Genomic DNA, 57,671 nt, shown 5'->3' on the forward strand with positions numbered 1-57,671 from the left:
CCTCCGCCACTGGCTCGCACACCCGCCTGGCCGCGATGGGGCGCTGGTTCAACCATGCCGCGCAGGACGAGAACCGGATGGCCCAGATCACCAACCGCTCGGCCAGCCTGCTGGTGCCGTGGGCCTTCGCCATCGCGGTGGTGAACTTCTGCATGTGGTTGATCTTCAACGGCTCCCTGGACGCCGCTGTGGCGACCAGCCTTTCTGTCCTCGCTGCGGTGGGGCCGGTGGCGCTGGCCCTCTCCGCGCCCCTGGCTCTGCGCCTAGGGCTCGCACGAGCGGCGAATTACGGCATGCTGCTGCGCGATAGCGCGACGATCCACCGACTCTCCGGCGTGGATTCGATCATTTTCAACCGGCTGGGAACGCTCACCCGGGCACCGATGAACGTGGTGAACGTGACGGCCGCACACGGAGAGCACCCGGAGCTGGTGCTGCGAGTCGCGGCGTCGTTGATGATGGAGTCCGATCACGCGGTCTCCAAGGCGATCGTCCGCGCGGACCGCGAGACCCGCGACGCGAACTCCGGCTTCGACACCATCCCCGTGTGGCTGGAAACCGGCGAGGTGAAGGTCAACGCGGAGGGCACGTTCGTGGGCTCTATCGACGTCCCGGTCCCGCCGAAGGGGAAGAACTTTAAGGACGTGGTGCGCCGCGACCGGCACGAGCTGCCGGCGTCCCCGGACCTGACGGATGACGAGAACGTCCGTCGCGTCACCGCCCGGGTCTGGCGACCAAAGGACCTGGGCGAGGTGCGCGACCCGCACCTGGCCTCCGCGGCGCTGTCCGGTGGCAGCCCCGTCGTCGTGTCCTGGAAGGGTAAGGACCGCGGCGTGATCAACGTCGCCGATGCCTTTAAGGACGACGCCGCCCTCGCGATCGAGGAGCTGGAGTCGATGGGCGTGGAGACGCTGATGATGTCCCGCGACATGTACCCGGTGGCCCGCCACCTGGCGGATTCCATCGGGGCGTCTACGGTGCTGGCCGGCGTGGTGCCGGGCAAGAAGGCCAAGGCCGTGCGCGGCGTGCATGCCCGCGGGCACCGGGTAGCGATGGTGGGCGATCAGGATTCGATCGGCGCGCTGCGGGTGGCGGATGTCGGCATCCTCATGGGGTCCCCGAGCCGCACGGACGCCGATAGTGCGGACGTGGTCCTGCTTCGGGACGACGTCATGGCGATCCCCACCCTGATTAACTTCGTCCGCCACGTGCGCAATACCGTGGACTGGAATGTGTGGCTGGCCTGGGCGTATAACGCCATCGCGATCACCCTGGCGGTGGCGGGCGTGATGAACCCGATGGCCGCCACGGTGGTGATGCTGCTGAGCTCCACCGTCATCGAGTGGCGCAGCTCCCGCATCCTGCGGCACAACTACAACGCCGCCACGATGCGGCATACGCACACCTGGCAGGGCTGGGTCGAGCGGCTGCGCAGCCGCCGGGAGCGCCGCCGTCGCGCGGAGCAGCGGGAGCAGTTCGTGGAGAGCGCGCGCCTGAATGCCACGGAGGATGGCCGGGAGCTGCAGGAGCACATCACCGGTCCCGGCGTCGCCGGCCGCTAGGGGTCGAGATATTCGCGCGCCGAGGTGAACAGCCACGCCCGGCGCAGTCGGCTTGCTAGGCCAGAGGCCTGCTGGCCAGGCGGGCCCACGGGCCGGCAGGGGTGTCCGGGGCCATCGGTAGGATGAGAGCGTAGTGCATGAAACCCACGAGGATCTTTAAAGAAAGGGCGATGTAGGCGATGGCTTCGACCAACACCAACGTCAACGCGGCAGCCGAGGAGCGCCACCACGAGAGCGCGGCGGCGATGGAGCGGGCACGCCGCTTCATCCCAGGGGGTGTGAACTCCCCGGTGCGCGCCTTCGGCTCTGTCGGCGGGACCTCCCCGTTCATCACCTCCGCCTCCGGCTCCCAGCTGCAGGATGCCGATGGCCTCAGCTACGTGGACCTGGTGTGCTCCTGGGGGCCGATGATCCACGGGCACGCCCACCCGGAGATCGTCGAGGCCGTGAAGTCGACCGCCTCCCGCGGCCTGTCCTTCGGCGCCCCGACCTCCCTGGAGGTCGACCTGGCTGAGGAGATCGTCAACCGCACGAGCGTGGAGAAGGTCCGCCTGGTCAACTCCGGCACCGAGGCCACCATGTCCGCCGTGCGCCTGGCCCGTGGCTTCACCGGTCGCGACAAGATCCTGAAGTTCGAGGGCTGCTACCACGGCCACGTGGACTCCCTGCTCGTCGCCGCCGGCTCTGGCGTGGCCACCTTCGGCCTGCCGGACTCCCCGGGCATCACCAAAGCCGCCGCCAGCGACACCGTCGTGGTGCCGTACCGCGACATCGAGGCCGTCAAGAAGGCATTTGCGGAGAACGAGGGCCAGATCGCCGCCATCATCACCGAGGCCACCCCGGGCAACATGGGCACCGTTTCCTCCATCACCGCGGACGGCACCAGCTTCAACGCCCAGCTCAAGGAGATTGCGCACGCCAACGGCGCGCTGCTCATCGTCGACGAGGTCATGACCGGCTTCCGCGTGGGCTACCAGGGCTGGTTCGGCAAGGACGGCGTGGCCGGCGACCTCACGACCTTCGGCAAGGTCGTCTCCGGTGGCCTGCCTGCCGCGGCCTTCGGCGGCCGTGCCGACATCATGGACCACCTGGCCCCGGTCGGCCCGGTGTACCAGGCCGGCACCCTCTCCGGTAACCCGGTCGCGATGGCCAGCGGGCTGGCGTCGTTGAAGCTGGCGGACGAGGACGCCTACCGCACCCTGGACGCCAACGCTGAGCGCCTGATCGGCCTGATCACCGAAGCACTGAACCGCGAATCCGTGGAGCACCATATCCAGCGTGCCGGGACGATGTTCTCCGTGCGCTTCGCAGACGGCGAAGGCACCAACTTCGGGGAGATGAAGGCCGCGGACACCTTCCGCTACCCGGCCTTCTTCCACGAGCTGCTGGACAACGGCATCTTCGCCCCGCCGAGCGTATTCGAGACCTGGTTCGTCTCCACCGCGCTGACGGACGCGGACTTCGAGCGTTTCGAGGCCGCCCTCGTGCCAGCAGCGAAGGCCGCCGCAGCCGCGGAGGCTTAGGCACAAGCGGGGTCGGGCGGTAAGGTCGACAAGCATGACAACCATCGTGCACTTGGTTCGCCACGGCGAGGTTCACAACCCGGATCGGATCCTCTACGGACGCCTGCCCGGCTACCGGCTCTCCGCCCGCGGCGAGAACATGGCTCACGCCACGGCCGCCGACCTGGCCGACCACCACGTCACCCACCTGGTGGCTTCCCCGCTGCAGCGCGCGCAGGAGACGGCCCGGCCCTTCGCCGAGAAACTCGGCCTGGAGATCCAGACCGATGAGCGGGTCATCGAGGCGGGCAACGACCTCGAAGGCCTGCACATCAAGGGGGTGCGCTCCGCGCTGTGGAACCCCAAGCGCTGGCACATGCTGCGCCACCCGGCCGAGCCGAGCTGGGGTGAGCCCTATTCCGAGATCCGCGACCGCATGTGGGAGGCCGTGGAATCAGCCCGCGCTGCCGCCCGCGGCTCCGAGGCCGTGATCGTGAGCCACCAGCTGCCGATCGTGATGATCCAGCGGGACGTGCGCGGCCAGAAGCTGGCCCACAACCCGGCTGCCCGCCAGTGCAACCTCGCCAGCGTGACTTCCCTGATCTTCGAGGGCAAGGAGCTGGTGGACATGATCTACTCCGAGCCCGCAGCCGATATTTAACGGGTCGCAACCCGAGCTAATAGCAACAGAAAGGTAGGCCAAGCCCATGTCGCGACGAGGCGCCCATCTGAGGAGCACCCGTCCCAACCTCCGCTCGCGCAGCCGCGCCGCGCTGGCCGCGCTGCTCACCGCCGCCGTCTCCATCGGCGGGCTTACTGCCTGCGGGGAGGCCGCTACCGGCGACGATGCCGTCGCGGTCGGTGGCACCTTCGAGTTCGTCTCCCCAGGCGGGCAGACCTCCATCAGCTACCCGCAGGAGGAGCGTAAGGAAGTCGCCAACCTCACCGGCGAGTCCCTCATGGAGGAAGGTGAGCAGATCAACCTGGAGGACTACGCCGGCAAGGCCGTCGTCCTGAATACGTGGGGCCAGTGGTGCGGGCCGTGCCGCTCCGAGGCGGATGACCTGGAGCGCGTCCACGAGAAGCTGGAAAAGCGCGGCGACGGCACCGTCTTGGGCATCAACGTCCGCGACCCGTCGCGGGAGAAGCCGAAGAACTTCGTGCGCACCTACGGCATCACCTACCCCTCCATCTACGACCCACCGTTCAAGTCCGCGCTGCGGCTGGGTGGTATCCCGGCGTCCGTCGTCCCGACGACGATCGTGCTGGATAAGCAGCACCGTCCGGCCCACATCTTCCTCAAGGAAATCACCGACGATGAACTGTGGAAGGTTCTGGAGCCCATCCTCAACGAGGATGACGGAGCCGCAGCTGGGGAGGGAGCTTAAGTGCTGAGCCCGGAGCAGGCTGTGTTCACCCTGGCTGCGGGGGACATCGGTCAGCGTTTCGCGGATACGGTCTCCGCCGGTCCGCTGGTTCTCGCGCTGCTGGCGGCAGCGCTGGCAGGCCTGGTCTCCTTCGCATCGCCGTGCGTGATCCCGCTGGTGCCGGGCTATATCTCTTATCTCGCGGGCGTGGCCGGCGCTGATACCGAGTTCACCGAGCAGGGAACGAAGGTCGCGAATAAGAAGGGGCGAGTGGGCGCTGCGGCGCTGCTGTTCGTCGCCGGTTTCACAGTGATCTTCCTGCTCGCCACGGTCACGGTCTTCGGCCTGATCAGCACCCTGATGATCAACCAACAGCTGCTGATGCGCATCGGCGGCGCGGTGACGATCCTCATGGGGGTGGTCTTCATGGGTTTCATCACCCCGCTGCAGGCCGACACCCGGATGGCGCCGAAGCGCTGGACGACCCTGGCAGGAGCCCCGCTGCTCGGCGGGATCTTCGCCTTGGGTTGGACGCCCTGCCTGGGCCCGACGCTCGCGGCGATCATCTCCGTCTCCGCGGGAACCGAGGGCACGACCGCCGCGCGCGGGGTGCTGCTGATCATCGCCTACTGCATCGGCTTGGGTTTGCCGTTCATCCTTTTGGCCTTGGGTTCGCGCCGGGCGCTGGCAGGCGTTGGCTTCCTGCGCCGCCATTCCCGCAGCATCCAGGTAGCCGGCGGCATCCTCCTGGTGATTGTTGGAATTTTGCTGCTCACCGGGCAGTGGGCAATATTTGTGGAGTGGATCCGGGACGCGTTCATCAGTGATACAACGTTGCCGATCTAACGGGTGAGTAGAGCGTGTGTGGGAAGAACGTGAAAGGGCATTCTCATGACTGAGCACAAGGCCGGTACGAAGCCAGGCGGCGGGAAGAACCCCGCTCGGCTGATTCTGGCCCTGCCCAAGCGTGGGTGGCAGTGGCTGACCAAGATGAAGACGGCCCTGGTGCTGCTCTTCCTATTGGCCCTTGCTGCGATTCCCGGCGCCCTGCTGCCGCAGCGCTCGCTGAACCGGGACAAGGTGGCCGACTACATCGCCGCCAACGGTAAGACCGCCGAGGTCTTCGACAAGCTGGGCCTGTTCGATGTCTTCAGCTCCTCGTGGTTCATGGCGATCTACGTGCTGCTGTTCATCTCGCTCGTGGGCTGCATCCTGCCACGCAGCTGGGATCACTACCAGGCGCTGCGCTCCACCCCACCGCGGGCGCCGAAGGTGCTCACGCGGATGCCGAACCACATCTCCGGCACCGTGGACACCGACCCGGAGGCGATGAAGGAGCTGCTGCGCCGCGAGTTCAAGGGCTGGCACATCGCGGAAACCTCCGCTGAGGACGACCGCGCGGGTCGTTGGTCCATTTCTGCGGAGCGCGGTTATCTGCGTGAGTTCGCGAACCTCGTCTTCCACCTGGCCCTGGTGGGCATCCTCGTGGCCGTCGGCGTCGGCCGACTCAGCTACTACGAGGGTCAGGCGATCATCATCGCTGATACGGAGAACTCCGAGTTCTGTAACTCCGCGGTCGGTAACTTCGACTCCTTCCGCAACGGGCAGCTCTTCGACGGCACCGGCCTGCACCCGTTCTGCATCAACGTCAAGAACTTTAAAGCGGAGTATCTGCCCAACGGGCAGGCGGTGGACTTCGAATCGGACATTGATTACGCCGTCGGTGACGCTGCTTACGAGCCGCACGAGAAGTGGGAAAAGACCACCCTGAAGGTCAACCACCCGCTGCGCCTGGAGGGCGATCGCATCTACCTGCAGGGGCACGGCTACGCGCCGACCTTCACGATCAAGTGGCCGAACGGTGAGACGGTGACGGAAACCACGCAGTTCCGCCCGGACGACCTGATCAACTTCCTCTCCTCGGGTGCGATGCGCTGGGACCCGCCGGCAGATATGTTCGACACGGAGCTGGAGCGTCGCAATAACCAGGTCGCCATCCAGGGGCTATTCGCCCCCACCGCGGAGTTCACCGGTGAGAAGGGCGCGCTGCTGACCTCCCGCTACCCGGCGATGACGGACCCGGCGGTGGCCATCGACGTCTACCGTGGCCAGACGGGGCTGGACGCTGGCTCCGCGCAGTCCGTCTTCTCCCTGCACCCAGAGCAGATGCACAACGGCCTGCTGGAGAAGCTGGACCGCGTGAACCTGCGCGTCGGCGAGAAGGTGACCCTGGACGACGGCACCGAGATCACCTTCGACGGCGCCAAGGAGTTCATCAACATCCAGATCGGCCACGATCCGAGCCTGTACTGGGTATTCATTTTCTCCATGCTGATGCTGGGATCCCTGGTGGTGTCTCTGGCGATTAAGCGCCGCCGCCTGTGGGTGCGCCTGGCGCCTCGGGAGGACGGCCAGCCGGGAACCGTGGTCGAGATCGCGGGTCTGGCGCGCACCGACTCCGCCGGTTGGGGTGCGGAATTCAGCCGCACCGCGGAGCGCATCCTGGGCCTCGAGGAAGAGGATCTGGACGATGAGCACAACGTTTCCAGCGGTAGCTGGGAAGAGGATTTCGGCGACGGACTTGACGAACAGCTCCGCGATCGCTAAATCGTTTTTGCTGGTCGCTCCCACTATCCGACGCCGTTGGAGTGTTGGATTTCCCGCTAGGCAGGGATAATCTTAGATGTGCAAGAGATGCGCCTTAGTCGGCGTATGCCTTTAGTCCGTTGAGGAATCGAAATAATCCATGCAGATTAATCAAGATCTCGCGCTGTTTTCTGACCTGGCGTACAAGACCACGGTGGTGCTGTACCTGCTCGCCCTGGCGGTGTCCCTGTTTTACTACGGGCTCGTCCGCTTGGCGAACGACGCTCGCCGTGAGCGTGCCCGGGTGCTGAAGAACGAGGCGACCCCGCAGGAGGTGAAGCGCCGCCAGAAGGTGGCGGTGGGTGCTGGCGCATCCGGTGCAGCCACCACCGATGCCGCTGCCGATGAGGTCGGGGACGACGGCGCGGCCGACGTGTCCGGGATCGCGACCTCCTCCCTGGACGAGGAGAACCTGCCGACGGGACTGCGCGCCGAGACGATCCTGCAGCGCGTGAAGCGCGCGGATACCTTCGGCGGGATTACCCAGGCGCTGGTGTGGCTGGCTATTGCCGTGCACGCCGTATTCCTGGTGCTGCGTGGCGTGTCCGCGAACCGCTTCCCGTGGGGAAACCTCTTCGAGTACGTCGCGGTGGTCACTCTATTCGCCATGGTGGCTGCGGCCGTGGTGATCAACCGCCGCTCGATGCGCGTGATGTGGCCGTGGGTCCTGACCCCGGTGACCCTGCTGCTGTTCTACGGCGGCACGAAGCTCTACGCGGAGACCGCCCCGGTCGTCCCGGCCCTGCAGTCCAACTGGTTCGTTATCCACGTCTCCACCGTCTCCATCGGCGGCGGCATTGGCCTGCTTTCCGGCATGGCTTCCCTGATGTACCTGCTGCGCCGCTGGCACCCAAAGGGTCAGGAGAAGGGCTTCTTCGGCGCCATCGCCTCCCCGCTGCCGGATGCGTCCAAGCTGGACGCTCTGGCTTACCGCAGCGCGATCTGGACCCTGCCGATCTTCGGCCTGGGCATCATCTTCGGCGCGATCTGGGCTGACGCTGCCTGGGGTCGTTTCTGGGGCTGGGACCCGAAGGAGACGGTCTCCTTCATCACCTGGATCCTCTACGCCGCGTACCTGCACGCCCGCGCAACCCCGGGCTGGCGCGGCCGCAAGGCTGCCTGGATCAACGTCATCGCATTCGCGACGATGGTCTTCAACCTCTTCTTCATCAACATGGTGGTCTCCGGCCTGCACTCCTACGCTGGCCTGAACTAAAACCACCGATTAAAAACATGCTTGGAGTGTGACGCTTCCTCGTGACCGCTCAAACCGCTGACCAAGCGGCAGCGCCCCACCGCCGGTTGACCCACGTGCTGGTCACCGGCGGTGCCGGTTTTATTGGGGCGAATTTCGTTCACCGCACGCTGGCCACCCGCCCGGATGTCCACGTGCATATCGTGGACGCGATGACCTATGCCGCCAACCCGCTGAACCTGCGCACCACCGACGGCACGCCGCTGGAGCAGGCCTATCCGGGGCGTTTCCGCTTCACGCAGCTGGATCTCGCGGACCGGGAGGCGGTGCTCGCCCTGGTCGATGAGGTCGCCGCCGAGGTTCCGGACGTCGACGGGCTGGCCATCGTGCACTTCGCGGCGGAGTCGCACAACGATAATTCCCTGCTGGACCCGGCGCTGTTCGTGCGCAGCAACGTGGATGGGACGGTGCACCTCGCCGAGGCCGCGGTGCGCCACGGCATCTACCTGCACCACGTCTCCACGGACGAGGTCTTCGGGGACCTGGAACTGGATGACCCGCAGCGTTTTACTCCGACGACCCCCTACCAGCCGTCCTCGCCCTACTCGGCGTCCAAGGCAGCGGCGGACCACATGGTGCGAGCCTTCGTCCGCAGCCTGGGGTTGAAGGCCACGATCAGTAACTGCTCGAATAACTACGGCCCGCGCCAGCACCCGGAGAAGTTCATCCCACGCCAGATCACCGGCCTGCTGCAGGGACAGCGACCGCGGCTCTACGGCAAGGGGGATAATGTTCGGGACTGGATTCACGTCGACGATCACAACGATGCGGTCTGGGCGATTATGGAGCGCGGCGAGCTGGGGCAGACGTACCTCATCGGCGCGGACGGGGAGCGCAATAACCTGCAGGTTGTGCGGGCCCTACTGGTTGCTTTCGGCCGTGAGCCCGATGACTTCGACTGGGTGAGCGACCGTCCGGGCCATGACCGCCGCTACGCGATCGACCCGTCCTCGATGGAAGGACTGGGCTGGCAGCCGCGGTACACAGACTTCGCCGCGGGCCTGATGGCGACGATCGATTGGTACCGCGATAACCAGCAGTGGTGGGAGGAAACCCGTGCGGCGGCGGAACGCCGCTACGGCCAAACGGAAAAGCTGCTGGGATAAGAAAAACCCCGCAAGCTCATGGCTTGCGGGGCAGGCGGTCGGAGTGTTTTAGAGCTCGGCGTCCGCGAGGTTACGGGGGGTGCGCAGCAGCGCAAAAACGGAGATCAGGCAGATCACCATAAGGTAGACGCCAACCGTCCAGATCATCCCGGTGCGGTTGAAGAGCATCTGGGAGATCATCGGCGCGAAGGCACCACCCAGGATGGAACCCAGGGCATAGGCCACGGAGACGCCGGAGAAGCGCACTTCGCGGGGGAACATCTCCGCGTAGAGGGCAGACTGCGGGCCGTAGGACAGCGCCAGGCCCGGGATGAACAGCAGCATGCCGATGCCGAAGATCCACAGCGAGCCGGAGTCGATGAGGAACCACACCGGCACCGCGATCACGATGAGCATGCCGTAGCCCCAGAGGAAGGTCTGCACCCGGCCGATGCGGTCGGAAAGCCCGCCGGAGTACATCGTCAGCGCGATCCAGGCCAGGGCTGCGATGACCACGCACAGGAAGACGCTGACCTGGTCGTGGCCCAGCTCCTTGGTGGCATAGGAGCCCATGAAGGCGATGATCATATATCCGGAGGCGTTATTACCGGCGAAGATCAGCGCCGCGCGGATGACGAGGCGCCAGTGGTCGCGCAACAGCACGCCCAGCGGGGCGCTGGACTCGGCGGCACGCTCACGCATTTCCTGGAAGACCGGGGATTCGGCGACCTTGGCTCGCACGATGACACCCACGATCACCAGCACGAAGCTCAACAGGAACGGGATGCGCCAACCCCAGTCGAGGTAGGCGTCCTGCCCAATGATCGCGGTGATGGCGAGCAAGACCACGGTGGACAGGGCGAGCCCGGTGGGCACGCCGATCTGCGGATAGGAGCCGAAGTGGCCACGGCGGCTCTTCGGTGCGTGCTCCACGGCGAGCAGCGCGGCCCCGCCCCATTCGCCGCCCGCGGACAGGCCCTGCAGGATGCGGAGGAAGACGAGCAGCAGGGGAGCGGCGATGCCGATGGCCGCAAAGGTCGGGAGCACGCCGATCAGGGTGGTGGCCACACCCATGAGGATCAGGGTGCCGGCGAGCACCTTCTTGCGCCCGATGCGGTCGCCCAGGTGGCCGGCGATGGCGGCGCCGAGAGGGCGGAAGAGGAAGCTGATGCCCAGCGATGCCCAGGCGAAGACCTGCGCGAGGCTGGGGTTATCGCTGCTGGCGGGGGCGAAGAACTGCGTACCGAACACGAGGCCGGCGGCTTGAGCGTAGATGAAGAAGTCGTACCACTCGATGGTCGTGCCGACGAGGGTGGCGCCAAGAATGCGCCGGTCTTCTGAACGGTTGGGAGAATCCATGCGCTGAAAGTTAGCAAAGGCTAAACACTTCGGGGAAGTTATGGAAAAATTCGCGCGTGCGACAGCGCGGGAGCGCGGCCTGGCGCGCACCGCACCGGCTGTGTGTCCGGGCCGGGCGCTAAAGTATGGGCTATGAGTACCGCAGAGCTGCCTGTTGACTTGCGTCCCCTGGACTCGGCCACCGAGCCGGCCATCGTCGACCTTCCCATCGCCGGTGCCTGGCTCTTCGCCCCACGGGTTTTCGGGGACGCTCGGGGCAGCTTCCACGAGGGCTTCCACGCCGCCCAGTTCACCGAGCATCTGGGATACCCCTTCGACGTCGCTCAGGCGAACGTCTCCCGCAGCAGCAGGGATGTCGTTCGGGGCATCCACCTGGCCGAGGTACCGCCGGGGCAGGCAAAGTTCGTCAGCTGCCTGGCCGGGGAGGTGGTCGACGTGCTGGTGGACTTGCGGGTCGGTTCCCCGACCTTCGGCAAGCACGTCAAGGTCGCCCTCAGCGAGTCCAATAACTACGCGGTGCACGTGCCGATCGGGGTGGGGCACGGCTTCGTCGCCCGCTCCGAGACCGCGGTGCTGAACTACCTGGTCACCGAGGCTTATAACCCGGACCGGGAGTTCGGAGTGGACCCCTTCGACCCGGAGTTGGGCATCGACTGGGGCGTGGACCGCGCCGATGCGGTTCTTTCCGATAAGGACGCCGCCGCCCCGGCGCTGGCGGAGGTTCACGCGCGCTTGGCTGATTGGCAGGAGGCGCGTGGCTGGGAGCAGGAGCTGCGCCGGGAGTGGTCCGAGGCTCTCGACTTCGCCGATAGCTACGGCGAGCACGGGGAGGGCTAGGCAATCATGCGCGGAATCATTCTGGCCGGTGGCACCGGTTCGCGGCTGTGGCCCATCACCTTCAGCGTGTCCAAGCAGCTGGTGCCGGTCTACGACAAGCCGATGATCTACTACCCACTGTCCACGCTGATCTTGGCGGGGATCACCGAGATTCTCGTGATCACCACGGAGCGCGACGAGCGGGCCTTCCAGGAGCTGCTGGGGGATGGCAGCCGCTTCGGCGTGAGTATCGAGTACGCCACGCAGGAAGCCCCACGCGGGTTGGCGGAAGCCTTCATCATCGGTGAGGAGTTCATCGGCGACGAACCGGTCGCGCTGGTGCTGGGCGACAATATCTTCTACGGCTCGGGTCTAGGCACCCAGCTGCGCCGCTTCAACGAGCCCGACGGCGGGGTGATCTTCGGCTACGCCGTCGCCGACCCAACCGCCTACGGGGTGGTGGATTTCGATGAGACCGGCAAGGCGATCTCCATCGAGGAGAAGCCCGCCACGCCGCGTTCCCCATACGCGGTGCCGGGGCTGTACTTCTATGGCCCGGACGTGGTGGATATCGCCAAGCAGCTTCAGCCCTCCGAGCGCGGCGAGCTCGAAATCACTGGCATCAACCAGGCATACCTGGAACAGGGGAGGCTGCACGTGGAAGTGCTGCCCCGTGGTACCGCCTGGCTGGACACTGGCACGATCGACGATCTCAACGGTGCCAGCGACTTTGTTGGCGCGATCGAGAAGCGACAGGGCCTGAAGGTCGGCTGCCCCGAGGAGGTCGCGTGGCGCATGGGGCTGATCAGCGACCAGCAGCTGCGGGATAACGCCGACGCGCACGGATCCAGCCCCTATGGTCAATACCTGAGGCAATTGTGCGCCCAGGCGGAATGGGAAAAGTGAGGTAACGAGAATGACAGAGCAGCAGGACGGCTTTTCTTCCGGGAACTTCCAACCCATCGGCAAGCTGAGCGCGGAGGACATCCGCACCGGCAACATCGACCGGGCGGAAGTAGCGCACGACTACACCCGCGAGGACCTGCGCCCGGAGACCCTGCCGATCTTCATCAAGCTGATCTGGCAGGACCTGGCCTGGGAGAACATCCTTCTGCCGAAGCAGGGCATGGACCACGCCGTCATCCTGCTCGAGGGAGTGCGCAGCGACGAGGGAGAGTTCGCGGACATGGTCCCGAACCGCGTCATCGTCCGCGCACCCTACACCGAGGCCTACCGCCTGCAGGCCTCTCGGGAATCCGGGGTGATCGCGGCGTTGGGGCACCGTTCCAACGCCCGCCTGCCGCAGACGGTACGCCAGGCCCACGTGCCGCGCCGCTTCACCGGCAACCAGCGTCGCATCCGGGTGACCCTGCTGTCCGTCATCGACGGCACCCCGCTGGACGCGAACGTCTGGCAGCAGATGAACACCGAGCAGCAGGAACTCGTCGTCGAACAGCTGGGCAGCCTGCTGGCGGCGATGCACACGATGAACTCCAGCCTCCCGCCGGCCAGCAACCTCGAGAGCTGGTGGGCCGACGGCCCGGGGCAGAGTAACGCGACGGGTGCCCACGAGGTCGGCGGGGTGCCGATCAGCCCGGCCACCGAGGGGGAGCAGCACGGGCTGAACTACACGGAACGCACCCTGCCGGGCAAGCACGAGGTGATGCGCCGCCGCATGGTTGAGGTTCTGAAACCTGAGCTCTCGGCGGCGGAGTACACCCGCGCCGAAGGGATCATGGCCGAGATGGACGACATGCTGGCCCGCACGGACCTGCGGCGCTGCCTCACCCACGGCGACCTCTCGCGGGAGCACCTGCTGTGGCTACCCGACCAGGGCGTAGGCGTGCTGGACTTCTCCGACATGACGGTGGGGGACCCGGCGCTGGACTACGCCCACTTCGAGATGATCGCGCCGGGGCTGACGAAGCGGATCTTTGACCACGCCGGGGTGGCCGCGGAGGACGTGGCAGATCCGCAGGTGGTCTTCGAAGACGAGGACCTGCTGGAACGGGCGAAGCTCTACAAGCGCTGGGATAACCTTTTCCTGCTCATCGACCACTACCGCACGGGGCGTTCCCCGCGGATCGAGATTTAAACGGGCCGGGCGCTAGCCCTGGGCGGGTGGGTCCTGCTGGTCCTCGTCCCGCTGGCGGCGGAGGCGCTCCCGCTCCTCGCGCTGAGCCTCCTCCTCAGCCAGGCGTTCCTGTTCGCGGCGTTTCTTGAAACGCTCCTTCTCGATATTCCACAGGAAGTCCGGGTCGTCGTCCGGCCCCTTCGCCCGCGGCTGTTGCTCGAGCTGCTTATTCTGCCGGCGCCCCAGCTGGCCTACTGCAGGCGTGTTGCCGCTGCCCGGCCCGAAGGCTTTCCACAACATCACGATCGTGATGATGACCAGGATCAGGATAATGAGGCGACCCAAGGGTGCGATGCTCCTTCAAGGCAGAAAAGTTCGGCGAAATGTCTTCCCCCGACTCTAGCCACCTCATGGGGTTAGTGGGTAGAGGAAAAGTGGCGGGGATACGGCGGCGGGCCGGGGTGACGTCCTAAAAATGAAGCGCAATTGGTGCCTAGCGAAGCAGTGACCGTAGGCTGGACGGCGTGACTAATAAGCAGAATCCGCAAGACCCATCCCAGGTTGAACCATCGCTGCCGGGGCCTCCCGGGCAGAAGCTGAAGCTCGGCTCGAAGGCCTGGCGGGACGTCCTGCTATACGGATTCCTGCGGCTGGTGCTGTTCCTGGTGCTGACGTTCGTGATCCACTCGATCGTGATTCTGCTGGGGATGGCGAACTTCTTCCCGCTGCTGATGAGCGCGCTGCTGGCTCTCATCCTCGCGTTGCCGCTGTCCATGATGATGTTTAAGAACCTGCGGCTGCGGGTGACCGCGCAGATGGCGGAGTGGGACTCCGCGCGACGCGAGCACAAGCGCCAGCTGCAGGAGCAGCTGCAGGACCGCTTGCACGACTAACAGGACGGCCGGGGTTGGGACTGGCTGTGGGGGATAGCTGTGGTGACCGGCCGGGGGGACTGGCTGTGGCGACCGGCCGGGGGGGGGGGGGCTGGGGGTCGGCGTTGAGGGCCGGCCGTGTTGGTGGAGCGTGCGCGGCTAGATAAACGCCGCGTTCAGCATCATCACCGACCACAGCAACATGCCGCGGCCGGTAAGCCCAAGTACCGGGATCAGATCCTTGCCCTGTGCGCCCTTGCGCACGGGCCCGGAGGCCAGCACCCACAGCGGTACTGCCAGCAGGCCCAGCAGGGCAGCGAGCTGACCGAGTGCCAGCGCGATGGTGAGCACGACGGAGCCGCCGACCAGGCTCAGCCATAGCGCGCGGGTGCCCGCATCCCCCAGGCGCACGGCGAGGGTGATCTTGCCGGTGACCGAGTCGGTGGGGATGTCACGGAGGTTATTGGCCAGGTTCACGGACGAGGAGAGCGCGCCGATCGTCACAGCCAGGCCGAGCCCGCGCCAGGTGATCTGCCCGGACTGCGTGAACTCCGTGCCCAGCACCGCGACCAGACCAAAGAAGATGAACACCGCGACCTCGCCAAGACCCCGGTAGCCATAGGGGTTTTCACCGCCGGTGTAGAACCAGGCGCCCGCGATGCAGACTGCGCCGACGAGGATCAACCACCAGGTGCTCAGCAGGCTCAGCGCGATTCCGGCGACCCCAGCCACGCCGAAGCAGGCGAAGGCGGCGTACTTCACGAGCGTGGGCTCCACCAGTCCGGAGCCGGTCAGGCGCAGGGGGCCGGAGCGGTCGTCGTCGGTGCCGCGGATGCCGTCGGAGTAATCGTTCGCGTAGTTCACGCCGATGATCAGCGCGAGCGCGACCACGAGAGCGAGTAGTGCCCGCGGGAAGGACGCCCCGCCGGTGGTTACCGCGGCTGCTGTTCCAGCCAGGACCGGGGCGATGGCGTTAGCCCAGGTGTGTGGGCGGGCGCCTTCGAGCCAATCGGCGGCGGTGGCGGTGTTGGTGGCAGACATACGCGACGGTCAACCTTCCTTCGAGCAGGGGCGGATGCAAACTGTTTACTCTACTCGCTTGGGCGCGGGGGCTATGTCGGGGCTGCTTCAGCACGCGGGACGGGCGCGTGACGCGGGGGAATCGGTGGTTATTTCGCCCTTTACGGTGGGAAAGGGGGGTGACGGGGGTAGGTGAAAAGGCCCTCGGGGAGAGGTTTTCCACGGGTAAATTGTGTCCCAAATACAAATGGGTGATTGTTATGCCATGAGAAAAACTGTCATTTCGCTGGCGGCGGCGCTTGCCGTGCTGACCGGCGGCCTCACCCCAGTCTCCCAGGCGGCTCCTGCTTCGCCTGCGGCTCTCATTCAAGCCAATGAAGACTCGGCGAACACTAGCAACCCCGACGGGCAGTCCGGCCTGTTCGACTCCTCCTCGAGCCAGGGCAACACCGACGACACCACCACCGGGTCCGTGGGATCCTCCTCCGAGGATGAGGAGAAGGAAGGGCTCTCCAAGGGCGCGATCGCAGGCATTCTCATTGGCAGCATCGCGGCCATCGCTGCGGTTATCGGCGGCGGCCTGTGGGCGATCCAGGCTGGCATGGTGCCCAACCCGCTGCCTGGCATTATCCCGGGCCCGGCACCGGCGCCGAAGCCTGCCCCAAAGCCGGCTGCGAAGCCAGCCGCTAAGCAGGCCCCGAAGCAGGCGGCAAAGCCGAAGCCGGCACCACAGCGCGCTGCCCCAAAGCCAGCGCCGAAGCGAACTGCGCCGAAACCTGCGCCGCGTCCGGCACAGTCCCGCTACTACCAGAACTGCCGTGCAGTATGGAACGACTTGGGCCGCCCGATCCGCCGCGGTGAGCCGGGCTATGCTTCCCACCTCGACCGCGACAATGACGGCGTGGGCTGCGAGCGTCGCCCACGTTAAACCTCTGTACTCCGTTTCCTCCTAGCCCTGGCCCACAAGGTCAGGGCTTTTCTTGTCTCGCTGATCAGTCATGTCCTGGACAGTCCGTAGGGTGGGGAACATGAGCAGTATTGAGCGCAGGATCGCGATTATCGGGGCCGGGCCGCGGGGGATTTCCGTGCTGGAGCGGATCGTGGCCACCTACCGGGAGCTGGCGGAGCAGGGGGCGGCACCCGAGCGCCTGGCCGTGGCCGTGGTGGACGACGTCCAGCCCGGTGCGGGACGCATCTGGCGCACCGACCAGTACTTCGACCTGTGCATGAACACGCTGGCCGACGCGGTGACCCTGTTCCCGGAGCCTGGCTCCAGCGTGGCATCCCCGGTTCTCGAAGGCCCGACCATGTACGAGTGGATCATGCTGCTCCGCGGCGAGGAGCTGGGCGAGCAGCGCGACCCGCGTGGGGTGAAGGTGGAGCTGTTTTCCCGCCACCCGGTCCAGCCCCTGGACCACCGGGCACAGGACATCGAGCAGACCGAACCGAATACGCACCCGCCGCGGGGCCTGTACGGCGAGTACCTGCGCTGGGTCTTCTCCGCGGTGCTGGGCATGGTTCCGGAGGCCATCGAGGTGACGGTGCACCGCTCGAAGGCGGTGGGGATCGAAGCGGCGGCAGACGGCACGGACACCATCGAACTTGCGGACGGCACCCGCCTGCGCGCACACGCGACCGTGCTCGCGCTGGGCTGGCTGGATACTGAGCTGGCCCCGGAGGAGCAGGAGCTCGCGGCAGCCGCGGCCAAGCACGAGCAGCTGGAGTGGATTGCGCCTAATAACCCGGCTGATCAGGAATTCTCCGCCATCCCCAGCTGGGCGGAATCCGGCCAGGAGATCCTGATCCGGGGCTTGGGCATGGGATTTTTCGACGCCATGTCCATGCTCACGGTCGGCCGTGGCGGGGCCTTCATTCCGGACGCCACCGCGCCGGCAGGATTGCGCTATCAACCTTCGGGCCGGGAACCGCGGATCCTGGCGATGGCGGGACGCGGCTACCCACATCAGCCCCGCCCGGAGTTTTCGGGCATGCCGCCGCGCGCGGAGCTACGCCGCCTCGACGAGGCGATCGCCCAGCTCGATACTCCGCTGGACCCCAATAGCCTGGACTTCGGGGAAACGCTGTGGCCAGCACTGCTGCGCGACGCACAAGAGGCCTACTACCGGGTTCTGCTGGCGGCCGAACCTGACGTCCTAAAAAAGGTCGGTGAGATCATCGACGACCCGGCCACCGACCCGCTGAACATGCACGAGGACACCCGCCTGGACGGGCTGGTGGACCCGGAAAAACGATTCAACATCCCCTGGGAGAACAACCCGGTCTCTCATCTGGAGGACAAGGCGGAGGAAGCGGGCGAGGAGTTGACCATCGACTCCTTTACCCGGACCCTGTTCGACCACCTCCTTGCAGACTGGCAGGAGGCGCAGCGCGGCGAAAAGTCCCCGGTGAAGATGGGGCTCTTCAGCTTCGGCGCGGCGATGAAACGGATCGCCCTGGTCGACGAGCCGGGGCGGTTTACGCAGGCGTCCCGCGAGGAGGAATACGCGTTTTTCGGCAGCATCGCCCAGATGGTGAGCGTCGGCCCGCCCGCCTTCCGCACCGCCGAGCTGCTCGCTCTCATCGACGCTGGGCTGGTGCGCTTCCTTGGCGCGAAACCGGAGCTCACCGTGGACGAGGAGACCCCGGCGTTTCGGGTCCGTTCCGCGACGACGGGGGAGGAAGTGTGCGCGTCTGTGCTGATCGAGGCGCTGATCCATGACCCGGATGTGCGGCACACGGCCTGCCCGCTGAGCAGGCAGTTGCTGGCACAGTCCCGGATGCGGGCTTGGGCCTGGGGCGATGGCTCCCTGTCTGGCGCCCCGGAGGTGGACCGGGAAACGGGCCTGCTTATTGGCCAGTCGGGTCAGCGCGACCCCCGGGTGCACATGCTGGGTGTGCCGTTGCGGGAGGTTCGGGCCGATATGACCAACTCGCCGAAGGTGGGGGAGGACCCGGTGATTTTCCAAGAGACGGACGCCGCTGCCCGTTCTGCGCTGCGGATCGCCGCGTCCCACTAGAACTGGGGCGGATTACGCTGCCTCGCTAGGGCTTAGGCAGCCCGTTGTCCCGCTAGAGCTTGGGCAGCCCGTTGTCCCGCTAGGGGTCCGCGGTGGGAGGCGGACGGGAGGGTCGCCAGCGTCCGCGACCCTAAAGCCCCAGGTTGAACACGCCCTCGCGGTAACGCTGGCCCGGGATGGCCCGCAGCAGCTCCCGGGTGAACTCGTGCTCCGGATCGTAGAAGATCTCCTCAGTGAAGCCCAGCTCCACCTGGCGGCCCTTGCTCATCACGCTGACCGTGTCGCTGATCTCCCGGACGACGGCCAGGTCGTGGGAGATGAACAGGTATGTCAGGTCCAGTTCCTCTTGCAGCTCGTTGAGCAGCTCCAGGATGCGGGCCTGGACGGTGACGTCCAGCGCGGATACGGCCTCGTCGAGAACCAACAGCTCTGGCTCCAGGACCAGCGCGCGGGCGATGGCCACGCGCTGGCGCTGCCCGCCGGAGAGCTCACCGGCACGCCGGTTGGCCAGTGCCTCGGGGAGGCTGACCTGATCCAAGACCTCGGTGACCTTTGCGCGGATCTGTGTCCGCGTCAGCGAGCTGAGGTTTCGCAGCGGCTCGGCGATCGCCGAACCGATGGACTGGCGCGGGTCCAGCGAGCCATAGGGGTTTTGGTAGACCATCTGCAGCCGACGGCGCAGCTGGCGCGGGTCCTTCGCCGCGAGATCGTTGATGGCAGCGCCCTCGAGGTAGGCGGCGCCCGTGCTGGGCTCCTCGAAGGCGCAGATCATGCGGGCGAGGGTGGATTTGCCGGAACCCGATTGCCCGACGATCGCGTGCGTGGTGCCGCGGGCGACGGAGAAGCTCACCCCATCGACTGCGGTGAATGCTTCTTGGCCGCGCGCGGGCTGGAACTGCTTGCTCATCGAGCTGACGCGCAGCAGCGGGGGAGTGGACTCCTCGGAGTCGCGTGCCGCCGGGGTAGCGGGGGTCTTCTCTTCGGGGTTCACCTCGCCGCCAGGAGCGTCGGCCGCCGGGGCACTGGCTGCCTTATGCTTCCGGGCGCGCTCCGGTTGGCGCACCGGGTTGGTGAGGCCAGGCGCATCATCGAGCAGCCGACGGGTGTAGGGATGCCGCGGATCGCCGAGGATGCGACCGGTGAGCCCGGCCTCCTTGACCTGGCCGGACTGCATAACCACCAGCTCGTCGGCCCGGTCGCTGGCCACGGCGAGGTCGTGCGTGATGAGCAGCACGCCGATGCCGCGGTCTTCCCGCAGTTGGTCGATGAGGTCCAGGATTGTCTGCTGCACCGTTACGTCCAACGCACTGGTGGGCTCGTCGGCGATGATGAGGTCCGGTTCGGTGGCCAGCGCGGCGGCGATGAGGGCCCGCTGCCGCATACCGCCGGAGAGCTCGTGCGGATACTGGTCATAACGCAGCTCGGGATTATCGATGCCCACGGCATCCAGGAGCTCGATGACGGTTGCCCGGCGTTCCTGTTTGCTGGGGTTGCCGAGGGCCTGGCGGTGAATGCGCAGCACCTCACCAACCGATTCGCCGATGGTTTTCACGGGGTTCAGCGAGGTTCCGGGGTCCTGCGGGATGAGCCCGATCTTCAGGCCGCGGACGCCGCGCCACTGCTGCTGCGTGATGCGGTTCAGGTCCTGGCCGTTGAGCTCGATTTTTCCGGACGCCGCCGCGTTGGCAGGCAGCAGCCCCATCGTCGCCATGGCGGAGGTGGATTTTCCGGAACCGGATTCTCCCACGATGGCGGTGACCCGCCCGGGAGCGACGGAGAAGGATACGTCCGTCACCGCGTGCACGGGGCCGTGGGCGGAGTTGTACGTGACCGCGAGGTCGGTGACCTTCAGCAATGGGGTGGTCATGAGCGGGCTCCTTCCCGGTCGCGGAGGACCGTGCTGAGGTGGTTGGTCGCCAGGACGACGAGGACGATGGCCAGGCCCGGCAGGACGGTCAGCCACCAGGACGTGGCGATGAAGTCCCGGCCCTCGGCGATGATCAGGCCCCACTCTGGCGTCGGCGGCGGGGCGCCGTAGCCCAGGAAGCTCAGGGTGGACAGCTGCAGGATGGCGCTGCCGAACTGGAGGGCCGCCAGCGCGAGCACCGGGGTCAGCGAGTTCGGCAGGACGTGCCGCCACAGCACGGAGGCGCGGGTGCCGCCGGAGGCGTAGGCGGCCTCGACATAATCGGAGGACGCCACGCCCAGCACCTCGGAGCGGGCGAGGCGGGCGAACATCGCGACGTTGGTGATACCCACGGCGATGGCGGCGTTGATGGATCCGTAACCCAGCACGATGATCACCGAGAGGCTGAGCAACAGGGCCGGGATGGCGAGCAGAACGTCCACGATGCGCATGATCAGCGTGTCCACCCAGCTGCCCTTGCGGCCGTCTGTTCCGGAGCCGCGCCGGGCGCGGGAGGAGCCGGCGATCACACCGAGCAGGGTGCCGATGATCATGCCGAGCAGAACTGCGACGAGCGCCCCGAGCAGGGACTGCCGGGTGCCCCACACCACGCGGGTGTAGAGGTCGCGGCCGACGGCGTCGGTGCCGAACCAGTGCTCGGTGCTGGGCGGCAGAAGTGGGGCGGTGCTACCCGAGTTCACGGGGTCGCCCGAGGCGAACAGCCCTGGCACGAACGCCCAGGCCAGCGCGATGACAACGATGAGCCCAGAGACGACCGCGCCCCAACCCGCCTTCTGCGGGCGGGGGAGGGACCGGCCGGTCAGCCGGGAGCGCAGCGAGGACCTCGAGGTGAGTTTGGTGGTCATGGTTTAGCCCCTCCCATTCGTTGTGGCGGGTTGTGCGCTCCGGCTGCGCAGTCGGGGGTCGAGCACCGGGTACAGCAGATCGACGGCCAGGTTGACCAGCACGTAGACCGCGGCACTGATGACGACCACGGCCATGAGCACCGGGGTATCGCGGTTGGATACGGCGTCCACGGTCATCGCGCCGATGCCAGCGCGGCTGAACACGGCCTCGGTGACCACGGCGCCGCCGATGAGCTCACCGAAGGTCAGCCCGGCGATGGTCAGTGCGGGAAGCATCGCGTTGCGCAGGACATTGCGCCACAGCACCCAGTGGTGGCTGGCCCCACGGGCCCGCACCACGGTGACGAAGGGCTGGGCCGAGGCGTCCTGAATCCCGCGGAGCAACACTTGGGCCATCGGCGCGGACAGCGGCAGGGCGATCGCGATGGCGGGCAGGATGATCGACTGGGTCGGGGAGGCGTCGATGACGGGGATCCACCCCAGCGTGAAGCTGAACATCTGGATCAGGATGATGCCCAGCCAGAACGCGGGCAGCGCGACCAGCAGGGAGGGCACGCTCGCCAGAGCGTTAGCCAGCCAGCGGCTGACACGGTTGCTGCGGCCCGGGGCGGCGAGCGTGGCGAGGACTAGGGCGATCACGCTGGCGAGTAGAAAAGCCACGAGCGCCAGGGCGAGCGTGTTGGGCAGGGCAGCGCCCAGGGCGCTGGTCACGGACTCGCCGTTCATCAGGGAGTTGCCGAAGTCCCCGCGCAGCGCGCCGGTCAGGGAGTTGATGTAGCGCACGAGGATGGGCTCGTCGGCGCCGTATACGTCGCGCATCTGTTGGATCTGCGCCGGGGAAAGCCCGAGTTCGGGGTCGGCGTAGCGGGTGGCTACGGCATCCCCGGGCAGCGCGGTGAGCAGGATAAACGCGAGGGTGAAGGTGGCCCACAGGACGAGGATCGCCTGGCCGATGCGGGCGAGGATTTGGCGACCGGTCATGGCTGGGCCTCCTTCCGGGTCAGGTAGAACCAGGGTCGGCCGATGCTCTCGGCGCGGAAGCCGTGGACGTGTGGGTGCACGCCGAAGACCTGTGGTTCCTCGAAGAAGGGCAGGACGTAGGCGTTATCGGTCAGATGCTTCTGCACCGCCTTGGATGCTTCGGCGCGCTCGGCCTCAGTGGGGGACTGGGCGACGTCGAGCAGGAGCTGCTGAAGTTTCTCATCGCCGATGGACTCGTCGGGGTGCATGTTCAGCAGCGCGTTGCGGTTGTCGGAGTAGTACTGGCTTTTAATGACGTCGTAGTCGGCGCGGCCCACCATCGTGAGGTTGAGCTGCACCTGGTTCTCGTCCGTCTGGGCTGCCTTTTGGGCAGCGACGTCGCCGGGGTGCAGCTGCGCGTCGATGCCGACGGCACGCAGTTGTTGCTGCAGCATCGTGACGACCTCCCGGGTGCGGGGTTGCTGTGGGGCGTCGTTGACGACGAGGCGCAGGCGCTTGCCGTCCTTGGTGCGGATGCCGTCGTGCCCGACGGTCCAGCCGGCCTCGTCGAGGAGCGCGCGAGCCTTATCCGGGTTGAACTCGTAGGCGCCCTTCTGTTCCTCGTAGCCCTGCGCGGTGCGCGCGAGGGTAGAGGTGGCCAGCGGGTAGGAGTCGGAGAACAGGGTGCGCAGGATCTTCTCGCGGTCCACGCCGGCGATGATCGCCTGGCGCACCCGGATGTCCTGCAGCAGCGGGTGGCGGAAGCGGAAGGCCAGGCCGTTGTTCACGCCGTTGGTCGGTGCTGCGTGGATGTTGATTCCGGCCTTGGCGAGGTGCTTTTCTTCCGGGGCCTCGATTTGGCGGGCGATGTCCGCCTGCCCGGCCTTGAGTCCACCGACGCGGACGCTGTCCTCCTTGGCGACAACGACGCGAACGGTGTCCAGCTCCGGACGCCCGGTGTTCAGGCCGCGCTCGGCGAAGACCGGTGGCGCCCAGTCGTAGTCCTCCCGCGCGCTCAAGGTCAGTTCGCGGTTCCGCTTCTCGCCGGTGATGACGAAGGGACCGGAGCCAATGACCTTGCGGGCCGAACCAGGGGCGAAACCCTCGTCCGTCATCTCCAGGGAGGCGTTGGCCAGCAGCCCGGCGTTGATGGAGCTGGCAGCCTGGGGGAAGCCGGGCTCGGGCTCGCTGAAGTGGAAGCGGACGGTGGAATCGTCGATAACCTCGCCACGCTCGTAGGAGCTGATCTGTTCGGAGGCGGTGAGCTTGTTGTCCGTGTTCCCGAGGCCGAAGAGGTCGAAGTTCTTGACGACGTTCTCCGCGTCCAGCGGGGTGCCGTCGGAGTAGGTGACCCCGTCGCGCAGGTGGAAGGTGAACTCAGTGGCGTCCTCGTTGACCTCCGGCAGGTCGGTGGCGATCCACGGGTGGAGCTCGAGGGTGTCCGGGTCCTGCCACAGCAGCCGGTCGGTGATGTTGTTGACGACCCCGCCGTTGGGGTAGAAGCCCGCGGTCGGTGGGTAGAGGTTGTTGAAGGGGAGGGAATCGAGGTAGGTCAGCTCGGCGGGGTTGTCCTCGGAACCACCGGCGCTGCTGCAGGCGGTGAGTCCGCCAACACCGAGGACGACGGCGGTGAGCAGGGTGATCACCGATCTGATGGGGCGCCGGGTGTGGCGTCTGAATGTGCCCTGGGTGCGGGGCAAGCCGGGGGACATAAGGATTCCCTCCTATGGATAAAAATGAACAGATCTGTCTATAAAGGGTGAGGGTAAGGGTACCACGGAAAAACTCTCACGATAAGATGGCCTACATGACCAGCCCAAGGACCATGACCGATTCAACGCCCACCATCGCGATCATCGGAGGTGGCCCGCGAGGTATTTCCATCCTGGAGCGCCTCGCCGCCGATTACCGCCAGCTCGATCCGAGTAAAACCCCCAATCACCTGGATATTCATGTGATTGACGAGGTGCAGCCGGGGGAGGGGAAGGTCTGGCGCACCGACCAGACCAAGACTCTGTGCATGAACACTCTGGCCGATGCGGTCACCCTCTTCACCGAGCCTGGAGCTACCGTCACCGCGCCCGTGGTGGAGGGGCCGACCATGCACGAGTGGATCATGCTCATTCGCGGCGAAGAGCTCGGGTTGGAGCGGGATCCGCGCGGAAAAAAGACAGATCTGTTCACTCGCCTTCCGCTGAGCGTCGCAGGTGAGCGCGACGCGCTGACCTCGGATAACGATGGGGGTCAGGCCGCCGAGCATCTGTCGGCGGGGGCGGCAGAGGCCGGAGAACCCGCCCCCACCGTGGGTACGGGGTGGTCCCTGGCTGACTACACCGCGGAGATCGCCGATACCCGGCCCGAGTCGCACCCCAGCCGTGCCCTCTACGGCGAATATCTGCGTTGGGTCTTCAATGTGGTGCTGGGCTTGCTCCCTGAGGGGATTTCGGTGCATCAGCACCTCGCCCGCGCCACTGAGATCGAGGAGGTGCCCGCGGGTTCCGCAATCGGGGCAGGCGCCGGGAACGGCGACGCCGAAAGCCAATCAGCCCGCGACCGCATCACACTGGACAACGGCACCACGATCCTCGCGGACGCCACCGTGCTCGCCATCGGCTGGGCCGACACCACCCCCGATGCGATGGAGAGCTTCACCGCATCCGCCGTGGACATGCACCCAGCCCTCACCTGGGTTCGCCCCGGCAACCCCGCCGACCAGCAGATCAGCCAGATCCCCAGCTGGGGGGAATCCCAGGAGGAGGTGCTGGTCCGCGGCCTGGGCATGGGCTTCTTCGACCTCATGGCCATGCTCACCATCGACCGCGGTGGGCGCTTCATTCCGGACGCCGAGGCCCGCTCGGGTCTGCACTACGAGCCCTCTGGCCACGAGCCGAAGCTCGTGGTTTCCTCCCACCACGGCTACCCGTATCAGCCGAAGCCGGTCTTCGGCTCCCTGCCGCCAGCGGCCTGGCTGCCCCGCTTCAAGGCCGCCGTCGCGGAGCTGGATCTTCCACAGATCCCGGCGAACAGCCTGGACTTCGGCGAGACCCTGTGGCCGGCGATCCTGCGGGACGCACAAGAGGCCTACTACCGGGTCCTGCTGGCGGCCGAACCTGACGTCCTAAAAAAGGTCGGTGAGATCATCGACGACCCGGACACCGACCCGTGGCGACTGCACGAGGACGTGCGCCTGGACGGGTTGGTGGCACAGGAAAACCGCTTCGATCTGCCGTATCACTCAGACCCCGTCGCGCGTTTCGCGGAGCAGGCCGGGGAGGCGGGCCAGAGCATCGACGAGCTCACCGCGCGCATTGCCGATGGCTTGGCCGCGGACCTCACCGAGGCACAGTCCGCGCGCGATTCGGCGGTGAAGATGGGCCTGCAGGTCATTGGCTCGGCCCGCAAGCCGGCTGCCGTCGTGGACGAGCCCAGCCGGTTCACCACTGAGTCTCGCCGGGGTGCCTATGCGGAGCTCAAGCGTGTGGGCCAGATGGTGGGCTCCGGGCCGCCGGCCTTCCGCACCGCCGAGCTGCTGTGCCTGGTGGACGCCGGTTACGTTCGCTTCCTGGGCGCGCACCCGACGATGGTGATCGACCCCGAAACGCCCGCGTTCGTCATGACCTCCCCGGTGACCCGGGAGGAGCCAGTGGAGTCCCGCACCCTGGTGGATGCGTGGCTGCACAAGCCGGACGTGCGCAGCACCGCCGATCCGCTGAGCCAGCAACTCAAGGATGCCGGCCGCATGCGCACCTGGCTGCGTGGTGATGGCTCTACCTCCCGTGCCCCGGAGGTCGAGCTGGCGACGAGCCGCTTGATCCGCGAGGACGGGCAGGTTGACCCGCGCGTGCACATGGTTGGCATCCCGCTGCAGGACATGCGCGCGGATATGACGATTTCCCCCATGCCGCGCACCGACCCGCTGATGCTGCAGGAGACGGACGGTGCGGCCGTCTCCGCGCTGCGGGTGGTGGCGGAAAACCGCTAGTTCGCGGCGACGGCCTGGCGGGCGAGCTCCGCGATCGCGATGCGATCCAGCTTGCCCGGGCCGGTCTTCGGCAGATCCGCGACAGCGAAGGCGCGGCGCGGGATGAGGTAATCCGCGCAACCGGCCTCCCGCATAGAGGCGCGCACGGCGTCGGTGACCTCCACCGGCTCGCCGGAAACCTGGGCACCAGCGGTGCGCAGCACAGCGACCACGGCCTCGCCCCAGTGCTCGTCGGAAACCCCAGAGACACAGACCTCGGAGACCGCCTCGCCGTCCACAACAGCGTGGGAGCGGGTGGCGTTCTCCGACTGCTCCGGCAGAACCTTCACGCCACCGGTGTTGATCGCACCGTCGGCGCGTCCCAGCACGCGCAGCGTCTCCCCGTCCAGGGCGCCGATGTCGCTGGTGCGGTAGACCCCGAGCTCGGGGAAGCAGTCCTCGTCCTCGTTGCGGTAACCACGGGCGACCATCGGGCCTTCCAGGACGATGCGACCGGCACCGTTGGCGTCCGCGTCCTCGATGCGCACGGTCGCGCCCGGCAGAGCCTGGCCGTCGTAGACCATCCCGCCGCTGGTCTCGCTGGAACCGTAGGTCAGGACGTAGTTCACGCCGGCCTCGTCCAGCTGCTGGCGGGCCTTATCGCCTAGCGCCGCACCACCAATGAGAACAGCGCCGAAGAGCTTCAGCGCCTCGATGCCTTCCTCGGACTCCAGCAGGGAGTGCACCTGCGGCGGGACCAGCGAAGTGTGCAGATCCTCGTGCGGGAAGCGCTTCTTCAACGCGGCGGCATCGGCTGCGAAACCGGACACGCTAAAGCCCGTGCCCTCGATCAGCGCGGTGGTGGCGACCGGGGTGAAACCGGCCATCATGCCACGCAGAATCACCTGCAGGCCCGCGATGTGGTGGGCCGGCAACGCCAGCAGCCACGGGCCAGGCTCTACCTTTAGCTTCTTGCGCAGCACCTGCTCGGTGGCGCGGGCAGAGGAGCGCAGATTCGCGGCGGAGAGCAGCGCGCCCTTCGGGGTGCCCGTGGAGCCGGACGTGGTGGCCACGAGGGTGCCGGCCTCGACCGGCTCGCCTGCCCGCATGACCTTCTTCAGTTCCTCGCTGGCGCCCGCGTCCGGGGAGTCGGTGGCGGGGACCGGCAGGATCGAGCTGCGACCGTCCAGCACCTGCGAGAGCATGCCGCGCGCGGCCTTGAGGTTTGTCGCGGAGACCTCAAAGGCCTCGAGCGTTGCCATGCCGGTGCCGTCGTCGATCTTCGCGGGGTAAATGAACTTCGAGTGTCCGTCCCCGCGGTCGCCGAAGCGGCCTAGTTCTTGCGTCTCATTATTAGTACTCACCTGTCCGACTCTACTTGGCTGCGTGGTGGGGGTGTCTCCCGCCCGATCTGCTACAGATAGAGCCCAGAGCCACCATGAAGCATTCCGAACCTCAGACCCTGATCGTGAGCGACTCCCAGGCGGATCGTCGCCTGGACAAATACATCCGTTCGCAGGTCAAGGGCGTGCCCGCCACGGTGCTGTTCCGCATGATGCGCACCAAGCAGATCACGGTCAACGGTGCGAAGTGCAAGCCCGACCAGCGCACTGTCGCGGGCGATAAGGTCCACCTGCCCGCCCTCGAGGTCGCTGAGGCGAAGCCGAAGCCCGCGGGAGATCGTAAGGCCGCGGAGCAGCTGGCCCGCAGGCTGTCCCGGCACATTGTTTTTGAGGACGATGATCTGCTCATCGTGAATAAGCCCGCCAACATCGCTGTGCACGTGGGCAGTGGAGTCAAGGCCGGGGTGATCGAGGCGCTGCGCGTGTTGCGGCCGGAGGATAAGGAGCTGGAGCTGGCGCACCGGCTGGACAAGGAGACCTCTGGCCTGCTGATCGTGGCGAAGAATTCGAAGATGCTGCGCCACTTGCAGTCCCTGCTGCGCGAGGGTGGGGAGGATATCCAGCGCTATTACCTGGCGGTAGCCGGTGGCGTCCTGAAAAAGTCAGGCAAGCAGGCGCGACGGATTGATGCTCCGCTGCGGAAGACGGGGGCGGCCACGGTGGTGGATCGCCGCGCCGGGCAGCAGGCGGAGACGAAGCTGTGGGTGAAGAAGCCCTGGGGGCGTGCGGGAACTCTCGTGGAGGTGCAGCTGCTGACGGGCCGGAAGCACCAGATCCGCGTGCACCTGCAGCACTTGGGCCACCCGATCATCGGGGATTCCCGCTACGGGGATAAGGCCGCGAACCAGGCGGCCGCGGAGAAAGGCGTGCGGATGCTGATGCTGCACGCCTCCCGACTGGTGATCCCGCTGCCGAGTGGCGAGGAGCTGGATGTGCAGGCCCCGATGCCCCCGGCGTGGAATAAGCTGCGCGGCTAGCGCCGACCGGCCACAAGATCTAGTAGTAGTACGGGAACTCGTCCCAGTTCGGCTCGCGCTTCTCCAGGAAGGAGTCGCGCCCCTCCACGGCCTCGTCGGTCATGTAGGCCAGGCGGGTGGCCTCACCAGCGAAAACCTGCTGGCCCATCAGGCCATCGTCGGTCAGGTTGAAAGCGAACTTCAGCATGCGCTGCGCCGTCGGGGACTTCGTGTTGATCTTCCGCGCCCACTCGATCGCGGTGGTCTCCAGGTCGGCGTGGTCCACCACGCGGTTTACAGCACCCATCTGGTGCATCGTCTCGGCGTCGATGGCCTCGCCGAGGAAGAAGATCTCGCGCGCGAACTTCTGGCCCACCTGCTTCGCCAAGTACGCGGAACCATAACCAGCGTCGAAGGAGCCCACGTCCGCGTCCGTCTGCTTGAACTTCGCGTGCTCGCGGGAAGCCAGGGTCAGGTCGCAGACCACGTGCAGGCTGTGCCCGCCACCGGCGGCCCAGCCGTTGACCAGGCAGATCACGACCTTCGGCATGGTGCGGATCAGCCGCTGAACCTCCAGGATGTGCAGACGACCGCCCTCGACCTTCGCGCGGGCCTCGTCCACGCCCTCGGCACCAGCGGCGGCGACGTCCGAATCGTGGCTGGTGGCGTACTGATAACCGGAACGGCCGCGGATGCGCTGGTCACCGCCGGAGCAGAATGCCCAGCCACCGTCCTTCGGGGACGGGCCGTTTCCGGTCAGCAGGATGGTGCCGACGTCCGGGGTGCGGCGCGCGTGGTCGAGCGCGCGGTATAGCTCGTCGACGGTGTGCGGGCGGAAGGCATTGCGCACCTCCGGCCGGTCGAAGGCGATGCGGACGATGCCGTTGGCGCGGCCCTCGCCGGTGTGGCGGTGGTAGGTGATGTCGGTGAAGTCGAATCCCTCAACCTCGCGCCAGGCGGTCGGGTCGAAGATCTCGGAAACCTTATTTTCGCTCATGCCTGCCCATATTAGGTGTCCGGCCGCTCGCCTAGGGTGGGTGGCGTGAATATCACTCAGCAGCAGCTCGACCAGTTCCTTCGTCACGCCCGCGAGCACGCGCACGTGGTGGCCCTGCCGATGCGCACGCGCTTCCGCGGCATCGATACCCGCGAGGCGATGCTCGTTCCCACCCCTGGCGGGTGGGTGGAGTTCGCGCCCTTCCTGGAATACGGTCCCGCGGAGTCTTCCCGCTGGTTGCGCAGTGGGGTGGTCCATTCGCTTCTTTTGGACGACGACGCCACCGCCCGGCCGCAGGGTGCTAACGCGGATCATGCCGCGCTGCAGGTCCCGGCGGGGGTGGGGGTGTCGGTGAACGCCACGATGCCCGCGGTGGATGCGCAGGCGAATCCGCAGCAGGTGGGGGAACTGATGGCCCGTTACCCGGGGTGCACGACTGTGAAGGTGAAGGTCGCTGAGCCAGCCGTTCTGCGGGAACAGGGCTTTGAGGCCTCGATGGCCCAGGATGTGGCGCGCGTGCGTGCCGTGCGGGCCTGGTTCGCCGAGCAGGGCGTGGACCGGCCCCGGATCCGGGTGGATGCGAATGCAGGCTGGTCGGTGGATCAGGCGCTGGCGGTGATTACGCAGTTGGCGGCAGAGGACGTGGCGGGCGAGTGCCTGGACTACGTGGAGCAACCCTGCGCCACGGTGGCCGAACTTGCGGAGCTGCGGCAGCGGCTGGCCGATGAGGGGATCGCGCCGGGCGGATCCCCGGTGCGGATCGCGGCCGATGAGCTGATCCGCAAGGCATCGGATCCGCTGGCTGTGGTGGAGGCCGGGGCCTGCGATGTGGCCGTGGTGAAGGTCGCCCCGCTGGGCGGCATCGACCAGGTCGTGAAGGTGGCGCGCCAGGTGGCGGCCCACGGGGTGAGCCTGACGCTCAGCTCCGCGCTGGATACCGCGGTGGGTATTGGCGCGGGTCTGCAGGCTGCTGCCCTGGTGGCTCAGGTGGGCAACGACGCCGGGGTGTTCGGCCAGGCTGGGCCGAATGCTGCGGGGTTGGCGACGGGCTCGCTATTCACCGCGGACGTGGGAGCCCGGGAGATTGCCGATGGTGCGATGCTCACCGGCGCGACCCAGCCGGATCCGGAAGTGTTGGAGCGCTACGCGGTGGACGCGGAGCGTCGGCAGTGGTGGGTTCGCAGGATGGAGGCTGCAGCCGCCGAGCTGGGATCGTGACGCCCGCTAGGGGAGCATCCCAAAACAACTAGAAACAACTTTGAAACAACCACCGGAGGCTTCGTGACCTGGGGGAATAATAAGATGAAGGGTCGGGCTGGCCACAATAGTTGTTCGTAAGTTGTTTCAAAGTTGTTTCGCTGGGGTGGGTGGTGCCTCTTAAACAACTTCCTGGGGAAATGTATACTTCACATATGGAATCCCCCATGATTGACGATGCGACACCGTGGCTGCCTGAGGATGTTGCAGAGGCTCTAGAAGCTATTTGGAACGGAGATTCGGCTGGCAATGTCGAATCGGAGACCCTAGAGATCAAAGAGGACCCTGCCCGGGTTCAGCATGCGCCTTCGAAGGCCGATAAGCATCGGGCACAACTTGTAGAAAAGCTCATTGATGAGGCGGTGTGCCTGGCTAATGGGGAATCCGCTATGGGGCACATCATCGTGGGTATCAGTGACAAGCTGACCGGACCTGAAGCGTTTACCGGAACGGACTTAGATACCTTAACCATTGAGAGAAAGATTCTTCATGGTACGCAGCAGCAACTGAGGGTAGAAGCATCTGAACTTGAGTACGGCGGTAGTCGCCTTGTTGTGATCCGTATCCCAGAAGCGTTGACCATGTATACCCGCACCCAAGGGCAGGCGAAACGGCGGCGGGGTACGAGTTGTGAGCCGCTGCTGGAGGCGGAGCGACAAGCGCTGGCTCGGGAAAGGGCGAACCCCGATTATTCAAACGGGAGCTCGAGGCTCCAGGTCCAGGACATCGAACTGCCAGTCCTGGAAGAGGCTCGCCGACTGTTGAGGGGGAAACGGTCCAGGGAAGACGGGTCGGATTATGTGCCGAAAGGTGCCAGTGGCCTCCTTCGCGAACTGGGGCTCGTGGGCCATGATGGTTCGCTCAAGAGGGCGGCAGAGATCCTCATGCTGCCACCGGACAAGCCCGCCCTGACGGTTCAGTATTTCTGGAGACCCATCGTGGGGGCCGATCCTGAAGTGAGCGAGATCAGTGAACCGCTGTTGACTGCGCTTCCCCGGCTGCGCCGCCTAATCAGAGAGCGCGCAAGTCAAGAAATTGAAAGAGTGCAGTTTGATGATGGGCAGGAAACCGCGATCCCACGCTTCCCTGCCCAGGCGATTGACGAGGCCGTCACGAATGCCTTCATACATAGGGACTGGCAAATCAGTCGCCCCGTGGTTGTTGACCAGACGCCTCGTACTCTGAAGATTTGGTCCCCGGGCCCTCTGCCGCCGGGGGTTGATCGGGATCACTTGCTGACGACTCAATCGGTGCCGCGGAATAGTCGCCTTATGGCGGTAATGCGTGGGCTCGGCCTGGCTGAGGAATCGTCGCGCGGTTTTGACCGCATGTGGTCCGCAATGATTGGAACAGGTCGGGAAGTTCCGGAAGTGCGTGCTGAGGAAACCTTCGTTGAGGTGATTCTTTCAGCAGGTAAGCCCGATGTGGGTTTTATCAAGATGCTTCATGAACTGGAGAAGCTACCTGATGGCGAGGCCGTGAGGAGCGTGGGCACTCTCATTGTCTTAAAGCAGCTGTGGAGCGCGCCCCGGATCACGAAGAATCAGGTTGAACGGCTTGCACAAATTTCTTCAATGGAAGCCGCCGAACTGATGGAGTCGCTCCAAGACATTGGGGTGGTAGCGCGGCTCCAGGGGGCGGATGAATGGGTTTTGGGAAGGGCGGTCCAGCAGGGGATAGCTTCTTCGGGTGGTGCCCAGCCCCAGTTTGCTAGTGCTGCGACGATGCCTACAGAAGAGTGGTTGGAAGAGCAGCTGCGAACTGGCACGATACGCGCAGCAGAAGCCGCCGAGATTTTGGGTATAGAGCGCTCCGAGGTGACGAAGATCTTGCGGAAACTGCGGGAGCGCGGGGTGGCGCGTATTGACCCGACCGGCCCGCAGCGTGGGTCAAACACACGCTGGATTGGGGCGTTGGAGTAAATGGTTTGGCAACAATCCTGGAACAACAAAAAACAACTTTGAAACAACCGCCGAAAGCTTCGTGACCTGCGGAAACGATGTAGTCCGGGGTTGGGTAGGAAGCAAGGGTTGTTCAAAAGTTGTTTCAAAGTTGTTTCGGTGCGTCGGAAAACAACTCCGGAACAACTAGTAACAACCCGGCAACGCCTCGCAGTAATGGCAACCGCAGAGCCAGGTTGACGTCCTGAAGCCAACGCCGGGCTACCGCGATTCTTCGAGGTAACGCACCGCTGCCTGACCAGCCCTCCTGCCGGCGCGGGTCGCACCCACCGTCGAGGCGGTGGAGCCATAGCCGACGAGCAGCACCCGCGGGCTCTTCGCGACGCGCACCTCGCCGTCCATGAGGATTCCCCCGCCCGGTTCCCGCAGCTTCAGCGGGGCAAGGTGGCGCAGGGAGTGACGGAATCCGGTGTTCCAGAAGATGACGTCGGCACCCACCTCGGTGCCCGGCGGGTGGCCCAGATGGTTTCGCTCACTTCCTGGAGCTCCAGGAGGAACTGAACGGCCGACAGCCCGCCACCGACGACGAGGGTGCGTAGGCCCGCGAAGTCTTCCTTGCGGGTGTAGTCCTTCGTGTGCAGCTGGCAGCCGCGGAAGGTCTCGATGCCTGGGATGTGCGGCACGTGCGGGTTATTCCAGGTGCCGGTGGCGCTGAGGAGGATGTCCGTGGTGATCGTGGCGCTCGTGGCGTCCGGGCCGGTAGCGGTGACGGCGAGCTGGTCACCAGCGGACTCCACGCGGGTGACGTGTGCGGGGCGGACCACACGCAAGCCGAACTTCTCCTCGTAGGCGCCGTAGTACTCGGCAACCAACTGGGAGGCCGGGGCGCTGGGGTCGGGGCGGTTCATCGGTAGGCCGGGCAGGTCCGCGATCCCGTGGGCGGTACCCAGGGTGAGGGAATCCCAGCGGTGCCGCCAGGCCCCGCCGGGGCCGTCGTTAGCATCCAGCACGAGGAAGTCTTCGCCCGGAACTAGGCCACGGCGCCACAGTTCGTGGGCGGCAGCGAGCCCGGCCTGGCCTGCGCCGATAATAAGCGCGCGGAAATGGCCCCGATCCAGGGAAGATAGCTCCATGGTGCCGAGTCTAACGGTCGGTCACGAGCACACGGGAGGTCGTGGTGGTCGGGGTGCGAGCTGGCCGCCCAACGCCAACGGGCAAGGTGGGTTAGATTTGGGGGCGTGAATAACCAAGGCGCCGAGAACCAAGACCCTGATCAGCTCCACAGCCCGCAGCAGACGGCGGCAGCGCCCTCGCCCGCCGTATTGCTCGGTGCGGTGCTCGTGGATGAGTTGATTCGCAACGGGGTCCGGGAGGCTGTGGTGTGCCCGGGCTCGCGTTCAGCCCCGCTGGCCTTGGCTTTCGCGGAGGCCAGCCGCGCCGGGCGGTTGCGGTTGCACGTGCGCACGGATGAGCGCTCCGCGGCCTTCCTGGCCCTGGGGCTGGCGAAGTACTCGAATACCCCGGTGCCAGTCGTGATGACCTCCGGCACGGCGGTGGCCAACTGCCTGCCCGCCATGGTGGAGGCCACGGCCACGAACGTGCCCTTGCTGATCCTCTCCGCCAACCGGCCGTGGTCGATGGTGGGGACGGGGGCGAATCAGGCCATCCAGCAGCGCGAGATCTTCGGCGCCCACGCGGTCGCCACCCTCGAGTTGGACGCCGCGATCGACGCCGTGACTGCAGACGCCGCCGCACCGTCCGCCAGCGCCAACGCCGCGGCCGATGCCACCGATTCGGCCCAAGCCGCCGCCTTGGACACCACAAATCCGCTGGTCCGTCGCGTCCGGGTCAAGGTCGACGAGCTGCTCCGCGCCGCTACCCACCCCTCCCGGGGCGGTGGGGCACACCTCGACATCCCGCTGCGGGAACCACTGGTGCCGGAGTCCATCACTCAGCTGACCCTCCTGGCTCGCCAGCTCGCGGAGGAGCCCGCCCGTGCAACGGCGGCCGAGCAGCCGACCGCGCCGGCCCGAACCTACGTCCTACCGAAGCAGGCCGCGCGCCTGCCCTACGGTGAGGTGACCGTGGACGCGTCGAAGCGCACCCTCGTCATCGCGGGGTCGGTCAGCGACCGGGCGTGGGCCCGCGAGCAGCTGGAGGAGCTCGGCGACCTGCCCGTCTTTGCTGAGCCCACGAGCCCCGCCCCGGACTTCCCGGTGCACCCAGCCGCCGCTGCGATGTTCACCACGGGCCTGGTCTCCCACGGGGAGTATTCTGCGGCCACGCGCCCGGAGCAGGTCATCGTGCTCGGTCGGCCGACCCTGCATCGCCCGGTGACCCAGCTGCTGGCCAGCGAAGATATTTCCATCACGGTGCTCACCGAGGTCGAGCAGCCCACGGACGTGGCGCTGACCGCCGACCAGGTCGCGAGCACGGTGAGTGTGACCGGCGAATCGGCGCAGTCCTGGCTGCAGGTTTGCCGCGGTGTCTCCGAGCTGGGGGCGGAGGCGGTACGCGACGGCATCGCCCAGGCCACCACCGACGGGGCGTTCACCGGGCTGCACGTGGCCGCTGTGCTGGCAGATTCCCTGCGCGACGGGGACGCGCTGTTCGTCGGCGCCTCCTCACCGATCCGCGACATCGCCCGGGTGGGTCTGCCCTTCGATGGGGTGCGCACGGTCGCCAACCGCGGTGCCGCGGGCATCGACGGCCTGGTGTCCACCGCGGTGGGCACGGCCCTGGCGCACGCCTCCGCCGACCCGACGGCGATCCGCGCCCCGCGGACCTTTGCCCTGTTGGGCGACCTTTCCTTCCTTCATGACGTCAACGGGCTGCACTTTGGTCCGGACGAGCCCAGCCCGGAAAACCTGGTGATTGTGGTCGCCAACGATGACGGCGGCGCGATCTTTGAGACCTTGGAGCCCGGCGGGGAAAGCCTGCGAAGCTTCGACGACGGCACCCCGGCCTTCGAGCGGGTCTTCGGCACGGCCACGGGTGCGAAGCTGGCTGGGCTATGCGAGTCCGCTGGCGTGGACTGGGTGGGGGTGCACAACCCGGCGGAGCTCGCCGAGGTGCTGGATGCGCTGGAACACGGCGACCTGGACGGAGAGGCTGGCGAGAAGCTGGGGCTGGTGCCAGGCCGCCGGGGCGGCGGGGTGCTGGTCGTGGAGGCCTTCGTTGACCGTGGTGCGCGCGTGGCGCTGGAGAAGTCGATCCGTGGCAAGGTGACCCCGGGTGAGTAAGCCGGTGGATCGCGAACAGGGGGCTGCGCCAGCGGGTGCGGCGGGGCCGGCGAACGCAGAACAGCCCGTGGCCGCCGAGCAAGTAACGGAACAATCGGCGGTGGGCAAGGCGCCGGTCGCGGAGCAGCCGACCCCGACCCGTTTCCGGCGGGGCAAGCAGCTCGTCGCGGCCTTCGCGGCCTTCACGACTGCTGTCTGCCTGGGAATGGTGGCCACTGCCGCGCTGAATGACTACCGCATCGGTTTGGACCAGGCGTTCGCCACGGCGGACGTCGTCAACGTCGGGGTGCTGCGGACAACCGTGCGCTTCCCGGACGAGTACGGGGTCTACCACCAGCCGGACCGGGGCTTGCTGTACCCGATCGGCCTGGAGGCGGGCCAGCGGGTGCGGGTGGAATATCAGAAGTCCGAGCCCCGCAATGTGAAGGTGCAAGGCCGCGGCTGGACCCTGGCCTGGATACCCGCGCTCTCCTCGCTCGCCGTGGCGATGGTGCTGAGCGGGGGTCTGTGGCTGCTGGTCCGGTGGCGAGAAAACTCATGGAAGGCGCAGCAGGGAGAACTATGAGAGTTGCGATCATCGCGGAGAGCTTCATCCCCATCGTCAATGGGGTTTCCAATTCAGTTCTGCGGGTGCTGGAGCACCTGCAGCGGGAAGGGCACGACGCGATGGTCATCGCGCCGCGCCCGCCGGGCTGGACGCCGCCGGCAGCCGATGCTCCTGCCGGGGAGGCTGGCGAACCGGGCCCCGGCGATACCTACGCGGGCTTCCCGATCCACCGGGTGCCCGCGGTCAACCTTCCACCGATCAACTCCCTGCCCATCGGCGTGCCCCTGCCGAGGGTCTACCGGCTACTCAAACAGTTCCAACCTGATGTGGTGCACCTGGCCAGCCCATTCGTCCTCGGCGGGGCGGGCGTATTCGCCGCGAAGGCGCTGGGGCTGCCGCAGGTGGCGGTCTACCAGACGGACGTCCCCGGCTTCACGGAGCACTACAAGCTCACCTTTCTGCTGAACATGTCCTGGCGCTGGGTGCGAGCGATGCACAACAACTCTTGCCTGACCCTCGCGCCGAGCACCCCCACGATCGAGCAGCTGCGTGACCATGGCGTGCAGCGGGTTCACCACTGGGGGCGGGGCGTGGATACGCAGCGCTTCCACCCCGCCAAGCGCAGCGCGGAGCTGCGTGGCAAGTGGTGGGAGGAAGGCCAGGCCAAGCGCGGCACCCCCACCCCGGCCGAGCCACGAAAGCTGGTGGGCTTCGTGGGCCGCCTGGCCGCGGAGAAGGATGTTGCGAACCTGGCGTCCTTAAACGACCGCGAAGACGTGCAGCTTGTGATCGTTGGTGACGGGCCAGAACGGGAGGAGCTGGAGAAGCTCATGCCGACCGCGGTGTTCACCGGTGCGCTCTACGGGGAGGAACTGGCGGTGGCTTTCGCGTCCCTGGATGTGTTCGTCCACCCGGGGCGTTTCGAGACCTTCTGCCAGGCGATTCAGGAGGCACAGGCCTCGGGGCTTCCGGTGGTCGCGCCTCGTGCCGGCGGTCCGGTGGATCTCGTCGAGGACGGGGTGAGCGGCTTCCTGCTCGACCCGGAGCGCTTCGCCGAGCAGCTGCCTGGGGCGGTGGGGGACATCATCGCGGCCGGTGCGCTGGAGCAGTTCGCCGCCGCGGCACTGACCCGCGTGCAGGGCAAGACCTGGCCTGCGCTGTGCGAGCAGCTGATGGGCTACTACCAGCAGGCTATTACTGCGTGATGGTGCTGGCCGGTGCGGCGGGTAGCATGAGAATTTATGTCTAGGGCAAGTCTGGAAAAAGATCCGCGCGAAGTGGCCACGATGTTCGATGCCGTGGGGAAGAACTACGACATCACGAATACGGTGCTGAGCTTCGGCCAGGACCGGCTGTGGCGTAAGCGCACGCGCCGCCGCCTGGATCTTGCGCCGGGGGATAAGGTTCTGGACCTTGCCGCGGGCACGGGCGTGTCCACCGAGGAGCTGGCGGAGTCCGGTGCGTACTGCGTGGCCGCGGATTTCTCGCTGGGCATGCTGCGGGCGGGTTCCCACCGGGACGTGCCGATGATCTGCGCCGATGGCCTGAATCTGCCGTTCGCGGATAATACTTTCGACGCCGTGACGATCAGTTACGGCCTGCGTAATCTGGTGGACTTCCGCGCCGGGTTGCGGGAGATGGCCCGCGTGACGAAGCCGGGTGGCAAGCTCGCGATCGCGGAGTTTTCGACGCCGGTCATCCCCGGCTTCGCGACCGTGTACAAGGAGTACCTGATGCGCGCGCTGCCCGCGGTGGCGAAGGTGGTCAGCTCCAATCCGGAGTCTTATGTCTACCTCGCAGAATCCATCCGCGCGTGGCCGGATCAGGAGGAGCTGGCCCGCGAGATCCGTGCCAATGGATGGGAGAACGTCGGCTGGCAGAACCTCACCGGCGGCATCGTTGCGCTGCACAGCGGGACCAAGCCGCTGGACTAGCTCGTTGGCGTAGCGTCGGGGCACGGTTCCCCACTCGGCCACGTTGCTCGGGCATGTTGCTTGTCCACGTCGCTCGGGCGCGGCGTGCGCCGGAGACAACGAAAGCCCACGGGAAACCGTGGGCTTTCGTGCTCTCCGGGTTTATTGGCGGCCGAAGAGGGGCCGCGAATCCGCGGCGAGGAGTTTATCCACCCCGCGGGATAGCTTGCCCGCGCCGAGCCACAGCTTCGCCGTCAGGTCCCGGTCCTGCGGGGTGACGAGGTTGCCCATCAGCCGGGCTGCGGAGTTCATCACCGTGTGCGCCAAGGGCCCGCGCATGCCCACCGGGCCGATGGCGGCCAGCAGGCCAGGCATGGTGAGTAGCATGCCGAGGCGGCGGGCCAGGGCGAAGGCGTCGCCGTACTCCTGGCGCAGCCGGGCGGGCCAGGCGTAGCGCAGGCCGTCGGGGTTGCGGCGGGCGTCGTCCAGCAGCTCCACGAGGAAGCGGGCGGACTCCAGCCCGTAGTCGATGCCCTCGCCGTTCAGTGGGTTGACCAGGGCTGCGGAGTCACCGATGACCGCCCAGTTCCGGCCTGCCACCCGCGTGACGGCCCCGCCCATCGGCAGCAGGGCGCTGGTGATGCGCTGCGGGGTGCCGAGTTCCCACTCCTCGCGCACCTGGTCGGCGTAGTGGACGAGCAGCTTCTTGGTGTTCACCTTCGCGGGACGTTGCGTGGTGGTCAGCGCCCCGCAGCCCAGGTTCACCTGCGGGGTGGGGGAGGGGTCAGCCCCGTTGCCCGACTGTCCACCGGTCGTGGGGGTACCGAGGGGGAAGATCCAGCCGTAGCCGGGCTGTGCGGTGCCCTCCTGGTCGCGCAGCTCCAGGTGGGAGTGGATCCATGGCTCGTCGGCGTGCGGGGTTTCCACATAGCTGCGGGCGGCGATGCCGTGGACGATGCCGCGTTCCCACTGCACGCCCAGCTGCCGGGCGATGGTGGAGCGCACGCCCTCGGCGAGGACGAGGAACTCCGTGCGGATTTCCGTGCTCTGCGCCCCGCGGTTGGTGCCGGTGGCCTTCCCAGCGCGTCCCCCGACGGCCTGGCAGGTCACCGTCCGCCCGTCCTCCGAGACGCCCACGGCCTTCAGTCCGCCCTGGAACCGGGCCCCGGCGTCGATCGCGTGGCGCAGCAGGGCGGCGTCGAAATCGCTGCGGGGGATCGCGGAACCACGGGCAGGGAACTTCTCGTGCTCCGGCCAGGGCGCGGTGATCGACCCGCCGAAACCGTGCAGCTTCAGCCCGTTGATCCGCGGGTGGCCATCCAGCAGGTGGCCTGCCCCCATCGCCTCCAGGGCGCCCACGGCGCGTGGGGTCAGCCCATCCCCGCAGGTCTTATCCCGCGGCTCGGTGGCGTGATCCGCCATATCGACCACCAGGGTGTCCCAACCCGCCCGGGCGGCGTGGTACGCCGCCGCAGCGCCCGCCGGGCCGCCGCCGATGATCAGCACCTCGGCGTGTAGCTGATCCTGCGGTACCCGGTGCGGGGCAGCGGACTCGCCGTGCGTAGCCGAATCGTGCGTGGGGGAAGAAGAGGGGCTCATGAGGCTCAAGGCTAGCCGGGGTGACGTCCTAAAAAGAACCGGGCGACGGACTGCGAACTACACGGCGGCCGGAAAAGCTGCGCCGCGGAAGCAATCCCGCGAGGCGAGGGGTGAATCCATTACTACGCGCCCGAGCAGATCGGCTAACCTATCGAATGGCTAGCTATAGCTCAAGCACAATCACAATCTAGATCGAGGCAGACGCAGGGACATGGCAGTACGCGACAACGCCAGGCCGGTAGCTCCGGACTTGGGGAATGCCGAGCTCAACGACCGCATCACGGCGGGGCTGCAGGAGGCGGAGGACTTCCTGCGCTGGCGCCTCAGCCAGGGCGAGAGCTTCATCACCGATAAGATCAGCCACCTTGCGCTGGCTGGCGGCAAGCGCTTTCGCGTGGTGTTTGCGTTGCTCGCCGCGCAGTACGGCAAGAACCCGACGGCCCGCAAGGTGCGCGATGCCGCCGTGGTCGTGGAGCTGACGCACCTGGCGACGCTCTACCACGACGACGTCATGGACGAGGCCGACCGCCGCCGCGGTGCGGAGTCCGCGAATGCGCGCTGGGGCAACTCGATGGCGATCCTCGCCGGCGATTATCTGTTCGCGGTGGCCTCTGAGATCCTCTCCGGCCTGGGTGCCCACACGGTCCGCCACTTCGCGGACACCTTCGGCGAGCTGGTCACCGGCCAGATGCGCGAAACCGTGGGCGCGGCTGATGGTGAGGACGCGATCGAGCACTACATGAAGGTCATCCAGGAGAAGACCGGCGTGCTGATCGCCTCGGCGGGCTACCTGGGCGCGCTGCACTCCGGCGCGGAGCAGGAGCACGTGGACGCGCTGGCACAGTTCGGCCGCCACATGGGGCAGATCTTCCAGATCGTGGACGACATCATCGATATCTGGGCGGATCCCGAGGAGTCCGGCAAGACGCCGGGCACGGACCTGCGGGAGGGCGTGTTCACCCTTCCGGTGCTGCACGCGATGCGTCAGGAGGACGAGGTCGGCGCCCGGCTGCGCGAGCTGCTGACCGGCCCGGTGACCGACGATGCGGTGGTCGAGGAGTGCCTGGAGCTTATCCAGCGTTCCAACGGCCGTGAGCTCGCGGAGCAGGACGTGGAACACTACCGTGGCCTGGCCGACGAGGAGCTGGCGAAGCTGCCGGATAACGAGGTCACTGAGGCGCTGCGCCACCTGCTGGCCTTCTCGCTGGACCGCCTGGGCTAGTTCGGTTTCGGTTGGGCGGTTGCCCACCGTATCCCGGTTGTTCCGCCTTCCTTTTAAGGACGTCAATACCTGGCCCGAGCAGCGCGTTTAGGGAATCTTTGAGGCGCGTAGTAGGGTATTGAGCGCACCAAGTGGTGTACGCCAGATTGTCCGAGCGGCCAAAGGAAGCGGACTGTAAATCCGCCGGCTTATGCCTTCGTTGGTTCAAATCCAACATCTGGCACAGACGAACTCCGTCAGGGAAAACCCTGGCGGAGTTTTTGCGTTGGGGTGTGTGCATCTCCTCCTGTGGCTCTGCTTCCGCGAATCGGATGAAAATGGAAGTTTTCGGGGCTTTCCCTCCGTTTTCATCCGATTTGCAGTCGCCTCGCTCTAGGCCCACCTCCCCGCCTCCCCGCCACTCCGATTCGCCTTCCCCTTCCGCGGTGCTGACGGTTTTTGTCGATTTTTGCCTCGAAAGTGACAAAACGATCAGCAACGGGAGCGGCGCTGGAACCGTTAAGATGATCTGGTGACAAATAACCCCTATGAAGGCACTGGCTTTGTCGGCCGCGATGCCAGTTCCGCGGAGGATCATCGATCATCGAGCGCGCCTTGGCCGGAGTATCGGACGCCTGCGCCCCGGCAGGTCCATAACCCGTATCTTGCGCATCTGGAGGACTTTCAGGACGCGCCAATGTCCGTAGCCGCTGGCAGCCCTGCAGGGGGTATGGGGTCCGGTGTGCCTGGGCAGACAGAAGGGCGCGCGGAGGCTGCTAGCGCGACAGTAGGGGGAGTCGCCGAGGATGCCCCAGCGGCCGGTGTCTTAGCTCCGGAAGCTTCCACCGGTGCCGATGCTGAGCCCAAGATCGCCGATGAGATGGGGCTCGGCGATGGGCGATGGGTGATGAACTTCATCGGCACCCTGATCACCGGCGCTGTGGCGCTCTTCTTGCTGCAGCACTTCAACGGGCCTGAATGGCTTTACAAGGTCGTGAAGTACGGCACCATCTTCAGCCTCGGGGTGAGTCTGATCCTGAGCATCGCTGAAGTGGTGATCTGGGTGAAACGGAGGCTTAAGGCCCAGGATTAGCGGGACCCGGCTACCTCGCCCGGCGATGTGCCCTTCTTCCGCGTCAGACCCGCCGAGCACGGCAGAAATGCAGCAGACCTCCGACACTTTTCCGCCTCAACTGTCGAAGATCTGCTGTATTTTTACGCGGCAGGGGCGTGGCCTCGACCTAACCCGCCTCGGTGGTCGAGTTGATGCGGTCCAGGCGGTTCTTCAACTCCAGCACCACAGCCTGGTTATCGCGGAACAGGTCCACCACCCGCCCGTGCGGGTAGAAGCTCTCCCCAGCGGCCTCCTGCATCGTCAGCCCACCGTTGGCGACCAGCACCTTGATCACGTAGCGGATGAACCCGATCTGCTGCGCACTGAGCGTCGATCCCTCCAGCAGGTCCTCGAACTCCGCCTTCATCGCCGCCTCATCCAGGCCCACCAGCCGCCGCACGAACGCGGGGATCGTGTCCCCACCCAGGGACTTCTGCACCTCGTCCACGCCCTCCAGGCCGACCTCGGCGACCATGTGCTCGAGGTTCTGGACGTCCACGTTGCTCAATGGCCGTGCCGTACGCAGCTTTTGCATCGATAGTGAGTCGCCGTGCTTGGCCAGGGCTTCCCGAAGCTCCGCTTCGACCCGGCTGACATTCACCTCCGCCGCGGAATGCTCCAGCGGGATATCAACCTCCGCGATCTCCCCGAACTCATCCTCCACGTCCAAGACGACGACTTGGCGCTTACCGCGCGGCACGAACTCCACGAGGTCGCGGATATTCCGCCGCACGAGCTCCAGCTCCGTGATGGTCGCGCCCTTCCACCATTCGGAATTCACGAGGGATTCGAGGGTGGGCAGGGCGTTTGCAACGAAGGGGAGGTTCTCGGAGACCTCGATCAGTTCCTGCGCGATGCGTTCGACCTTGAGGCGGTTGGTGGCCCAGCTGCCGTCGGCGCGGATCAGCCCCAGCTGGAGCTGGAGGATCAGCAGGTCGAAGCGCTTGGCGCTTTCCTTCTCCTTCAGGGTTTTCATCGGCAGGTGCGCGACGTGCTCGGCGAGCTGCTCAAGCCCGGCTTCGTCGAGTCCTTCCCAGGGGTCGCGGCGGGAGAAGCGCTCCAGCACTGGCCGGTCGGTGGGGCGGACCTGGATGTTGGTTGGGGTGATCGCTTGAACGGTCGCGTGCAGCTCGGTGATGAGCCCCTCGCGGTAGTCCTCCAGTGGCCCGTCCAGCTCGCCAGCGCCACCGCCAGCCCCGCTGCCGGCAGCGCCACCGCCGTCGCCAGCACCAACACTCGCACCAGCTTCTTCCCCAAGCAGCCACACCATCGTCGCCCAGCTCAAGAACAGCCGCTCCGAGAGCGTCTGCTGCCGCCCGACCCCCGGCTCCTCAGTCAGCTGCTCGGTGAAGAAGCGCACGTTGCCGCAGAAGTCGAAGACGCGAAACTTATCCTTATGCAGGTTCTCCCCGAAAAGGTCCCGGCGCAGCCTCGTGCCGCGGCCCATCATCTGCCAGAACTTCGTCGCCGAGTACACGGGTTTGAAGAACACGAGGTTCACGACCTCGGGCACGTCCACCCCGGTGTCGAGCATGTCCACGCTGATGGCGATGTCCAGGGTGCCCGCGGGGTTCTTGAAGCGCTTCAGCTCCTCCGCGGCGTACCTCGTGGAGTGGGTAATCACCGCCGCCCTCTCGCCCGCCTGCTGCGGGAAGCAGCGCCCCAGTTCCTCGTTGATGAGTTCCGCGTGGCGCTGGGTCCTGGCGAAGATGATGGTCTTACCCAGTCGGTCACCGCCCTCGACCTTGATGCCTTGCTCCACCAAGGTCCGGAGCACCCCGCGGATCGTGTCGCGGTTGTACAGCCGGGAGTTGATCTCAGCAGCCGTGACCCCATCTGGCGGGTCGAGCGGGTTGCCGTCCTCGTCGGTGCCCCATTCGGCGGCGTCCCACAGCAGCTGTTCTTCCTCGTCCAGGTCCTCGTAGCGCACCCCGGAACGCAGGAACAGGGAGTCCTGCGCGAGCACCTGCGGCGGGACGAGGTACTTGTCCTCGATGGCCTGCTCCAGGGTGTAGGAGCCGGTCGGGGTCTTATCTTCGATGTCGAAGAGTTGGTAGGTGTTGTGCGTGACCTCGGCGCGCGGGGTGGCGGTCAGCCCGAGGACGTAAGCGTCGAAATAATCCAGGATGCGCTTGAAGCGGTGGTAGATCGAGCGGTGGGCTTCGTCGATGATGATAAGGTCGAAGTCGAAGGGGCGGAAGGCCGCGGGGTGCTCGCCGTCATCGTCGATGAGCCCCATCATTGTCTGATAAGTGGAGACGTACACTCCGCCCGTGCCCTCCGGTTCGCGAAGCAGGTTCACGGGCGCGGAGTCGGGGTAGAGGTCCACGAAGTTATCGTGTGCCTGATCCACCAGGGCCGTGCGGTCGGCTAGGAAAAGAACCTTGCCCACCCAGTTCGCCTGGCGCAGCAGCTTTGCCGTCGCGATCGCCACGCGGGTCTTACCAGTACCCGTGGCCATGACCAGCAGGGCCCGCCGCTTCAGCTGACTCTCGAAGGCCTCCGTGACCCGCCGGATCATTTCCTGCTGGTAGTCCCGGCCCGCGATGTCCGGGTCCACGACCACCTGCGACAAAGGCTTGCGGGTGTGCCGGCGGTTAATCATCCGCCGCAGCTGCGCCGCATCCGGGTAGCCCTCCACGGCGCGGGCGGTGTAGCCGGCCCCGCTGCCGGGCAGGTTGGTTTGGTCATCGACCATGCTGATTTGGTGCCCGTTGGTGCAGAAGATGATGGGCCGCTGGCCGTGCTTGTGTTCCAGGCAATCGGCGTACAGCCGGGCCTGCACCGCGCCTTCGCTGAGGCTGCCGCTGGCGCGTTTGGCTTCCACGACGGCCAGGGGTTTGCCGTCATCGTCCCAGAGCACGTAGTCCGCGTAACCGTTTCCGCGGGGGCTTTCCGCACCCACGGGCATGCCTTGAACGGGGTGCTCGATGGTGAGGTTTTTGCCCTGCACGAAGCCCGCGGCGGCGAGCATCGGGTCGATGAGGTCCTTGCGGGTCTCGGCTTCGCTGATGCTCGGCGGGAGCGCCGGGGCAGTGCCGGCTCCCGCTTCCTTCGCTAGCTCATCACGCAGTTCGGCGCGCAGCCGCTCGATTTCGGCATCCCGTTCCGCGGCGAGCCGGGCAAGCTCCTCTTTCGCCGCGGCCAGCTCGGCCTCGGTTTCGGCGTGTTCTTCCTCCACCTTGGCTTGACGGGTGGCGAAGCGGGCGCGTTCCTCGGCGTGCTTCTCGGCTTCCTCAAGCCGTGCCTGTTCTGCCTCGCTGAGCAGTAGGGCAGTGTTGCTGAGTTCCTCATCCTTGGCCTGCAACTGCGCGTTGAGTTTCTGTAGCTGCGCCCGGCCCATCTGCGTGGCCGGGTGGTGATTCTTCAGCGCCTGCTGGTTAAAGGGTGCGCGCGGCTGGGCCTGCGGGTTTGTGGAGTGCCGTGCGGTGGCCCAGGTGAGCACGTCGAAAAGGTGCGTCACCACACGCACGGCGAGCTGCGGGGTGATGGGGACGTCGCTGTCGTGGACGGCGTTGTTGCAGTTGATGCGGAGGAAGTGCAGCTTATCCAGCTGTGCCTGGGGGACGATGGTGGTGAAGCGTTCGTCCTGCATCCGGCCGAAGATGCTCGTGTCCGCGGCGAAACCGAGGTTGCGGAACTCCCAGATGTGCCGCACGACCTTTTCGAGTACGCGGCGGGCGTAGAAGCAGGAGGTGATGGGGTTGGTCAGTGCGTTGCGTTCGGCTTGGACGCAGTCGTTGAGCAGGGCCGGCCAGACTTGTGCCACGAAGCCGAAGTTGCTGGGTGGTGGGGTGGGGCTGGTCATTGCTGCTCCGTGGGAGTTCTGGTCGTGGGTTCGGGATGGTGTGGGGTCTGCTTAGTGTTTTAGCAAAACGCCCCGGACATCGCTGTGCGGCGTTCGAATACGCTTCTTTATTTAGGACGCCATGCCCGCCTGCCTGGCCGCGCCGGCGGGAGCTTTACAGCTTCCCGGCGAAGGCGCGTGCGGAAAGGGAGGCGTTCAGCTCTTCGAGCTTCTGAAGCTGAGTCTCGTATGCATGATTTAAATTTTCCATCTTCTTGATGGTGATTGTGAGCTCTTCCCTCTGTTCTGCCGGAGGGTAGGGTATAGAGAAACCTCTGATCAATCCGAGGTTTAGGTTTGGTTGGGTACCGCCACGTCCAAGAGAGCGCAGTTCTTCATAGCTAGCCTTAAGCGCGAAATATACGTAATCGCTATCGGCAGGATTTGTACAAGAAATCGCAGCGCAAGCCTGGTTAGTGGTAGCGGGGATGCGTAGTATGCCTGCGCTACCTCTGGTCCGCCCTTGCCCGTACATAGCAACCAAGACCGTTCCTGGTGGATTGATTTTGCAGCTAGAGTTCTCCAGGCCAGTTTCGGTAATTGTCTCCTCTGTGCTCGTGATGGCAGTTCCTGAGACCTCATTAGTTTTTACCCAAGGTATTGAACCACCGTAATACTCGGGATGCTTTCGGCTTGGTGTGCTGCCGGTTGTCACCGTGGCTAGAGTTTTGATCTGCGCCGGTTGAGAATTACGGCCCAACTGCTGAAAAAATGCTCTTGCTAGCTCATCTTTCAGATAGTTCGAGGCCTCTTTAGTTCGGTGGATCTGAATATTGACAGTGTCGAGGATCTTGGCGATGCGGCGCTGCTCAGCCAGCGGAGGGAGGGGGATGTTCAGATCCTTAAGATCGCCGATCGTAATGCCCTTGATGGTTACCCCGCGGGCGATTTGTTCCAGATGGGGGCGTAACCATGTGATCAAGTGCTGAAGGAATCCTGTAGATACCTCGTTCGGGTCGGTGTCGAGGAGCGCCACGACATCTTGACTGAAGCATGTTGGGCTTGTGGTGATTGCGGTCTTGCCAACGCCGATGCGAACCGCGACCAATAAGGTCCCCGCCGGAACTTCTGTTGTTGCACTCTTCGCGATTGCTTCGTCGGTGATGAAGCGGCGTGCAGTGATTTTTCCATCTTCGGAAATATCTGCGCTGGAAATCCAAGGGGTTTCGCCCTGATAGAACTCTTCACGTTTACGATTAGGGGTGCCGCCGCTTGCGAATCGGCCGAGATCCCCCAGCTTCACCATCGGCCAGTCGTGATCCGCAGCCATTACTCCTCACCCCCGCGCAGCATCTCCTCCAACTCCGCCAGCCCCTCAGCAATAGCCGAGTCCAGCTCCTTAATCTCCCCGATGATCTCCAAAGGATCGCGAGTATCCTCCGCCTCAAAAACGATCTCCTTGTAGCGGTTCATCGACAAGTCATAACCAGCCTCGCGGATCTCCGCCACCGGCACAGTGAAAGACTGCTCCGTCCGAGCCCGCTCCTTCTCCTTCCCGGAACGCTCCACCCACCGCGCCAGCACATCCGGCAAGTTATTAGCCTCATGCTGCTCCGAAGTAAGCAGCACCTCCGCCGGGTCATCGCCGGGGACGGAAGAATCCGCAACGCGCTCGGTCGGGCGAGGACCGAGCAGGTTGGCGTCCAAAAGCGGGGTGCGCTTGTCATCCAACGAGTAACCATCCGCCGTGACCTCGTAAAACCACACATCATCCGTGCTACCCCGATCCGTGCGCGTGAAACACAGAATCGCCGTGGACACCCCCGAATACGGTTTGAAAGTCCCCGAAGGCAACTTAATCACCGCATCCAAACGCTGCTCATCAATCAGATGCTTCCGGATCTCCCGGTGCGCCTTCGTCGACCCGAACAACACACCCTCCGGCACAATCACCGCCGCACGCCCACCTGGCTTCAACAGCGTGAGGAAACGTGCGAGGAACAACAGCTCCGTGCGCTTGGAGGAAATGAGGTTCGCCAGCTCCGGGTCCAAGCTCGATTCGTCGATACTGCCAGCGAAAGGCGGATTGGCGAGGATGATGTCGAAAGCTTCACGATCCGCCTCCGGCACCTGCTGCAGCGAATCCCGGTAACTAATATTCGGATCCTCGAAACCATGCATGAACATGTTCATCGCCGCGATCCGCACCATGCTCGAATCGAAATCAAAACCCGTCAGCGCGCGCTGCGTGTACCAATCACTGACACGGCGATCCATGAACTCATCCGCATGATGGTGGCGAGTCCACTCCCTCGCACCCACCAGGAACCCCGCCGTACCGCACGCCGGATCAATCACCCGATGCTTCGGAGCCGGGCGCATCAGCTCCACCATGAGATCAATGATGTGGCTCGTCGTGCGGAACTGCCCGTTCGTGCCCGAGGACGCCAACTTCGACAACATGTACTCATACAGGTCGCCCGACATATCGCGGTTAGTGAACTCCAGGGCATCGACCTGCTCCATCACCCGCAGGAGGGTGGCGGGGTTCTCAATACCGAAGGAGGCGTCGCGCATGTGGCGGCCGAAGCCCGAGCCGCCGAGGTTGCGGATAAAGGGGAAGGCCTCGTTGACGATGACCTCGCGGCGGTCGCTCCCGTCGGAGATTTCCATGAGGTTTCGCCAGCGCAGGTGCTGCTGATCCTCGGTGAAGACATCAGGGATGTCGGGTTCTACGCCGAGGGCTTCGCGCTGGAAGTCATTGTTCGCCTGGCGCTCGTCCAGCTGACGCATGAAGAGAAGATAGGTGAACTGCTGGATCACGGAGACCGGCTCGGAGATGCCGCCGGACCAGAAGGTGTTCCAGATGGCATCCACCTGGTTTTTCAAAGCGCCTGTAATCATGGTGACAGATTAAGCGAGTAGCACTGGTGTGTGGGGGAGCGGGGTGTTGCTCGCCGGGTTTTGGTGGCACCATGGAGGTCTACGTTCTTTAGAAAGGAGCGACACATGGCAAAGCTAGATGGCAAGCGCATTGGTGTTCTCGCGACGAATGGGTTCGAGGACAGTGAGTTCAGCTCCCCAGTTGAAGCTGTCCGCCAGGCAGGCGGCACAGTGACCGTTCTCAGCCCTGGTGGCGAGAAAATTGAGGGCAAGAACGGTTCTACCGCAGAGGCGGATGCCTCGACCGAGAGCTCCCGTGACGCTGAGTTCGACGGGATTATCCTTCCGGGCGGTACCGGAAACGCCGACCAGCTGCGCATGGATGAGGCAGCGGTCGAGATCGTGAAGAAGCACGTCGAGGCTGGAAAGCCGCTCGCGGTGATCTGCCACGGTGCGTGGATCCTTACCGACGCGGACGTTCTCCGCGGCCGTACCCTGACCTCGTACCCGTCGTTGAAGACTGACCTTCAGAACGCTGGGGCAACGTGGGTCGACGAGGAGGTCCACGTGGACAACGGCCTGGTCTCTTCCCGCACTCCGGCCGATCTTGAGGCTTTCAATGCGAAGCTGGTTGAGGAGTTCGCCGAGGGGCAGCACTAAAACCTGCCGAATCGGCAGCCGGGTCCCGTACGGGACCCGGCTCCTTTTCTTTTTAGGGGGGGAGGCTCCACCGGGAAAGGGGGGCTGGCCCCGTAAGGGTGCCCGAAGCTAGCTAGCTGTCGAGTTCGCCCCGGTCCCGGGGTTCCCGAGGCTGATCTGCCGAATCCAGAGACCGGTCGCGTAGCTCCAGGGTGGTGCCCGGCGGCAGGGCCTCCAGCAGCCGGATTTTTGCCAGCAGCGGGTTCTGCTCCAGTACCTTCGCCGTACCCATGCGCGCACGGGTGATCTTTACCTCGGTGCGCGCCCGCTCCAGCTCGCTGGCAGCGGTGAGCTTATCCACCTCCGCCTGGCTCAGTGCCTCGGCCACGCCGTGCGGCAGGGAGAGATCCTTGAGGTGAACATCGCCCAGCACCTCGACGCCGACCGCCGCGCCGGCCTCCCGCGCGGCCTCCGCGACGGGGGAGAGGTCGATGCGCTGCCCGATGAACTCCGCCAGCGGCTTCGTCGCCACCAGCTCCCGTAGGGCGATCTGGGCGGCCAGGTAGACCTCCCGATCCGGCTCGTCAGCGGCGGTGAGGAAAGCCACGGGATCACTGACCCGCACGGTCAGCACGAAGGTCAGGGTGACGTCCTGCCCCTCGGCGGTGGGGATCCGCTGCGGGGCGAAGGAAAGCTGGCGGCGGCGCTGATCGACCTGCACGAAACGGTCGGTGGGCAGCGCAAACCCCGGACGGGACAGCGCGGTCACCTCGCCGTCGCGGGAGCGCAGTACAACGTGCCCGGGCAGCGGGATCGGGCTGCGCGGGAAGGATGGGCGCCACGACAGCGGTGCGTCGGCTTCGACGTACTCCATCCAGGAGCCAAAGTTGCGGTTGCGATTGAAGAACATGTGTCACCACCTGAATCGGCAGCATGCAAGGTGCAGGCGAATGTGAAGTTGAAAATTCCGCGCCGCGTGGGATTCGCAGACGGCGGGGCGTCGGCGCGTCGGAACGCTCGCAGGCGCTCGTCGGGGCCGGGCCGCAGGCCGCAAGCGAAGGGCTCCCGGGCGGCGCGGAATAAAATGATTGAGAGGACTCGAACCTCCTTGCCCCGTGAGGGGTGTGCCATGCGCCGGACGGTGCATCATCCGGAAAGCGCCTGAATTAAAACCCCAGGACGCCCCTTAACACCCGAAAACGGCGCAACTAGAAACTATAAAACAGCTGGCCCGCCCAGCGGAAGAGGCAATCGCGCGATCCACCGCCTAATGCCACCCAAGACGCAGCCATACCGACCGCGGAAACCAGCTACGACGTGCAGATTTGTGCTTCTTATTGGAAACTGGTTATGCTACTTCAGGCTTCGATCAACGGGCCACAGCGAATTACTTCGCTAGGTTCGGTCGATTTAAGTTGCGCCCCCTTAGCTCAGTCGGCAGAGCGTTTCCATGGTAAGGAAAAGGTCGACGGTTCGATTCCGTCAGGGGGCTCTGTCATTTTATGTGGCCGTCACGTGACCTGTTTACGCTGGCCGTGGCTGGTCGTGTAAGTGGCTGTGGCGGTGTAGCTCAGCTGGTTAGAGCGCACGACTCATAATCGTGAGGTCCCGGGATCGAGTCCCGGCACCGCTACTGATTTAGGACCCCGTGGTTTTTCCGCGGGGTCCATTTTTTTTATTGACGACGCCACCCTCACCGCCGCCTTGGTTCGCCGCGTTCCATGGGGAGCAGTCGGATCCGGGGCTGGAGCGCGCCCAACCTCGCGTGTTCATGCCTCCAACGAGTGCGGTCGTGCTGCGGAAAACGTGGCAAGTTGTCTAACTGAATGGAAAATTGCTAGGCTACTCCCGTGTTGCACGCATGGTGCGTTGTCTGCGGGTAAAATCGCGGTCACCAACCCGGCGTTGCCACAGTTTTAGGGGTGTAGCTCAATTGGTAGAGCAACGGTCTCCAAAACCGTAGGTTGCGGGTTCAAGTCCTGTCACCCCTGCAAAGTACGCCCGCCCATGCGGGCGCCCGAAGGAGTAACCACGTGAGCGAAGATAGCAACAGGGCCGAAGGCTCCGGAGCGAACGCTTCCGGAGGCTCCATGCGCCCCAGCGGTAAGCGTCAGGTCGCTGGCCAGGCCACCACGGCTCGCGCGACCAGCGCTTCGACCTCCCCCGAGGTCGTCGAAACCCGGAGCAACCCATTCACCGCCATCGCGGATTACCTCCGTGGCGTGATCTCCGAGATGCGCAAGGTCATCTGGCCGACCGGCCGCGAGATGGTGACCTACTCCCTGGTCGTGCTGGTCTTCCTCATCCTGATGACTGCTCTGGTTGCTGGCGTGGACTACGTCACCGGCCTCGGTGTTCGCTGGGTCTTCGGCGTCTAGCCGTAACTGTCCCGCTAAGCGCAGCGGTATTATTCAAGCCCTCCCACGTGGAGGGCTTTTCTTGTGCCTTTTCCCGCCACACCAGCGCGCTCGTGGGTTAAGGGTCAAAATGTGTGTCTGGCTCGGCGTGTCGCGGGGGTTAGATTTGGCCTTTTTGAATGCCGATTGAGTGGGTGTAGTCGGTGTCGATAGCGTTGTCGTAGAGGGCTGGGCGTCCTGTTTCGTGGTCGGCTTGGTTCTCGGTTTGGGTCAGGGTGGATACTTTGGCGAGTTGGCCCTGGCCCCAGTCGGACTGCCTGGCGATTCGTACTGGATCGTCAGGCAGTTCCGTTTTTAAGTAGAGCCACCAATCCAGCATGCGGCGTTGTCGTTCGCCTGATCTGCCGCGGTGGGTTCTGGCGAGCAGTTTGAGCTGGGCGTTGATGCCGCCTTCTAAGCTGTTGGTGGTGGATTTGATCCGCTCGGGCGCAAGGACTCCTGCTGGCGGGTTGAGGTAGACAAACAGCATCTCGGACCGCCAAAGATGGTTGAGGCTGTTGTAGGCCTTGCGCACGTTGTGGTGGGTCCACACGCGGGTCCATGCACCTGTTTTGGGGTCTTTGATCATGGTTTTCTCGTTCATCCATTCCCGGTAGATCGTTGAAAACTCGTGCAGTTGCACACCCCACGCGGCGGCTTCATCCAGTGTGGTGATCCGGGTCAGTTTCAGCGCAAGTCGGTAGATGGTGCGCCCGGCATCGGTGCGTGGGTTGGTGGTGGTGTAGCGGCGGACCACGCGTTGGGCGTGGACGAGGCAGCGTTGAATTTTCGTAGTCGGCCAGCACTTTTTGATTGCGCTGTATGCGCCTTGGCCGCCGTCGATGACGGCGATGAGTGGGGCTTCGATGCGTTCAAGCAGCAGTTGGTAGTCGCGGGTGGTTTCGTGTTTGCACCAGTGCCAGGCGATCACGTGGTCGATGGTCGCCGCGACGATCAGGCAGCCACCGGCGGTGTAGGTGCCATCGAGAAATACCTGGTCGTAGATCCGCTTGTGGTGGCCGGCGGTGGGGTCAGGCACATCAACGAGCCAGCACCACTTGAAGCGCCGCTTCATGGTGGCGCGGCTAACACCGTTTCGTTTGGCTAGGTCGTCGAGTGATATTGCGGTGGTGCAATGCTCGATGAACTGGGTGAACACTGCCGCGTTGGTGATGTCGTTTCGACGTTTGACGCTGGAGGCGCCGCATTGTTTGCAGCGCCATCTGGTGGTGCCTTTGCTGGTGGTGCCGTTGCGTTTCATTTCACCGCCGCAGTGGCAGCGTGGTTGGTTCTTCGACATTGCGACACCACACCACGCCGCGCATAGCACATCACGGCTGCCACACCGAGGATTTCCCGTCGGGGGCTAGATATATGCTTCCGGAGCATATACTTTCCGGAAACCTACAGGTCAATCCGTGAAAATCCGCGATTCTGGACACACTTTTTGACCCTTAACCCAAAATTTGCTAGATCTTCCAGCATGATCCCACCGCCGCGCAGAATGAAGACGTACAGCTGGTTCGTCCCGCCCGTCCCACCAGCGGACGATCCGGCGCGGCTCCACCCGGCGCGCTGGAGCAGCGGGAACCGCGTGGTCAGGGACATGGTTGGCGCCTACCCGGGCGTGCTGGTGCTGCACATTCTGAGCTACCTCATCGGCTCCGGCATCGCCGCGTTTGTGCCGGTGGTGGTGGGCATGATCGTGGACGGCCTGGTGGGGGAAGAAAAGTTCAACGCATGGTGGCTCTTCGCGGTGCTGGTCGGCATCTTCATCATCCAATTCATCGGCGAGGCCACCGGCGACGGCCTGGCCACAGCCTCGGTGCGCCGCGTGACCCACAACGCGCAGCAGCACCTGTCCTCGGGCGTGCTGCGCCGCGGGGCGGGAGCGATGAGCCCCGGCACCGTACTCAACACCATCGACGCGGACGCGAACACCGTCGGCCGCTACCGCGAGCTGCTGTCGTTTCCGCTCATGGCCATCGGCTACGCGGTCTGCGCGATGGTGGCGATGTGGTCGGTCTCCCCGTGGATCTCACTGGCCATCCCGGCCAGCGCGCTGATCATCGCTCTGTTCGCCGCGTGGACCGCGGGGCCGGTGACGCGGGTGTCGTTGAAGCGTCGCGCCGCGGAGGCGGATGTCGCTGGCTTGGCCACGGATGCGTCGCAAGGCATTCGCACCGTCAAAGGCCTAGGCGCGGGTGCAACCGTGGCAACACGTTTTCACGCCGAAACGGCGAAGGCGAAGCGCTTGATGCTCACGCACCTGCGTGTGGAGGTGTGGCTCGGTTTCGCCAGGTTTTGCGTGGCGTGGCTGTGCAACCTTGGCATCGTGGGCTTGAGCGCGTGGATGACGCTGCGCGGGGAGATCACCCCGGGGCAGCTGACATCCGTGGCACTGTTGGTGCAGCCTGCGTTGACCATGGCGGGCTTAGCGTTCGGCGACCTGGCCAGCGGGTGGGGCAGGGCCGTCGCGAGTGGCCAGCGCATCGAGCAGCTGCACCACGCGGGCGACGACACCGCGGGGCCCGAGCTAACAGACACACCGGTCCCAGGCGCGGGGCTGTGGATCCTCGAGCCGGAGGAGCGTTCCTACGCCACCGCCGCCGCGTGGGCGCAGCGCGCAGACGTGCTGTTCCCGCCGCACACCGTCAACGTGTTTGAGGGCACCATCGCAGACAACGTGAACCCGCGCGGGGATGTGCCGGAGGACGTCGTCAAGCAAGCGCTCGCCGCCGCCCACTGCCAAGACATCCTCCGCAGGCTCGGCGGTATCAACGAAGCAGGCGAGTTGCCGAACGCGCCGCTGGGCGAGACCGGCCTGAACCTCTCCGGCGGGCAGCGTCAGCGCGTCGCGCTTGCCAGGGCGCTCGCCGCTGACCCGGACGTGCTCATCCTGGACGACCCAACCACGGGGCTCGATTCCGTGACACAGGCGGACGTCGTGGAGGCCGTCGCCGCGCTGAGGGCAGACAAGACCACCGTGGTCATCACCGGAAACGCGGCGTGGCAGCACGCCGGCACCGCATTGGAGGTGGCGTAGATGGCGCGCGAGTACGAACGCACAGACGCGGTCGCCCCCGCGAGCGTGAAGGAGACCTTCGCTTACCTGTCTGCGCTACCCAACGCTCTGGACAAGCGCTGGTGGGCGGGTTTGCTGATCATCCAGGCGCTGATTGTCGCTGTCTACACCACGCAGTCGAACCTGTTCGGCCGCAGCGTCGACCCGCTCACCGGCGGATCAGTGCCACTGCTGGGAACCGGCACCCGCGCCTTCGTTTTGACCGTCGGCCTGGCGCTGGTCTGCATGCTCGTCGAGATATTCTTGCGTGCCCTCGGCAACTACGTAGTGGGCCTCAAAGTCGCCCGCGCGTCCATCGACCTGCGCCACCGCTGCCTCGACGCGATCCTGCGCGCACCAGTGCCGCGGGTGATGGAGCTCGGCACCGGCAACGTCATCACACGCATGACCAAGGACATCGACGACGTCGTCCAAACCATCACCGCCATCGGCTCGCGCGTGCTCACCACCGTGTTCGTCTTCCCGATCACGTTCATCGGGCTTTTGCTTATCGACGTCCGCTTCGCCCTGATCCTGCTTCTGATCTGCATATGCACCTACCCGTTCGCCCGCGCGGTGGTCCGCGCCATCCCGGATGCCTCCAACGCGGTGAGCGTGGCGGAGGCGCGTCGCAACGCGGTGCTGCTGGACACCGTCCGGGGCCTGCCCACGCTGCGCGCCTTCGACTTGGAGCGCTGGGCGTTGGCCCGGATGCGGCGGACCTCCTGGGGTGCGGTGGAGGCGGAAATGGACCGCGTGCCGTGGTTCATCCGCCTCACGGGAATCGGCCAGGTCGCCTTCGCCGCGTGGGTGCTGCTCACGCTTGGCGTCGGCGCGTGGCTCGCGACGGCCGGTGCCGTCAGCCCGGGCCAGGCGAGTGCCGCCGTGTTCATGGTCATCCGCGCCGAGGTCACGGTGTTCAACGCCCTGTTCTTCGTCGGCGAGCTGCAGAGCGCGGCCACCGCAGTGGGCCGCGCGGTGAGCCTGGCCAAGCTCGCGGACGGGCGTGAAGCTACGGCCGTTCCGGAGGATCTGGCGGAGCCGGTGGACGTGGAAGTCGACCACGTCTCGTTTGCCTACCCGGGCGGCGCCAACGTGCTGGAGGACCTCTCTGTCACGCTCGCGGCGGGAACAACCACGGCGCTGGTGGGCACGTCGGGCGCCGGCAAGTCCACGCTTGCCGCGCTCATTGCGGGGCTAGTGGAGCCCACTTCCGGGTGCATCCGGGTGGGCGAGGTGGATACCTCGCAGGTCAGCGATACGTGGACCGCCAAGAACGTCACCCTGCTCACCCAGGATGTCCACCTGTTCGCCGGCACCCTGCGCGAGGACCTCTCGATGGCTGCGCAGGACGCGACCGACGCGGACCTGCTGCGTGCGCTGGCAAGCGTCGGGCTCGACCCCGATGGCACCCAGTTCGCGCGCCTGTTCCCGAAAGGGCTGGACACCGCCGTCGGCGCGGGCGCGGAGGACATACCCCCGGAGGTGGAGCAACAGCTCGCGCTCGCACGCGTGGCGCTGTCGGGCCCGAAGGTGCTCATCCTGGACGAGGCCACAGCGGAAGCCGGCAGCGATGCCACCAACGCGCTGGAAGACGCCGCCGCGCGGATCACCGCAGACACCACGGCACTGGTGGTGGCGCACCGCCTAGACCAGGCGGCGGCCGCGGACCGGATCCTGGTTATGGACGCCGGGCGCATCATCGAGGACGGCACCCACACCGAACTCGTCGCCGCCGACGGGAGATACGCGCAACTGTTCGCTGCGTGGAGTGGCGGCGGTCACTAACTCTCCGGTAGGAATGGGGACATGACTGCAAATTATGTTTCCGACCGTTTCCCCGGCCCCGACCCGTACGCCGCGCTGGCGGACGTGCCGTCCTTCGACATCACGTCCGAGGACATCGTCGACGGCGAGCGCCTCGCCGACTCGCTGGCCGGCGACAATGCCACTAGCCCGCAGCTGTCCTGGTCCGGCGCCCCGGAGGGCACCAAGACGTACGCTGTGACCTGCTTCGACCCGGACGCGCCGACCGCCTCTGGTTTCTGGCACTGGTCCGCGTTCAACATCCCGGCTGACGTCACCGAGCTGCCCGCCGGCGCGGGCGCGAAGGACGACCTCGGCGTTGGCGCTGTGGTGCTCACCGGCGACAGCGGCGTCAAGGGCTACTACGGCGCGAACCCGCCGGCCGGCCACGGCCCGCACCGCTACCTGTTCGCCGTCCACGCGGTGGACACGGAGCTTCCCGCGGACGAGATTGCCAACCCCACCCAGCTCGGCTTCAACCTGAACTTCCACTCGCTCGGCCGGGCAATCATCTGGGGCTGGTACGAAAACCAGTAAGATTCGCCGAATGGTTCCAGTGCAACTCCGCGTCGGCGGCGCGTTCATGGGCATCGCACTCGTGCTCGTGCTCTACGCCGTGCTGGCGCTGCTTCGAGGCGACGCCGCGTTCCCCGTCACCCCGCAGGTGCTCTCCATCATCGTGGCGGTCGCCATCGTCG

The 57,671-nt window shown here is 65.7% G+C and carries 45 protein-coding genes, 4 tRNA genes and 1 pseudogene (2 of these 50 only partly in view); 34 read left to right on the top strand and 16 right to left on the bottom strand.

Features of this window, described 5'->3' with window-relative positions; genetic code table 11:
• From CU_RS01160 to rfbB, 8 genes are all read left to right on the top strand, one after another.
• Positions 1–1,562: the 3' portion of a heavy metal translocating P-type ATPase gene (locus CU_RS01160; RefSeq protein ID WP_012359497.1), read on the top strand. It extends 1,246 nt beyond the left edge of the window; only the last 1,562 of its 2,808 coding nucleotides appear in the window; its start codon lies beyond the left edge, outside the window; its stop codon occupies positions 1,560–1,562.
• Positions 1,563–1,741: 179 nt separating this feature from the next.
• Positions 1,742–3,085 (top strand): glutamate-1-semialdehyde 2,1-aminomutase, encoded by a 1,344-nt coding sequence (gene hemL, locus CU_RS01165; RefSeq protein ID WP_012359498.1) that lies wholly within the window; start codon positions 1,742–1,744, stop codon positions 3,083–3,085.
• Between the two features lie 34 nt (positions 3,086–3,119).
• On the top strand, positions 3,120–3,725 hold the full coding sequence (locus tag CU_RS01170; RefSeq protein WP_012359499.1) for a histidine phosphatase family protein: 606 nt from the start codon (positions 3,120–3,122) through the stop codon (positions 3,723–3,725).
• A 46-nt stretch (positions 3,726–3,771) separates the two neighbouring features.
• Positions 3,772–4,452 (top strand): TlpA family protein disulfide reductase, encoded by a 681-nt coding sequence (locus CU_RS01175; RefSeq protein WP_012359500.1) that lies wholly within the window; start codon positions 3,772–3,774, stop codon positions 4,450–4,452.
• Positions 4,453–5,277, top strand: a complete 825-nt coding sequence (locus CU_RS01180) for a cytochrome c biogenesis CcdA family protein (protein WP_012359501.1) — start codon at positions 4,453–4,455, stop codon at positions 5,275–5,277.
• A 45-nt stretch (positions 5,278–5,322) separates the two neighbouring features.
• Positions 5,323–7,038 (top strand): cytochrome c biogenesis protein ResB, encoded by a 1,716-nt coding sequence (locus CU_RS01185; protein ID WP_012359502.1) that lies wholly within the window; start codon positions 5,323–5,325, stop codon positions 7,036–7,038.
• A gap of 139 nt (positions 7,039–7,177) precedes the next feature.
• Complete coding sequence (gene ccsB, locus CU_RS01190; RefSeq protein ID WP_012359503.1) at positions 7,178–8,293, top strand: c-type cytochrome biogenesis protein CcsB; 1,116 nt, start codon at positions 7,178–7,180, stop codon at positions 8,291–8,293.
• A 41-nt stretch (positions 8,294–8,334) separates the two neighbouring features.
• The gene (gene rfbB, locus CU_RS01195) at positions 8,335–9,438 is read left to right on the top strand and encodes a dTDP-glucose 4,6-dehydratase (RefSeq protein ID WP_012359504.1); all 1,104 of its coding nucleotides are present in this window, start codon (positions 8,335–8,337) and stop codon (positions 9,436–9,438) included.
• Positions 9,439–9,486: 48 nt separating this feature from the next.
• Here rfbB and CU_RS01200 read toward each other — a convergent pair whose 3' ends face one another.
• Positions 9,487–10,866, bottom strand: a complete 1,380-nt coding sequence (locus CU_RS01200) for an MFS transporter (RefSeq protein ID WP_012359505.1) — start codon at positions 10,864–10,866, stop codon at positions 9,487–9,489.
• 42 nt (positions 10,867–10,908) lie between these two features.
• Here CU_RS01200 and rfbC point away from each other — a divergent pair, with 42 nt between their 5' ends.
• The 3 genes from rfbC to CU_RS01215 are packed head-to-tail and all read left to right on the top strand — an operon-like array spanning position 10,909 to position 13,687.
• A complete protein-coding gene (rfbC, locus tag CU_RS01205; RefSeq protein WP_012359506.1) occupies positions 10,909–11,613 on the top strand; it encodes a dTDP-4-dehydrorhamnose 3,5-epimerase in 705 nt (234 codons plus the stop codon).
• 6 nt (positions 11,614–11,619) lie between these two features.
• Positions 11,620–12,498: a glucose-1-phosphate thymidylyltransferase RfbA gene (rfbA, locus tag CU_RS01210; protein WP_012359507.1), complete on the top strand. Its 879-nt coding sequence runs from the start codon at positions 11,620–11,622 to the stop codon at positions 12,496–12,498.
• A 10-nt stretch (positions 12,499–12,508) separates the two neighbouring features.
• Positions 12,509–13,687 carry a phosphotransferase family protein gene (locus CU_RS01215; protein ID WP_012359508.1) on the top strand — a complete coding sequence of 393 codons (1,179 nt, stop codon included), beginning with the start codon at positions 12,509–12,511 and terminating at the stop codon, positions 13,685–13,687.
• Positions 13,688–13,699: 12 nt separating this feature from the next.
• Here the strand turns inward: CU_RS01215 and CU_RS01220 are convergent, their stop codons facing one another.
• Complete coding sequence (locus CU_RS01220; RefSeq protein ID WP_012359509.1) at positions 13,700–14,011, bottom strand: hypothetical protein; 312 nt, start codon at positions 14,009–14,011, stop codon at positions 13,700–13,702.
• Between the two features lie 179 nt (positions 14,012–14,190).
• Here CU_RS01220 and CU_RS01225 point away from each other — a divergent pair, with 179 nt between their 5' ends.
• Positions 14,191–14,559: a DUF4229 domain-containing protein gene (locus tag CU_RS01225; RefSeq protein ID WP_012359510.1), complete on the top strand. Its 369-nt coding sequence runs from the start codon at positions 14,191–14,193 to the stop codon at positions 14,557–14,559.
• A 138-nt stretch (positions 14,560–14,697) separates the two neighbouring features.
• Here the strand turns inward: CU_RS01225 and CU_RS01230 are convergent, their stop codons facing one another.
• Complete coding sequence (locus CU_RS01230) at positions 14,698–15,579, bottom strand: 1,4-dihydroxy-2-naphthoate polyprenyltransferase (RefSeq protein WP_012359511.1); 882 nt, start codon at positions 15,577–15,579, stop codon at positions 14,698–14,700.
• Positions 15,580–15,823: 244 nt separating this feature from the next.
• Between CU_RS01230 and CU_RS01235 the strand changes: the two genes are divergently transcribed.
• Positions 15,824–16,486 carry an excalibur calcium-binding domain-containing protein gene (locus CU_RS01235; RefSeq protein WP_012359512.1) on the top strand — a complete coding sequence of 221 codons (663 nt, stop codon included), beginning with the start codon at positions 15,824–15,826 and terminating at the stop codon, positions 16,484–16,486.
• 100 nt (positions 16,487–16,586) lie between these two features.
• Positions 16,587–18,575: an FAD/NAD(P)-binding protein gene (locus CU_RS01240; RefSeq protein WP_012359513.1), complete on the top strand. Its 1,989-nt coding sequence runs from the start codon at positions 16,587–16,589 to the stop codon at positions 18,573–18,575.
• 130 nt (positions 18,576–18,705) lie between these two features.
• On the opposite strand, the gene CU_RS01245 is transcribed toward CU_RS01240, so the two are convergent.
• Genes CU_RS01245 through CU_RS01260 form a run of 4 tightly spaced genes read right to left on the bottom strand, consistent with a single transcriptional unit; the run spans position 18,706 to position 24,019 of the window.
• Positions 18,706–20,442, bottom strand: a complete 1,737-nt coding sequence (locus CU_RS01245) for a dipeptide ABC transporter ATP-binding protein (RefSeq protein WP_012359514.1) — start codon at positions 20,440–20,442, stop codon at positions 18,706–18,708.
• Positions 20,439–21,347, bottom strand: a complete 909-nt coding sequence (locus CU_RS01250) for an ABC transporter permease (RefSeq protein ID WP_012359515.1) — start codon at positions 21,345–21,347, stop codon at positions 20,439–20,441. Before CU_RS01250 ends, CU_RS01245 begins: the two co-directional genes overlap by 4 nt.
• A gap of 3 nt (positions 21,348–21,350) precedes the next feature.
• Positions 21,351–22,328 carry an ABC transporter permease gene (locus tag CU_RS01255; protein WP_012359516.1) on the bottom strand — a complete coding sequence of 326 codons (978 nt, stop codon included), beginning with the start codon at positions 22,326–22,328 and terminating at the stop codon, positions 21,351–21,353.
• Positions 22,325–24,019, bottom strand: a complete 1,695-nt coding sequence (locus CU_RS01260; protein ID WP_012359517.1) for a TIGR04028 family ABC transporter substrate-binding protein — start codon at positions 24,017–24,019, stop codon at positions 22,325–22,327. The genes CU_RS01255 and CU_RS01260 overlap by 4 nt, the downstream gene beginning before the upstream one ends.
• Positions 24,020–24,132: 113 nt before the next feature.
• Here CU_RS01260 and CU_RS01265 point away from each other — a divergent pair, with 113 nt between their 5' ends.
• Positions 24,133–26,289 (top strand): FAD/NAD(P)-binding protein, encoded by a 2,157-nt coding sequence (locus CU_RS01265; RefSeq protein ID WP_041628555.1) that lies wholly within the window; start codon positions 24,133–24,135, stop codon positions 26,287–26,289.
• On the opposite strand, the gene CU_RS01270 is transcribed toward CU_RS01265, so the two are convergent.
• Positions 26,286–27,632: an AMP-binding protein gene (locus CU_RS01270; RefSeq protein ID WP_012359519.1), complete on the bottom strand. Its 1,347-nt coding sequence runs from the start codon at positions 27,630–27,632 to the stop codon at positions 26,286–26,288. The two genes, CU_RS01265 and CU_RS01270, sit on opposite strands and share 4 nt — an antisense overlap.
• Positions 27,633–27,706: 74 nt before the next feature.
• On the opposite strand from CU_RS01270, the gene CU_RS01275 reads away from it, so the two are divergent.
• Positions 27,707–28,648 (top strand): RluA family pseudouridine synthase, encoded by a 942-nt coding sequence (locus tag CU_RS01275; RefSeq protein WP_012359520.1) that lies wholly within the window; start codon positions 27,707–27,709, stop codon positions 28,646–28,648.
• A 19-nt stretch (positions 28,649–28,667) separates the two neighbouring features.
• On the opposite strand, the gene CU_RS01280 is transcribed toward CU_RS01275, so the two are convergent.
• Entirely contained in the window at positions 28,668–29,624 is a 957-nt protein-coding gene (locus CU_RS01280; RefSeq protein WP_041628443.1) for a 1,4-dihydroxy-2-naphthoyl-CoA synthase, read from the bottom strand.
• 45 nt (positions 29,625–29,669) lie between these two features.
• Here CU_RS01280 and CU_RS01285 point away from each other — a divergent pair, with 45 nt between their 5' ends.
• Positions 29,670–30,842, top strand: coding sequence for an o-succinylbenzoate synthase (locus tag CU_RS01285; RefSeq protein ID WP_012359521.1), 1,173 nt, complete (start codon positions 29,670–29,672; stop codon positions 30,840–30,842).
• 206 nt (positions 30,843–31,048) lie between these two features.
• On the top strand, positions 31,049–32,803 hold the full coding sequence (locus CU_RS01290) for an ATP-binding protein (protein WP_169847093.1): 1,755 nt from the start codon (positions 31,049–31,051) through the stop codon (positions 32,801–32,803).
• A gap of 240 nt (positions 32,804–33,043) precedes the next feature.
• On the opposite strand, the pseudogene CU_RS01295 reads toward CU_RS01290, so the two are convergent.
• Positions 33,044–33,915: pseudogene (locus CU_RS01295) on the bottom strand (NAD(P)-binding domain-containing protein).
• A gap of 105 nt (positions 33,916–34,020) precedes the next feature.
• Here CU_RS01295 and menD point away from each other — a divergent pair.
• The 4 genes from menD to CU_RS01315 are packed head-to-tail and all read left to right on the top strand — an operon-like array spanning position 34,021 to position 38,505.
• Complete coding sequence (gene menD, locus CU_RS01300) at positions 34,021–36,024, top strand: 2-succinyl-5-enolpyruvyl-6-hydroxy-3-cyclohexene-1-carboxylate synthase (protein WP_012359526.1); 2,004 nt, start codon at positions 34,021–34,023, stop codon at positions 36,022–36,024.
• Positions 36,017–36,589: a hypothetical protein gene (locus tag CU_RS01305; protein WP_012359527.1), complete on the top strand. Its 573-nt coding sequence runs from the start codon at positions 36,017–36,019 to the stop codon at positions 36,587–36,589. The genes menD and CU_RS01305 overlap by 8 nt, the downstream gene beginning before the upstream one ends.
• Positions 36,586–37,776 carry a glycosyltransferase family 4 protein gene (locus tag CU_RS01310; protein ID WP_012359528.1) on the top strand — a complete coding sequence of 397 codons (1,191 nt, stop codon included), beginning with the start codon at positions 36,586–36,588 and terminating at the stop codon, positions 37,774–37,776. The genes CU_RS01305 and CU_RS01310 overlap by 4 nt, the downstream gene beginning before the upstream one ends.
• Before the next feature lie 36 nt (positions 37,777–37,812).
• Positions 37,813–38,505 carry a demethylmenaquinone methyltransferase gene (locus CU_RS01315; RefSeq protein ID WP_012359529.1) on the top strand — a complete coding sequence of 231 codons (693 nt, stop codon included), beginning with the start codon at positions 37,813–37,815 and terminating at the stop codon, positions 38,503–38,505.
• A gap of 141 nt (positions 38,506–38,646) precedes the next feature.
• On the opposite strand, the gene CU_RS01320 is transcribed toward CU_RS01315, so the two are convergent.
• On the bottom strand, positions 38,647–40,083 hold the full coding sequence (locus tag CU_RS01320) for a geranylgeranyl reductase family protein (RefSeq protein ID WP_012359530.1): 1,437 nt from the start codon (positions 40,081–40,083) through the stop codon (positions 38,647–38,649).
• Between the two features lie 211 nt (positions 40,084–40,294).
• Between CU_RS01320 and CU_RS01325 the strand changes: the two genes are divergently transcribed.
• The 3 genes from CU_RS01325 to CU_RS01335 all read left to right on the top strand — a co-directional run bounded on the left by CU_RS01325 (position 40,295) and on the right by CU_RS01335 (position 42,377).
• On the top strand, positions 40,295–41,305 hold the full coding sequence (locus CU_RS01325) for a polyprenyl synthetase family protein (protein WP_012359531.1): 1,011 nt from the start codon (positions 40,295–40,297) through the stop codon (positions 41,303–41,305).
• A gap of 140 nt (positions 41,306–41,445) precedes the next feature.
• Positions 41,446–41,528, top strand: a tRNA-Tyr gene (locus CU_RS01330).
• Positions 41,529–41,981: 453 nt separating this feature from the next.
• Positions 41,982–42,377 carry a hypothetical protein gene (locus CU_RS01335; RefSeq protein WP_012359532.1) on the top strand — a complete coding sequence of 132 codons (396 nt, stop codon included), beginning with the start codon at positions 41,982–41,984 and terminating at the stop codon, positions 42,375–42,377.
• 148 nt (positions 42,378–42,525) lie between these two features.
• Here CU_RS01335 and CU_RS01340 read toward each other — a convergent pair whose 3' ends face one another.
• The 3 genes from CU_RS01340 to CU_RS01350 all read right to left on the bottom strand — a co-directional run bounded on the left by CU_RS01340 (position 42,526) and on the right by CU_RS01350 (position 49,089).
• Positions 42,526–46,206: a DEAD/DEAH box helicase family protein gene (locus tag CU_RS01340; RefSeq protein WP_012359533.1), complete on the bottom strand. Its 3,681-nt coding sequence runs from the start codon at positions 46,204–46,206 to the stop codon at positions 42,526–42,528.
• A 154-nt stretch (positions 46,207–46,360) separates the two neighbouring features.
• A complete protein-coding gene (locus CU_RS01345; RefSeq protein WP_012359534.1) occupies positions 46,361–47,515 on the bottom strand; it encodes a restriction endonuclease subunit S in 1,155 nt (384 codons plus the stop codon).
• Positions 47,515–49,089: a type I restriction-modification system subunit M gene (locus tag CU_RS01350; protein ID WP_012359535.1), complete on the bottom strand. Its 1,575-nt coding sequence runs from the start codon at positions 49,087–49,089 to the stop codon at positions 47,515–47,517. The genes CU_RS01345 and CU_RS01350 overlap by 1 nt, the downstream gene beginning before the upstream one ends.
• A gap of 105 nt (positions 49,090–49,194) precedes the next feature.
• On the opposite strand from CU_RS01350, the gene CU_RS01355 reads away from it, so the two are divergent.
• Entirely contained in the window at positions 49,195–49,728 is a 534-nt protein-coding gene (locus CU_RS01355; protein ID WP_012359536.1) for a type 1 glutamine amidotransferase domain-containing protein, read from the top strand.
• A gap of 112 nt (positions 49,729–49,840) precedes the next feature.
• On the opposite strand, the gene CU_RS01360 is transcribed toward CU_RS01355, so the two are convergent.
• Complete coding sequence (locus CU_RS01360) at positions 49,841–50,617, bottom strand: SPFH domain-containing protein (protein WP_012359537.1); 777 nt, start codon at positions 50,615–50,617, stop codon at positions 49,841–49,843.
• Positions 50,618–51,126: 509 nt separating this feature from the next.
• Between CU_RS01360 and CU_RS01365 the strand changes: the two genes are divergently transcribed.
• The 4 genes from CU_RS01365 (at position 51,127) to secE (ending at position 52,085) form a co-directional block, all read left to right on the top strand.
• Positions 51,127–51,199: transfer RNA gene (locus tag CU_RS01365), tRNA-Thr, on the top strand.
• A gap of 67 nt (positions 51,200–51,266) precedes the next feature.
• Positions 51,267–51,340, top strand: a tRNA-Met gene (locus CU_RS01370).
• 285 nt (positions 51,341–51,625) lie between these two features.
• Positions 51,626–51,698: transfer RNA gene (locus CU_RS01375), tRNA-Trp, on the top strand.
• Between the two features lie 42 nt (positions 51,699–51,740).
• On the top strand, positions 51,741–52,085 hold the full coding sequence (gene secE / locus CU_RS01380) for a preprotein translocase subunit SecE (protein ID WP_262368111.1): 345 nt from the start codon (positions 51,741–51,743) through the stop codon (positions 52,083–52,085).
• 139 nt (positions 52,086–52,224) lie between these two features.
• Here secE and CU_RS01385 read toward each other — a convergent pair whose 3' ends face one another.
• Positions 52,225–53,403 (bottom strand): IS256-like element IS1249 family transposase, encoded by a 1,179-nt coding sequence (locus CU_RS01385; RefSeq protein WP_005323424.1) that lies wholly within the window; start codon positions 53,401–53,403, stop codon positions 52,225–52,227.
• Between the two features lie 204 nt (positions 53,404–53,607).
• On the opposite strand from CU_RS01385, the gene tetA reads away from it, so the two are divergent.
• The 4 genes in view from tetA to CU_RS01405 are tightly spaced (at most 21 nt apart) and all read left to right on the top strand, a layout consistent with a single transcriptional unit that may run on beyond the window.
• On the top strand, positions 53,608–55,149 hold the full coding sequence (tetA, locus tag CU_RS01390) for a tetracycline efflux ABC transporter TetAB subunit A (protein WP_041628446.1): 1,542 nt from the start codon (positions 53,608–53,610) through the stop codon (positions 55,147–55,149).
• The gene (locus CU_RS10860; RefSeq protein ID WP_012359540.1) at positions 55,150–56,955 is read left to right on the top strand and encodes an ABC transporter ATP-binding protein; all 1,806 of its coding nucleotides are present in this window, start codon (positions 55,150–55,152) and stop codon (positions 56,953–56,955) included.
• A gap of 21 nt (positions 56,956–56,976) precedes the next feature.
• Positions 56,977–57,510: a YbhB/YbcL family Raf kinase inhibitor-like protein gene (locus CU_RS01400; protein ID WP_005390941.1), complete on the top strand. Its 534-nt coding sequence runs from the start codon at positions 56,977–56,979 to the stop codon at positions 57,508–57,510.
• 10 nt (positions 57,511–57,520) lie between these two features.
• Positions 57,521–57,671: the beginning of a hypothetical protein gene (locus CU_RS01405; RefSeq protein WP_005390939.1), read on the top strand. It continues 206 nt past the right edge of the window; 151 of the gene's 357 nt are visible here — the first part of the coding sequence; its start codon is at positions 57,521–57,523; its stop codon lies beyond the right edge, outside the window.

The sequence above is a fragment of the Corynebacterium urealyticum DSM 7109 genome, from assembly GCF_000069945.1.
Taxonomy (GTDB): Bacteria; Actinomycetota; Actinomycetes; order Mycobacteriales; family Mycobacteriaceae; genus Corynebacterium; species Corynebacterium urealyticum.

Bases quoted from the DNA above. Each gene is read 5' to 3' on its own strand.
- CU_RS01185 (WP_012359502.1), top strand. From the start codon at position 5,323: ATGACTGAGCACAAGGCCGGTACGAAGCCAGGCGGCGGGAAGAACCCC.
- rfbA (WP_012359507.1), top strand. From the start codon at position 11,620: ATGCGCGGAATCATTCTGGCCGGTGGCACCGGTTCGCGGCTGTGGCCC.
- CU_RS01400 (WP_005390941.1), top strand. From the start codon at position 56,977: ATGACTGCAAATTATGTTTCCGACCGTTTCCCCGGCCCCGACCCGTAC.
- CU_RS01385 (WP_005323424.1), bottom strand. From the start codon at position 53,403: ATGTCGAAGAACCAACCACGCTGCCACTGCGGCGGTGAAATGAAACGC.
- CU_RS01320 (WP_012359530.1), bottom strand. From the start codon at position 40,083: ATGAGCCCCTCTTCTTCCCCCACGCACGATTCGGCTACGCACGGCGAG.
- CU_RS01280 (WP_041628443.1), bottom strand. From the start codon at position 29,624: ATGAGCGAAAATAAGGTTTCCGAGATCTTCGACCCGACCGCCTGGCGC.
- CU_RS01175 (WP_012359500.1), top strand. From the start codon at position 3,772: ATGTCGCGACGAGGCGCCCATCTGAGGAGCACCCGTCCCAACCTCCGC.
- CU_RS01275 (WP_012359520.1), top strand. From the start codon at position 27,707: ATGAAGCATTCCGAACCTCAGACCCTGATCGTGAGCGACTCCCAGGCG.
- CU_RS01215 (WP_012359508.1), top strand. From the start codon at position 12,509: ATGACAGAGCAGCAGGACGGCTTTTCTTCCGGGAACTTCCAACCCATC.
- CU_RS01335 (WP_012359532.1), top strand. From the start codon at position 41,982: ATGTCCGTAGCCGCTGGCAGCCCTGCAGGGGGTATGGGGTCCGGTGTG.
- ccsB (WP_012359503.1), top strand. From the start codon at position 7,178: ATGCAGATTAATCAAGATCTCGCGCTGTTTTCTGACCTGGCGTACAAG.
- CU_RS01260 (WP_012359517.1), bottom strand. From the start codon at position 24,019: ATGTCCCCCGGCTTGCCCCGCACCCAGGGCACATTCAGACGCCACACC.
- CU_RS01235 (WP_012359512.1), top strand. From the start codon at position 15,824: ATGAGAAAAACTGTCATTTCGCTGGCGGCGGCGCTTGCCGTGCTGACC.
- CU_RS01310 (WP_012359528.1), top strand. From the start codon at position 36,586: ATGAGAGTTGCGATCATCGCGGAGAGCTTCATCCCCATCGTCAATGGG.
- hemL (WP_012359498.1), top strand. From the start codon at position 1,742: ATGGCTTCGACCAACACCAACGTCAACGCGGCAGCCGAGGAGCGCCAC.
- CU_RS01355 (WP_012359536.1), top strand. From the start codon at position 49,195: ATGGCAAAGCTAGATGGCAAGCGCATTGGTGTTCTCGCGACGAATGGG.
- CU_RS01240 (WP_012359513.1), top strand. From the start codon at position 16,587: ATGAGCAGTATTGAGCGCAGGATCGCGATTATCGGGGCCGGGCCGCGG.
- CU_RS01325 (WP_012359531.1), top strand. From the start codon at position 40,295: ATGGCAGTACGCGACAACGCCAGGCCGGTAGCTCCGGACTTGGGGAAT.
- CU_RS01255 (WP_012359516.1), bottom strand. From the start codon at position 22,328: ATGACCGGTCGCCAAATCCTCGCCCGCATCGGCCAGGCGATCCTCGTC.
- CU_RS10860 (WP_012359540.1), top strand. From the start codon at position 55,150: ATGGCGCGCGAGTACGAACGCACAGACGCGGTCGCCCCCGCGAGCGTG.
- CU_RS01170 (WP_012359499.1), top strand. From the start codon at position 3,120: ATGACAACCATCGTGCACTTGGTTCGCCACGGCGAGGTTCACAACCCG.
- CU_RS01245 (WP_012359514.1), bottom strand. From the start codon at position 20,442: ATGACCACCCCATTGCTGAAGGTCACCGACCTCGCGGTCACGTACAAC.
- CU_RS01315 (WP_012359529.1), top strand. From the start codon at position 37,813: ATGTCTAGGGCAAGTCTGGAAAAAGATCCGCGCGAAGTGGCCACGATG.
- CU_RS01230 (WP_012359511.1), bottom strand. From the start codon at position 15,579: ATGTCTGCCACCAACACCGCCACCGCCGCCGATTGGCTCGAAGGCGCC.
- CU_RS01350 (WP_012359535.1), bottom strand. From the start codon at position 49,089: ATGATTACAGGCGCTTTGAAAAACCAGGTGGATGCCATCTGGAACACC.
- CU_RS01345 (WP_012359534.1), bottom strand. From the start codon at position 47,515: ATGGCTGCGGATCACGACTGGCCGATGGTGAAGCTGGGGGATCTCGGC.
- CU_RS01290 (WP_169847093.1), top strand. From the start codon at position 31,049: ATGATTGACGATGCGACACCGTGGCTGCCTGAGGATGTTGCAGAGGCT.
- rfbC (WP_012359506.1), top strand. From the start codon at position 10,909: ATGAGTACCGCAGAGCTGCCTGTTGACTTGCGTCCCCTGGACTCGGCC.
- CU_RS01250 (WP_012359515.1), bottom strand. From the start codon at position 21,347: ATGACCACCAAACTCACCTCGAGGTCCTCGCTGCGCTCCCGGCTGACC.
- tetA (WP_041628446.1), top strand. From the start codon at position 53,608: ATGAAGACGTACAGCTGGTTCGTCCCGCCCGTCCCACCAGCGGACGAT.
- CU_RS01340 (WP_012359533.1), bottom strand. From the start codon at position 46,206: ATGACCAGCCCCACCCCACCACCCAGCAACTTCGGCTTCGTGGCACAA.
- CU_RS01265 (WP_041628555.1), top strand. From the start codon at position 24,133: ATGACCGATTCAACGCCCACCATCGCGATCATCGGAGGTGGCCCGCGA.
- CU_RS01360 (WP_012359537.1), bottom strand. From the start codon at position 50,617: ATGTTCTTCAATCGCAACCGCAACTTTGGCTCCTGGATGGAGTACGTC.